52 protein-coding genes (2 of these 52 running past the window's edge) are annotated in these 57,671 nt (G+C 37.5%); 18 read left to right on the forward strand and 34 right to left on the reverse strand.

Annotated features, from left to right (window positions below; genetic code table 11):
- The 4 genes from gatB to AB3I72_RS07675 all read right to left on the reverse strand — a co-directional run.
- Positions 1 to 921, reverse strand: the 5' portion of a protein-coding gene (gene gatB / locus AB3I72_RS07660; protein WP_002358703.1) for an Asp-tRNA(Asn)/Glu-tRNA(Gln) amidotransferase subunit GatB. 510 nt of this gene lie to the left of the window's left edge; 921 of the gene's 1,431 nt are visible here — the first part of the coding sequence; it begins with the start codon at positions 919 to 921; the stop codon falls past the left edge of the window.
- On the reverse strand, positions 921 to 2,390 hold the full coding sequence (gene gatA / locus AB3I72_RS07665; protein ID WP_002419989.1) for an Asp-tRNA(Asn)/Glu-tRNA(Gln) amidotransferase subunit GatA: 1,470 nt from the start codon (positions 2,388 to 2,390) through the stop codon (positions 921 to 923). The genes gatB and gatA overlap by 1 nt, the downstream gene beginning before the upstream one ends.
- On the reverse strand, positions 2,390 to 2,695 hold the full coding sequence (gatC, locus tag AB3I72_RS07670) for an Asp-tRNA(Asn)/Glu-tRNA(Gln) amidotransferase subunit GatC (protein ID WP_002355569.1): 306 nt from the start codon (positions 2,693 to 2,695) through the stop codon (positions 2,390 to 2,392). Before gatC ends, gatA begins: the two co-directional genes overlap by 1 nt.
- Before the next feature lie 317 nt (positions 2,696 to 3,012).
- Entirely contained in the window at positions 3,013 to 3,099 is an 87-nt protein-coding gene (locus AB3I72_RS07675) for a hypothetical protein (protein ID WP_307771762.1), read from the reverse strand.
- On the opposite strand from AB3I72_RS07675, the gene AB3I72_RS07680 reads away from it, so the two are divergent.
- On the forward strand, positions 3,065 to 3,280 hold the full coding sequence (locus tag AB3I72_RS07680) for a hypothetical protein (protein WP_306297608.1): 216 nt from the start codon (positions 3,065 to 3,067) through the stop codon (positions 3,278 to 3,280). The two genes, AB3I72_RS07675 and AB3I72_RS07680, sit on opposite strands and share 35 nt — an antisense overlap.
- Here AB3I72_RS07680 and ligA read toward each other — a convergent pair.
- Both ligA and pcrA read right to left on the reverse strand, forming a co-directional pair.
- Positions 3,277 to 5,307, reverse strand: coding sequence for an NAD-dependent DNA ligase LigA (gene ligA / locus AB3I72_RS07685; RefSeq protein WP_368023785.1), 2,031 nt, complete (start codon positions 5,305 to 5,307; stop codon positions 3,277 to 3,279). The two genes, AB3I72_RS07680 and ligA, sit on opposite strands and share 4 nt — an antisense overlap.
- A 125-nt stretch (positions 5,308 to 5,432) precedes the next feature.
- Positions 5,433 to 7,691 carry a DNA helicase PcrA gene (gene pcrA, locus AB3I72_RS07690; RefSeq protein WP_002363179.1) on the reverse strand — a complete coding sequence of 753 codons (2,259 nt, stop codon included), beginning with the start codon at positions 7,689 to 7,691 and terminating at the stop codon, positions 5,433 to 5,435.
- A 164-nt stretch (positions 7,692 to 7,855) separates the two neighbouring features.
- Between pcrA and AB3I72_RS07695 the strand changes: the two genes are divergently transcribed.
- From AB3I72_RS07695 to AB3I72_RS07710, 4 genes are all read left to right on the forward strand, one after another.
- Positions 7,856 to 9,415, forward strand: a complete 1,560-nt coding sequence (locus tag AB3I72_RS07695; protein WP_002358694.1) for a ClC family H(+)/Cl(-) exchange transporter — start codon at positions 7,856 to 7,858, stop codon at positions 9,413 to 9,415.
- A 138-nt stretch (positions 9,416 to 9,553) separates the two neighbouring features.
- Positions 9,554 to 10,306: a DeoR/GlpR family DNA-binding transcription regulator gene (locus AB3I72_RS07700; protein WP_002381250.1), complete on the forward strand. Its 753-nt coding sequence runs from the start codon at positions 9,554 to 9,556 to the stop codon at positions 10,304 to 10,306.
- Entirely contained in the window at positions 10,303 to 11,220 is a 918-nt protein-coding gene (gene pfkB, locus AB3I72_RS07705) for a 1-phosphofructokinase (RefSeq protein ID WP_002382994.1), read from the forward strand. Before AB3I72_RS07700 ends, pfkB (AB3I72_RS07705) begins: the two co-directional genes overlap by 4 nt.
- A gap of 23 nt (positions 11,221 to 11,243) precedes the next feature.
- Positions 11,244 to 13,166: a fructose-specific PTS transporter subunit EIIC gene (locus AB3I72_RS07710; RefSeq protein WP_002382993.1), complete on the forward strand. Its 1,923-nt coding sequence runs from the start codon at positions 11,244 to 11,246 to the stop codon at positions 13,164 to 13,166.
- Positions 13,167 to 13,213: 47 nt separating this feature from the next.
- Here AB3I72_RS07710 and AB3I72_RS07715 read toward each other — a convergent pair whose 3' ends face one another.
- Both AB3I72_RS07715 and tig read right to left on the reverse strand, forming a co-directional pair.
- On the reverse strand, positions 13,214 to 13,876 hold the full coding sequence (locus AB3I72_RS07715) for a hypothetical protein (protein WP_002366175.1): 663 nt from the start codon (positions 13,874 to 13,876) through the stop codon (positions 13,214 to 13,216).
- Between the two features lie 111 nt (positions 13,877 to 13,987).
- Positions 13,988 to 15,271, reverse strand: coding sequence for a trigger factor (tig, locus tag AB3I72_RS07720; RefSeq protein WP_002355556.1), 1,284 nt, complete (start codon positions 15,269 to 15,271; stop codon positions 13,988 to 13,990).
- Between the two features lie 348 nt (positions 15,272 to 15,619).
- Here tig and AB3I72_RS07725 point away from each other — a divergent pair, with 348 nt between their 5' ends.
- The 3 genes from AB3I72_RS07725 to AB3I72_RS07735 are packed head-to-tail and all read left to right on the forward strand — an operon-like array spanning position 15,620 to position 19,819.
- Positions 15,620 to 17,911 (forward strand): hypothetical protein, encoded by a 2,292-nt coding sequence (locus tag AB3I72_RS07725; RefSeq protein ID WP_368023786.1) that lies wholly within the window; start codon positions 15,620 to 15,622, stop codon positions 17,909 to 17,911.
- Between the two features lie 55 nt (positions 17,912 to 17,966).
- Positions 17,967 to 18,704: a WxL domain-containing protein gene (locus tag AB3I72_RS07730; protein WP_176944612.1), complete on the forward strand. Its 738-nt coding sequence runs from the start codon at positions 17,967 to 17,969 to the stop codon at positions 18,702 to 18,704.
- Between the two features lie 35 nt (positions 18,705 to 18,739).
- Positions 18,740 to 19,819, forward strand: a complete 1,080-nt coding sequence (locus AB3I72_RS07735) for a DUF916 and DUF3324 domain-containing protein (protein ID WP_176944613.1) — start codon at positions 18,740 to 18,742, stop codon at positions 19,817 to 19,819.
- Between the two features lie 44 nt (positions 19,820 to 19,863).
- On the opposite strand, the gene ptsP is transcribed toward AB3I72_RS07735, so the two are convergent.
- The 3 genes from ptsP to AB3I72_RS07750 all read right to left on the reverse strand — a co-directional run bounded on the left by ptsP (position 19,864) and on the right by AB3I72_RS07750 (position 22,219).
- A complete protein-coding gene (gene ptsP / locus AB3I72_RS07740; RefSeq protein WP_002361251.1) occupies positions 19,864 to 21,591 on the reverse strand; it encodes a phosphoenolpyruvate--protein phosphotransferase in 1,728 nt (575 codons plus the stop codon).
- Positions 21,591 to 21,857 (reverse strand): phosphocarrier protein HPr, encoded by a 267-nt coding sequence (locus AB3I72_RS07745; protein WP_002355551.1) that lies wholly within the window; start codon positions 21,855 to 21,857, stop codon positions 21,591 to 21,593. Before AB3I72_RS07745 ends, ptsP begins: the two co-directional genes overlap by 1 nt.
- A 170-nt stretch (positions 21,858 to 22,027) precedes the next feature.
- Entirely contained in the window at positions 22,028 to 22,219 is a 192-nt protein-coding gene (locus tag AB3I72_RS07750) for a hypothetical protein (RefSeq protein WP_002366170.1), read from the reverse strand.
- 301 nt (positions 22,220 to 22,520) lie between these two features.
- On the opposite strand from AB3I72_RS07750, the gene AB3I72_RS07755 reads away from it, so the two are divergent.
- Positions 22,521 to 24,761 carry an ATP-dependent Clp protease ATP-binding subunit gene (locus tag AB3I72_RS07755; RefSeq protein ID WP_002386935.1) on the forward strand — a complete coding sequence of 747 codons (2,241 nt, stop codon included), beginning with the start codon at positions 22,521 to 22,523 and terminating at the stop codon, positions 24,759 to 24,761.
- A gap of 194 nt (positions 24,762 to 24,955) precedes the next feature.
- Complete coding sequence (locus tag AB3I72_RS07760) at positions 24,956 to 25,270, forward strand: DUF1827 family protein (protein ID WP_002355547.1); 315 nt, start codon at positions 24,956 to 24,958, stop codon at positions 25,268 to 25,270.
- A 40-nt stretch (positions 25,271 to 25,310) separates the two neighbouring features.
- On the opposite strand, the gene AB3I72_RS07765 is transcribed toward AB3I72_RS07760, so the two are convergent.
- The 6 genes from AB3I72_RS07765 to AB3I72_RS07790 form a co-directional block, all read right to left on the reverse strand.
- A complete protein-coding gene (locus AB3I72_RS07765) occupies positions 25,311 to 26,381 on the reverse strand; it encodes a hypothetical protein (RefSeq protein WP_086281269.1) in 1,071 nt (356 codons plus the stop codon).
- A gap of 66 nt (positions 26,382 to 26,447) precedes the next feature.
- Complete coding sequence (locus AB3I72_RS07770; protein ID WP_002368017.1) at positions 26,448 to 27,095, reverse strand: DUF421 domain-containing protein; 648 nt, start codon at positions 27,093 to 27,095, stop codon at positions 26,448 to 26,450.
- A gap of 15 nt (positions 27,096 to 27,110) precedes the next feature.
- Positions 27,111 to 27,554 carry a DUF3290 domain-containing protein gene (locus AB3I72_RS07775; protein WP_002355544.1) on the reverse strand — a complete coding sequence of 148 codons (444 nt, stop codon included), beginning with the start codon at positions 27,552 to 27,554 and terminating at the stop codon, positions 27,111 to 27,113.
- Between the two features lie 175 nt (positions 27,555 to 27,729).
- Positions 27,730 to 29,304, reverse strand: coding sequence for a peptide chain release factor 3 (locus tag AB3I72_RS07780; protein ID WP_002355543.1), 1,575 nt, complete (start codon positions 29,302 to 29,304; stop codon positions 27,730 to 27,732).
- Between the two features lie 173 nt (positions 29,305 to 29,477).
- Positions 29,478 to 30,857, reverse strand: coding sequence for a hemolysin family protein (locus tag AB3I72_RS07785; RefSeq protein WP_002363168.1), 1,380 nt, complete (start codon positions 30,855 to 30,857; stop codon positions 29,478 to 29,480).
- 174 nt (positions 30,858 to 31,031) lie between these two features.
- The gene (locus tag AB3I72_RS07790; protein WP_002384914.1) at positions 31,032 to 32,246 is read right to left on the reverse strand and encodes an AI-2E family transporter; all 1,215 of its coding nucleotides are present in this window, start codon (positions 32,244 to 32,246) and stop codon (positions 31,032 to 31,034) included.
- Between the two features lie 75 nt (positions 32,247 to 32,321).
- On the opposite strand from AB3I72_RS07790, the gene AB3I72_RS07795 reads away from it, so the two are divergent.
- Positions 32,322 to 32,753, forward strand: a complete 432-nt coding sequence (locus AB3I72_RS07795; RefSeq protein WP_061100641.1) for a GNAT family N-acetyltransferase — start codon at positions 32,322 to 32,324, stop codon at positions 32,751 to 32,753.
- 87 nt (positions 32,754 to 32,840) lie between these two features.
- Here AB3I72_RS07795 and bph read toward each other — a convergent pair whose 3' ends face one another.
- The 5 genes from bph to pfkB (AB3I72_RS07820) all read right to left on the reverse strand — a co-directional run bounded on the left by bph (position 32,841) and on the right by pfkB (AB3I72_RS07820) (position 37,374).
- Positions 32,841 to 33,374, reverse strand: coding sequence for a biofilm phosphatase Bph (gene bph / locus AB3I72_RS07800; RefSeq protein WP_002355538.1), 534 nt, complete (start codon positions 33,372 to 33,374; stop codon positions 32,841 to 32,843).
- A gap of 188 nt (positions 33,375 to 33,562) precedes the next feature.
- Positions 33,563 to 34,540: a tagatose-bisphosphate aldolase gene (gene lacD, locus AB3I72_RS07805; protein ID WP_061100642.1), complete on the reverse strand. Its 978-nt coding sequence runs from the start codon at positions 34,538 to 34,540 to the stop codon at positions 33,563 to 33,565.
- Positions 34,537 to 34,998 carry a fructose PTS transporter subunit IIA gene (locus AB3I72_RS07810; protein ID WP_071646571.1) on the reverse strand — a complete coding sequence of 154 codons (462 nt, stop codon included), beginning with the start codon at positions 34,996 to 34,998 and terminating at the stop codon, positions 34,537 to 34,539. The genes lacD and AB3I72_RS07810 overlap by 4 nt, the downstream gene beginning before the upstream one ends.
- A gap of 26 nt (positions 34,999 to 35,024) precedes the next feature.
- The gene (locus AB3I72_RS07815; RefSeq protein WP_061100644.1) at positions 35,025 to 36,443 is read right to left on the reverse strand and encodes a PTS fructose transporter subunit IIC; all 1,419 of its coding nucleotides are present in this window, start codon (positions 36,441 to 36,443) and stop codon (positions 35,025 to 35,027) included.
- A 4-nt stretch (positions 36,444 to 36,447) separates the two neighbouring features.
- A complete protein-coding gene (pfkB, locus tag AB3I72_RS07820) occupies positions 36,448 to 37,374 on the reverse strand; it encodes a 1-phosphofructokinase (RefSeq protein ID WP_010775586.1) in 927 nt (308 codons plus the stop codon).
- A 178-nt stretch (positions 37,375 to 37,552) separates the two neighbouring features.
- Between pfkB (AB3I72_RS07820) and AB3I72_RS07825 the strand changes: the two genes are divergently transcribed.
- Positions 37,553 to 38,299 carry a MurR/RpiR family transcriptional regulator gene (locus AB3I72_RS07825; protein ID WP_002363162.1) on the forward strand — a complete coding sequence of 249 codons (747 nt, stop codon included), beginning with the start codon at positions 37,553 to 37,555 and terminating at the stop codon, positions 38,297 to 38,299.
- Positions 38,300 to 38,394: 95 nt separating this feature from the next.
- Here AB3I72_RS07825 and trmB read toward each other — a convergent pair whose 3' ends face one another.
- The 4 genes from trmB to AB3I72_RS07845 form a co-directional block, all read right to left on the reverse strand.
- The gene (trmB, locus tag AB3I72_RS07830) at positions 38,395 to 39,039 is read right to left on the reverse strand and encodes a tRNA (guanosine(46)-N7)-methyltransferase TrmB (protein ID WP_002355532.1); all 645 of its coding nucleotides are present in this window, start codon (positions 39,037 to 39,039) and stop codon (positions 38,395 to 38,397) included.
- 72 nt (positions 39,040 to 39,111) lie between these two features.
- Positions 39,112 to 39,891 carry a phosphotransferase family protein gene (locus AB3I72_RS07835; RefSeq protein ID WP_002355531.1) on the reverse strand — a complete coding sequence of 260 codons (780 nt, stop codon included), beginning with the start codon at positions 39,889 to 39,891 and terminating at the stop codon, positions 39,112 to 39,114.
- A 128-nt stretch (positions 39,892 to 40,019) separates the two neighbouring features.
- On the reverse strand, positions 40,020 to 41,231 hold the full coding sequence (locus AB3I72_RS07840) for an ABC transporter permease (RefSeq protein WP_010828555.1): 1,212 nt from the start codon (positions 41,229 to 41,231) through the stop codon (positions 40,020 to 40,022).
- A gap of 1 nt (position 41,232) precedes the next feature.
- Positions 41,233 to 41,970 (reverse strand): ABC transporter ATP-binding protein, encoded by a 738-nt coding sequence (locus AB3I72_RS07845; protein WP_002363160.1) that lies wholly within the window; start codon positions 41,968 to 41,970, stop codon positions 41,233 to 41,235.
- A 215-nt stretch (positions 41,971 to 42,185) separates the two neighbouring features.
- Here AB3I72_RS07845 and AB3I72_RS07850 point away from each other — a divergent pair, with 215 nt between their 5' ends.
- The 3 genes from AB3I72_RS07850 (at position 42,186) to AB3I72_RS07860 (ending at position 44,148) form a co-directional block, all read left to right on the forward strand.
- Entirely contained in the window at positions 42,186 to 42,611 is a 426-nt protein-coding gene (locus AB3I72_RS07850) for an HIT family protein (RefSeq protein ID WP_002355527.1), read from the forward strand.
- Positions 42,612 to 42,956, forward strand: a complete 345-nt coding sequence (locus AB3I72_RS07855) for a YtxH domain-containing protein (RefSeq protein ID WP_002355526.1) — start codon at positions 42,612 to 42,614, stop codon at positions 42,954 to 42,956. It begins immediately after the preceding gene.
- A 163-nt stretch (positions 42,957 to 43,119) separates the two neighbouring features.
- On the forward strand, positions 43,120 to 44,148 hold the full coding sequence (locus AB3I72_RS07860) for a peptidylprolyl isomerase (protein ID WP_368023787.1): 1,029 nt from the start codon (positions 43,120 to 43,122) through the stop codon (positions 44,146 to 44,148).
- Positions 44,149 to 44,187: 39 nt separating this feature from the next.
- Here the strand turns inward: AB3I72_RS07860 and AB3I72_RS07865 are convergent, their stop codons facing one another.
- The 6 genes from AB3I72_RS07865 to AB3I72_RS07890 form a co-directional block, all read right to left on the reverse strand.
- A complete protein-coding gene (locus AB3I72_RS07865) occupies positions 44,188 to 45,132 on the reverse strand; it encodes a 3'-5' exoribonuclease YhaM family protein (protein ID WP_368023788.1) in 945 nt (314 codons plus the stop codon).
- Positions 45,129 to 47,840, reverse strand: a complete 2,712-nt coding sequence (locus AB3I72_RS07870) for an ATP-binding protein (RefSeq protein WP_368023789.1) — start codon at positions 47,838 to 47,840, stop codon at positions 45,129 to 45,131. Before AB3I72_RS07870 ends, AB3I72_RS07865 begins: the two co-directional genes overlap by 4 nt.
- Positions 47,837 to 49,072, reverse strand: coding sequence for a metallophosphoesterase (locus AB3I72_RS07875; protein WP_368023790.1), 1,236 nt, complete (start codon positions 49,070 to 49,072; stop codon positions 47,837 to 47,839). Before AB3I72_RS07875 ends, AB3I72_RS07870 begins: the two co-directional genes overlap by 4 nt.
- A 274-nt stretch (positions 49,073 to 49,346) precedes the next feature.
- Complete coding sequence (locus tag AB3I72_RS07880) at positions 49,347 to 49,820, reverse strand: S24/S26 family peptidase (RefSeq protein ID WP_368023791.1); 474 nt, start codon at positions 49,818 to 49,820, stop codon at positions 49,347 to 49,349.
- A 23-nt stretch (positions 49,821 to 49,843) separates the two neighbouring features.
- Positions 49,844 to 50,116 carry a hypothetical protein gene (locus AB3I72_RS07885; protein ID WP_002368006.1) on the reverse strand — a complete coding sequence of 91 codons (273 nt, stop codon included), beginning with the start codon at positions 50,114 to 50,116 and terminating at the stop codon, positions 49,844 to 49,846.
- A complete protein-coding gene (locus tag AB3I72_RS07890) occupies positions 50,109 to 51,341 on the reverse strand; it encodes a radical SAM protein (protein WP_016629956.1) in 1,233 nt (410 codons plus the stop codon). Before AB3I72_RS07890 ends, AB3I72_RS07885 begins: the two co-directional genes overlap by 8 nt.
- Before the next feature lie 429 nt (positions 51,342 to 51,770).
- Here AB3I72_RS07890 and AB3I72_RS07895 point away from each other — a divergent pair, with 429 nt between their 5' ends.
- Positions 51,771 to 53,333 carry an ATP-binding cassette domain-containing protein gene (locus AB3I72_RS07895; protein ID WP_368023792.1) on the forward strand — a complete coding sequence of 521 codons (1,563 nt, stop codon included), beginning with the start codon at positions 51,771 to 51,773 and terminating at the stop codon, positions 53,331 to 53,333.
- 15 nt (positions 53,334 to 53,348) lie between these two features.
- Entirely contained in the window at positions 53,349 to 53,807 is a 459-nt protein-coding gene (locus tag AB3I72_RS07900) for a helix-turn-helix domain-containing protein (RefSeq protein WP_002368000.1), read from the forward strand.
- Positions 53,808 to 53,875: 68 nt separating this feature from the next.
- On the opposite strand, the gene AB3I72_RS07905 is transcribed toward AB3I72_RS07900, so the two are convergent.
- Together AB3I72_RS07905 and AB3I72_RS07910 are read right to left on the reverse strand one after the other, a co-directional pair.
- On the reverse strand, positions 53,876 to 54,217 hold the full coding sequence (locus AB3I72_RS07905) for a YlbF family regulator (RefSeq protein WP_002355518.1): 342 nt from the start codon (positions 54,215 to 54,217) through the stop codon (positions 53,876 to 53,878).
- Positions 54,218 to 54,279: 62 nt separating this feature from the next.
- Entirely contained in the window at positions 54,280 to 56,466 is a 2,187-nt protein-coding gene (locus tag AB3I72_RS07910) for a PBP1A family penicillin-binding protein (protein ID WP_368023793.1), read from the reverse strand.
- A gap of 342 nt (positions 56,467 to 56,808) precedes the next feature.
- Here AB3I72_RS07910 and AB3I72_RS07915 point away from each other — a divergent pair, with 342 nt between their 5' ends.
- Positions 56,809 to 57,671: the 5' portion of an RluA family pseudouridine synthase gene (locus AB3I72_RS07915; RefSeq protein ID WP_033624821.1), read on the forward strand. 1 nt of this gene lie beyond the right edge of the window; only the first 863 of its 864 coding nucleotides appear in the window; it begins with the start codon at positions 56,809 to 56,811; the stop codon is cut by the window's right edge — 2 of its three bases fall inside, at positions 57,670 to 57,671.

A 57,671-nucleotide genomic window follows, 5' to 3' on the forward strand; every position in this document is an offset into this window, starting at 1 on the left:
TTCACTGATATAACGGGCACGACGTGAGGCTGGCATTTCTGGCAAACTAGCGCGAACTTTTTCAATCCATTCATCATCAATTGAAAAACGAGGAACATCTGGCTCTGGGAAGTAACGGTAGTCACTTGAGCCTTCTTTAACACGCATAAGCAACGTTGTACTAGTTGCTTCATCAAAGCGGCGTGTTTCTTGTTGAATTTCGCCACCAGATAATAGGACTTTGGCTTGGCGTTTTTCTTCATAAGCTAAACCTTTTTTTACAAAGTTCATGGAGTTCAAGTTCTTTAATTCCGCTTTAGTACCAAATTCTTCTTGACCATACGGACGTAAAGAAATATTGGCATCACAACGCATAGAACCTTCTTCCATTTTCACATCAGAAACTTCTGTAAATTGGATAATTGAACGCAACGCTTCTAAATAAGCATACGCTTCTTCTGGTGAACGCATGTCTGCTTCAGAAACGATTTCAATTAAAGGCGTGCCTTGACGGTTCAAGTCCACATAAGAGTACCCATCTGTGCCATGAATGTTTTTGCCGGCATCTTCTTCTAAATGCACTCGTTCAATACGAATTTTTTTCTTTTTGCCTTCCACTTCAATTTCAATCCAACCATCATGTCCGATTGGTTGATCAAATTGAGAAATTTGATACGCTTTAGGATTATCTGGGTAGAAATAGTTTTTACGATCAAAATGAGTTTCTTTTGAAATTTCACAGTTCAAAGCAAGAGCTGCTTTCATGCCAAATTCTAAAGCACCTTTATTCATGACAGGCAAAACACCTGGGTAACTCCAGTCAACCACATTTGTGTTGCTGTTTGGTTCTGCTCCGAAATGCGCTGGCGCAGAGGAGAAAATTTTAGAGTTGGTTTTCAATTCTACGTGGACTTCTAATCCAATGACAGTTTCAAAGTTCATTAATCGTTCCCCCCTAAAATGACTGGTTTTTTCGTATGGAAATCTGTCGCTTGTTCAAAGGCGTACGCTGCTTTGTACATTGTATGTTCGTCAAAATGTTTTCCAATAATTTGTAAACCAACTGGCAAGCCTTCTGAGAAGCCTGCTGGAATGGACATGCCTGGTAGTCCTGCTAAGTTGACAGGAATGGTTAAAATATCATTCATATACATTGTGATTGGATCATTGATGTTTTCCCCTAGACCAAAGGCAACTGTTGGTGTGGATGGGCCAATGATTAAGTCATAATCCGCAAAGACATTCTCAAAATCTTGTTTGATTAGTGTACGGACTTGACCAGCCTTTTTAAAGTGCGCATCATAATAACCAGCACTTAAAGAGAAGGTTCCTAACATAATCCGACGTTTAACTTCTGTTCCGAAACCTTCAGAGCGTGAATTAACATAGACATCTTCTAGATTTTGGACATTTTCGGAACGGTACCCGTAACGAATGCCATCAAAGCGTTGTAAGTTTGAACTTGCTTCTGAAGAGGCAATAATATAATAGACCGCTACGCCGTATTTAGAATGTGGCAAACTAACTTCTTCCACCGTTGCTCCTAAAGATTTAAATGTTTCTGCTGCTTTTAATACCGCTTCACGAACATCCGATTGTACCCCTTCACCTAAGTATTCTTTTGGTAAAGCAATTTTCATGCCTTTGATGTCGCCAGTTAAATCTGCCGTAAAATCAGGAACAGAAACACCTGCAGAAGTGCCGTCTTTTTCGTCATAACCACTAATTGCATTTAAAGCTAAGGCATTGTCTTTAACATTTCGTGTCAATGGACCAATTTGGTCTAAACTTGAAGCAAAAGCAATCAAACCAAAACGAGACACACGTCCATAAGTTGGTTTTAGGCCCACAATACCGTTGAATGCGGCTGGTTGGCGGATACTACCACCTGTATCGCTCCCTAAAGAAACTGGGACTTGTCCGGCTGCGACAGCAGAAGCTGAACCACCAGAAGAACCGCCAGGAACTTTGGTTTGATCCCAAGCATTTTTTGTTTTCTTGAAGTAAGACGTTTCCGTACTTCCGCCCATGGCAAATTCATCCATGTTCAATTTTCCGACTGGAATCATATCTGCTTGATAGACTTTATCCATCACGGTCGCATCATAAATTGGGTCAAAATTGTGTAACATTTTTGATCCAGCTGTTGTCAAAATATCTTTTGTGACAATGTTGTCTTTAATCCCAATTGGAATTCCTGCTAAAGGATTACTTTCAGTGATGCCTTTTAAGTCGATCGCTTTGGCTAATGCCATTGCTTTTTCTTCACTAACTGTAATAAAAGAACCTAGTTGTTCTTCTGTATCTTGAATACGATTTAATGTTTCTTCGGTTAAATCAACTGCTGTGATTTCTTTTGAGACCAATAAATCATGTAACTCTGTTAACGATTTGTCGTATAATTTTTCCATTAGGCTCCTGCCTCCCCGTTATCCATAATTGCAGGCACTTTAATGTAACCATTCTCTGATTCCGGAACATTCCGCATTAATTCTTTACGGTCCATTCCTGGTGTCGCTACGTCTTCACGCATGACATTGATTGATTCATTCACATTTGAAGTAAAAGGAACCCCGGTTGTATCTACTTCTTCTAGTAATTCCACCATATCAATAATTTTATCTAGTTGATTGGTAAAGTCCGCTAATTCTTCTTCGGAGAAAGATAATTTTGATAATTTAGCGACATGTTTGACTTGTTCTTCTGTAATTGCCATAGATACCCTTCTTTCTATCATTTACTGAAATTTTCATTTTCAGATTAATCAATTGGATTGTATTTCTTTAAACAGCTTAGCACAGCTGTTCACTCTGTTCCTATTCTACCATAAAATGGTCGGATATTTTAGATGAAACCTTGAATTTCATTGATAATTTGTCGCTCGCAAAAATGACGGAAATATGTTATTATGAAAATGAAAAGAGAGATATGCAGGAACATACCTCTCTAATAGCCACTACTAGTTATAAGAACTAGCGGCTTACTGAGTTATTGGTTTTATTTCAAACGCTTAACCGTTCAGCTCCTCAAAGCTTATGAACGGTTATTTTTGTTGTCTAAGACAAGCGCTAAGATACCGAAGATAATGGTCACAACAAGTATTGCAAAACCAATCATCAGTCCTAGCGCTGCTTCAACGGACAAAAATATTGCTCCTTTCATTAAGGTAAGAAGAATTGCGCATAAGCATCAACCTCCTTTCTCAACTCAGAAAGTCCTCGTTCATATAACTTTTATGACTAAAATAAGCATACCATCAAATTACTACATAAAATCTGACAACGTTAATTTTTCTTCTTAAAAATGACTTGCATCTAACGCATCGACCATTTCTTGTTCATTCCAAACGGTCACGCCTAAGCTTTCAGCTTTGGTTAATTTACTGCCCGCATCTTCGCCAGCAACCACAATGTCAGTTTTTTTCGAAACACTCCCTGTAACTTTTCCACCAAGATTTTCAATTTTTTCTTTGGCTTCTTCGCGAGTGTACTGCGTTAATTTCCCTGTTAAAACAACTGTTTTGTCTTTGAAAGGTGACTCCACTTCTGCTAATTGTTCTGTCCGGAGACCTTTATATGTCAAGTTCACTTGGGCTTTTTCCAGTTCAGCCATTAATTCATGAACTTCCTCATTTTCAAAATACGTCACAACGCTGTCGGCGATTGTTTCACCAATTGAATCCAAAGCCACAATTTCTTCCGCAGTTGCTCGACTTAAGGTTGATAAATCACCAAAATGCTCCGCTAAAATTTTCGCCGCTTTCGCCCCCACATGTCGAATCCCTAAGCCAAAAATCAAACGTTCGACAGAGTTTTCTTTACTCCCTTGAATGGCAGTATAAATGTTGTTGGCTGATTTTTCTTTGATTTTATCCAAAGTCATTAATTGTTCTTCTGTTAAGAAATACAGATCCGCTACATCTTTCACTAATCCTTTGTCATACATTTGTGCTAACACTCGTGGCCCCAAGCCATCAATGTTCATTGCGTTTCGTGAGACAAAGTGGTTCAGCCCTTCTTTAATTTGCGCAGGGCATTTGGGATTAATACAACGTAACGCCACTTCCTCATCTAAATGCACCAACTCACTATGACAAATCGGACAATGTGTCGGCATTTCATAAGGCTGACTATCGGCTGCACGTTTTTCAACTAGGACTTGCGCTACTTCTGGGATAATATCGCCGGCTTTGTAAATAATAACATGATCATTTAAACGGATATCTTTCACTTGAATAAAATCTGCATTATGCAAACTTGCCCGACTAACCGTGGTTCCCGCGACTCGTACAGAAGCCATGACCGCAGTAGGAGTGACCACCCCCGTGCGCCCAATTGTCCATTCAATATCTTCCACTACTGTTTCTGCTTCTTCTGGTGGAAATTTGTAGGCAATCGCCCAGCGAGGTGCTTTGACAGTGAAACCTAATTCATCTTGTAACGCAAATTCGTTCACTTTAATCACAATTCCGTCGATTTCGTATGGCAAAGTGCTCCGCTTTTCATGGTATTCTTCAATGTAGGCCCAAACTTCATCGATTGACTGACATAATTGACGTTCAGGATTGGTTCTAAAACCAATTGCAGAAAGCTCTTCTAATGCCTCAAACTGCGTCTTCGCTTTCATTGGTCCAAAGTCAGCAACTGTGTATAAAAACGTATTTAAGTTCCGTTTCGCCACAATTTTTGTATCTAGTTGGCGCAAGCTTCCCGCCGCTGCATTCCGAGGATTGGCAAAAATATCTTGGCCATTTTCTTCACGTTCTTCATTCAATGCGACAAAGGATTGTTTAGGCATGTAGCACTCGCCACGAACTTCCACTGAAATGGGCTCCGTTAAGCGCATCGGTACAGAGCGAACCGTTCGTAAGTTCTCTGTAATGTTTTCACCAACCGTTCCATCGCCTCGTGTTGCTCCGCGTACAAACACCCCGTTTTCATAACGTAATGAAATTGCTAACCCATCAATTTTCAACTCGCAACAGTAAGCAACAGGTTTACCAATCGCCTTACGAACACGTTCATCAAAAGCAAAAATGTCTTCCTTGCTAAACCCATCATTTAAACTATACATTGGAATATCATGCGGAGCTTTTTCAAAACCAGATAAAACTTTGCCACCTACACGTTGTGTCGGCGAATCTGGCGTGATTAAATCAGGAAACTCCGTTTCAATATCGACTAACTCTTTATACAAACGATCGTAAACATAATCTTCTACGGATGGTTGATCCTTGACATAATATTCATGGGAATATTGATTGAGTTGTTTTCTTAATTCTTGCGCACGAGTTGTCGCCGCCGTTAATGTTAATGGTTGTTGTTCCATCGTAGAACTCCTCCTCATAAGTGTAATGCTCCTATCGTCTTTTTAACACATTTACACTAAGATAGAAAATAAAAAGAATTTATCTAATGATGATTTCTCATTAAATCGCTGACCTATTTTGCATGTTAAATTTTTTCAATTGGTGCAAATGCCGCTAACAACCGTTTTATGCCTTTTTCTGGGAAAGCAATGTCCAACTCTAAGTCTTTGGCCGAACCGCCTACACGAACGACTGTACCAACGCCCCATGCTTTATGTTGGACCTTATCACCTGCTTGCCAAGAAACTTTTTCGCCACCACTTGCCACTTTGTTGCTAACTGATTTTGTAGCTGGCTGTGTATAAGCTGGTTTACTTGCGCTGGGCTTAAATACTTTAGGATCAAAGGTGCGCGCTGGAGCTTTCTGTAAATTGGCCGCCGCCCCTTGTTTCATTAAACGCTCCGCCTCAATTTCTTCTAAAAAGCGACTTGGTCGATTATATTGCGTGCGACCATATAATGTTCTCGAATAAGCATTTGTTAAGAATAGGGCTTCTTCTGCTCGTGTGATACCAACATAAGCCAAGCGCCGTTCTTCTTCCAGTTCACTTTCTTCTAGCATGGCACGTGATAATGGGAAAACCCCTTCTTCTAAGCCCATTAAAAAGACCACTGGAAATTCCAGCCCTTTGGCCGCATGCAACGTCATTAAGGTTACTTGTGAAGAGCTCTCTTCTAAATTATCTAAATCAGAAACCAAGGCTAAATCTGTTAAGAAATCTGCCAATTTTGTTTCTTCGCCATTTGGATCGTCGTTATTTTGCGCTTCAAAACGTTTATCAAATTCTTGTGTCACAGATAAAAATTCGTCCAAGTTTTCTAAGCGAGCTTGAGACTCTAAATTATTTTGCGCCATCAAAGCTTCCCGATAACCACTACGTTGTAAAGTTTCTTTCACCAATTCTGTAATCGTTAAATAGGGCACTGTTTTCGTTAAGTCTTGAATCATCATTCCAAAATTACCAAGCTCTTTACCCGCTTTTCCTGAAATATTTGCCAAATCAACATTTTGGGCAGCTTCCAGCAAAGCCCAACCATGCGTATCCGCAAATAGCCGTAATTTTTCAATTGAACTTTTACCGATTCCTCGTTTTGGTTCATTGACAATTCGTTCAAAACTAATCGAATCATCTGGATTGGCAATCAAACTTAAATAAGCCAAAATATCTTTAATTTCTTTACGGTCGTAGAATTTATGTCCGCCCACCATGGTATACGGAATATTAGATTTCAAGAGCATTTCTTCCACTACACGGGATTGAGCATTGGTCCGATATAATACCGCAAAATCACCATAAATTCGGTCATTTTCCCGCATTTCTTTTTGGATTTGGCTCACAATAAATTGTGTTTCATCCCGTTCTGTGTCCCCACGATAATAGACAATTTTTTCACCGTCTATATTTTCTGTCCACAGTTCTTTCTCGCGGCGGTTACGGTTATTTTTGATGACATCATTCGCAGCCGCCAAAATGTTTTTGGTGGATCGATAATTTTGTTCTAGCAAAATTACACTGGCATCTGGATAATCTTTTTCAAAATCCAAGATATTTTGCATATCCGCCCCGCGCCAACCATAGATACTTTGGTCGGCATCACCTACGACACACAGATTTTTGAAACGTGCAGCCAATAAATTGACTAAGGTATATTGTGCATGATTGGTATCTTGGTATTCATCCACATGAATATAGTGAAATTTATTTTGGTAGAAAGCCAACGTATCTGGTTGTTCATTGAACAAACGTATCGTATTCATAATCAAATCATCAAAATCCATACATTGGTTTTTGCGTAATTCTTTTTGATAGGCTTCGTAGCATTTTGCGACAATTTCTTCATATAAGGAACCTTGCATTTCAGCAACTTTTTCAGGCGTTTGTAATTCATTTTTGGCATTGCTAATCGTACCTAAAATTGAGCGAGGATCATATTTTTTTGAATCAATATTTAAGTCGTTTAAGATGCGTTTCATTAATGTTTTTTGTTCCGATGGGTCAATAATTGTAAAATTACGGTTGTAACCAATCTGATCCACATCACGACGTAAAATTCTTACACACATGGAGTGAAAAGTGGAGACCCATACATCTTCGCCACCCGTTTCCAGTAATTTATTTACACGCTCTTTCATTTCTTTAGCAGCTTTATTGGTAAACGTAATCGCCAAAATATTCCATGGATTTACTTCTTTTTCCTCAATTAGATAGGCAATTCGGTGTGTTAAAACCCGCGTTTTTCCACTACCAGCACCAGCCATGACTAACAGTGGTCCTTCTGTATGCAAAACGGCTTCTTCTTGTCGAGGATTCATTCCCTGAACCAAGGCATGTTTTTGTGTCATATTAAACGTCCTCTCTCTTTTTTCAATCTTATACAGTATACCAAAAATCCCTTTGAAGTTCTTTAGAAAAGAACAAAAAATCTTTTTCTTTTTATATGAAATTTTCTTGTAAATCAAGTCAAACCGCAGTACATTAGTAAGTAGTGATGGAGGCTAAAAATGAAATGAATAATGATGTACATGAAATTAAACAATTAGATGGTACCCGAATCGGCTTTATCCTTAAAGGCATCGTCGTCGGAATTCTGGTCGGCTTTGTTGTCAGCTTATTTCGCTTAGGTATTGAAAAAATTGGCGAACAAGTCGTTCATCTGTATCAAACGTTTCACGAAAAACCCTTTTGGATGATTCCTTGGTTCTTATTTTCTCTCGTGCTTGCTTATTTATTAGGACGACTGATTAAGAGCGAACCAGCAATTAAAGGCAGTGGCATCCCCCAAGTGGAAGGACAACTCCAAGGTCAATTAGAAATTCACTGGTTTCCAGTGCTTTGGAAAAAATTTATCGGTGGGATCTTAGCGATTAGTCCTGGGCTATTTTTGGGACGTGAAGGTCCTTCAATTCAACTAGGTGCAGTGGTTGGACAAGGCTATAGTCAATGGCGGCAAAGCACCAAGTCTGAAGAAAAAATTTTAATCAGTAGTGGTGCCAGTGCTGGTTTAGCCGCCGCTTTTAATGCACCAATCGCAGGCCTTTTATTTGTTCTAGAAGAGGTTCACCATTCCTTTTCACCTTTAGTTTGGTTAACCTCTTTTTCTGCGGCCATTTCCGCTAACTTTGTTTCTTTGCATTTCTTCGGATTGCAGCCAGTTCTTTATATTGGTCCCGTTAAATCTTTGCCTCTAGAGTACTATTGGACATTAGTCCTGCTGGGCGTTTTGCTAGGATTATTAGGTTGGATATATCAAAAAACATTGTTGTCCTTACCAAAAGTATATGGAAAAATCAAAGGCCTTTCTTCTAATTATTATGGCTTTGTTCCTTTTATTTTGATTTTACCGATTGGTTATTTCTTTCCACATTTACTTGGCGGTGGGAATCAAATTGTTTTAGCTTTAGGCAATCAACCGGCCACGATTTGGGCTTTAGTCGGCTTACTGGTTTTACGTTTTGTTTTTTCAATGGTTTCTTACGGTTCGAATCTCCCTGGTGGTATTTTCTTGCCTATTCTAACTTTAGGTGCCATTATCGGAACATTGTATGGCAGTCTACTTGTCCAATACGTAGGGATGGATCCAATTTTTGTGAAAAACTTTTTAATTTTTGCCATGGCTGGTTATTTTACTGCGATTGGTAAAGCACCGTTAACAGCAATTATTTTAGTAACAGAAATGGTCGGCAATTTTTCTCATTTAATGTCTTTAGGGGTTGTCGCTTTAGTTAGTTATATTACCATCGATAGTCTTGGCGGCAAGCCAATTTATGAAAGCTTATTAGAACGTTTGGTTCCTTCTAAAGTAAGTAATATTCGTGGCCACAAAACGATTATTGAATTACCTATCACTGCAGAAAGTTCCTTAGATGATACGATGGTACGTGATTTTGTCTGGCCTAAACAAATGTTGCTCACTTCCATTCGCCGTGGCGAATCAGAAATTTTAACACATGGTGATACTGTTATGCATGTTGGCGATGTGCTCATTATTTTGACCGATGAAAAACTCGCTTACCAAGTCAAAAAAGAGATTTATCAAAAAACTTTACCGAATGATTTAGTGAATTAAAGAAAACTGCTGAACCTGAGTTCAGCAGCTTTCTTTTTTTCTCATGACTGTTTTTTAATTTTTTTGAATGTTTTTGACCGTTTTAGATTGATTAGCGTTTTCATTTGTGCTATTATATCCATGAAATGAGGGATGAAAATGCTTACGGAAGAACGACATCAAAAAATTTTACAATTGTTAGATCAAAAATCAGTCGTCAAATCACAAGAACTTGCTAGCTTATTCAATGCTTCAGAATCCACAATCCGCCGCGATTTACAAGAATTAGAAGATGCCAATTTGTTAGAACGCATTCACGGCGGCGCTAAGCGTATTCTTAATTTAGGCTTTGAACAAAACATGACGGAAAAATCAATCAAAAACACGCACGAAAAGCAAAAGATTGCTTCTTTAGCCGCTAGTTGTGTACAAGATGGCGATATGATTTATTTAGATGCTGGTTCAACCACGTTAGAAATGATCCCTTTTTTAGTTGGGAAACAAATCCATGTAGTGACGAATTCCGTACATCATGCTGCAAAACTTAGCGATATGGAAATTCCCACTATTATGCTTGGTGGTACTTTGAAGCTCTCCACTAAAGCAATCATTGGTGCCACTAGTATGGAACAGCTACAACATTTTCGTTTTAACAAAGCTTTTTTAGGAACTAACGGTGCACATTTAGAGTTTGGTTTAACAACGCCTGATCCCGAAGAAGCAGCGCTAAAAGCCTTGGCTATTCATCAAGCAGAAACAGCCTATGTTTTACTGGATCATACAAAATTTAATGAAGTAACGTTTACCAAAGTGGAAGAATTAGAGTCAGTTACTTTACTAACTGACTACTGCCCTGCTGAATCACTTCAAGGATTCCAGCAAAAAACTATTTTAATGGAGGCAAACAAATGATTTACACAGTGACTTTAAACCCTTCTATCGACTTTATCGTTCACGTCGATCATCTACAAATTGGTGATTTGAATCGGATGACGAATGATTTTAAATTACCTGGCGGCAAAGGAATCAACGTTTCACGTATTTTAAAACGTATGGAGACAGAATCCACTGCCTTAGGTTTTTTAGGTGGTTTTACAGGCTCATTCATTGCCGATTGGTTGAAAAAAGAAGAAATCCAAACGAATTTCACTCCCGTGTCTGCTGATACACGAATCAACATTAAATTGAAATCAGATACTGAAACAGAAATTAACGGCTTAGGACCTGCTCTAACAAACGAAGAAATTCAAGAACTAAAACAAGCAGTTAGTCGTGTTCAGGCTGGTGATATTGTTGTTCTTTCAGGAAGTACACCTGCTTCTCTACGCAAAGGATTTTACGAAGAGTTAATCCAAATTGCGAAGGAAAAAGGCGCAGAATTTGTTATTGATACGACAGGTGAAGATTTAATGAACGCTTTGTCACAAAAGCCTTTATTGGTCAAGCCAAATAATCATGAGTTGGCAGAATTATATCATACAACCTTTACAAGTGTTGAAGATATTTTACCTTATGGACATCGGTTACTAGAAGAAGGAGCACAACACGTAATTATCTCAATGGCTGGTGATGGTGCATTACTTTTCACAACAGAAGGTGTTTATCGTTCCAACGTTTTAAAACGTCCACTGAAAAATTCTGTCGGCGCTGGCGACTCAATGATTGCTGGTTTTATTGGCAACTTTTCAAAAACACAAGATCCTTTAGAGGCTTTCAAATGGGGTGTCGCTTGCGGTAGCGCGACCGCATTTTCTGATGATTTAGCCTCAGAAGATTTTATCCAAGAACTTATTCACGAAGTAACAATTGAAAAAATTTCAGAATAAATCCACTAAGGGAGGAAAATAGAGTGAACATTAATGATTTATTAATAAAAGATGTCATGATTATGGATTTACAAGCTACTGATAAAAAAGGCGCGATTGATGAAATGGTCCAAAAATTATACGATGGTGGCCGCATCTCTGACATTGACACTTACAAAGAAGGAATTTTAAAACGCGAAGCACAAACATCGACTGGTTTAGGCGACGGCATCGCTATGCCTCACGCAAAAAATAGTGCCGTAAAAGAACCGACAGTTCTTTTCGCTAAAAGTAAAAAAGGTGTTGATTATGAAGCACTAGATGGACAACCTACTTATCTATTCTTCATGATTGCTGCTCCAGAAGGCGCTAATGATACACATCTCCAAGCGCTTGCGGCCCTTTCTCGATTACTTATCGATCCAGACTTTGTTGGCAAATTGAAAGAAGCGGAAACTCCAGAAGCAGTACAAGCTCTTTTCCAAGCAGCAGAAGATCAAAAAGAAGCGGAAGAAAAAGCAGAACAAGAACAAACAACGCCAGCACCAGAAAGCAATCGTAAATATATTATTGCTGTGACTGCTTGTCCTACAGGAATTGCTCACACTTACATGGCTGAAGATGCACTGAAGAAAAAAGCAAAAGAAATGGGCGTAGACATTAAAGTAGAAACAAACGGTTCAGAAGGAATTAAAAATCGTTTGACTGCTGAAGATATTGCTCGTGCTGATGGCGTAATTGTCGCAGCCGATAAAAAAGTAGAAATGAATCGTTTTGATGGTAAAAAATTAGTCAATCGTCCCGTCAGTGATGGAATTCGTAAAACCGAAGAACTAATTAACTTAGCCATTAGTGGTGAAGCTCCTACTTTCCATGGCAGTGACTCGGCTGCAAGCGACCAAGAGGATTCAGCGGAAGGTTCAATCGGTTCTCGTATCTATAAAGATTTAATGAATGGTGTTTCTCATATGTTACCTTTCGTTATTGGTGGCGGAATTGCCATTGCTCTTTCCTTTATGATTGATCAATTTATCGGGGTTCCTCAAGATCAATTAGCCAATTTAGGGAATTACAATGACGTAGCTAGCTGGTTTAACCAAATTGGTGGCGCAGCATTTGGCTTTATGTTACCTGTCTTAGCTGGTTTTATTGCTTCTAGTATTGGGGATCGTCCAGGCTTAGTTGCTGGTTTCGCGGCTGGTGCATTAGCAAATGCTGGCGGAGCTGGGTTCCTTGGGGCCCTAATCGGTGGTTTCTTAGCTGGTTATGTAGTGGTTCTTTTACGTAAAGTCTTCAAAGGCTTGCCAAAATCATTAGATGGAATTAAAACCATTTTATTCTATCCAGTTTTTGGTTTGATTATTACGGGCTTATTAATGTTAGTCATTAACATCCCAATGAAAGCAATTAATGATGCGTTAAATCATTTCCTACTTGGCTTAGATGGCACAAATGCAGCTTTACTTGGTGCTTTATTAGCTGGTATGATGGCCATCGACTTAGGTGGACCAGTTAACAAAGCTGCTTATGTTTTCGGTACAGCTACGCTAGCAAGTACTGTTGCAGAAGGTGGCAGCGTGGTCATGGCCTCTGTAATGGCTGGCGGAATGGTTCCTCCATTAGCAATTTTCGTAGCAACTCGTTTATTTAAAAATAAATTTACAAAAGATCAACAAGATGCCGGCTTAACCAATATTGTTATGGGCCTTTCTTTTGTCACTGAAGGGGCAATTCCTTTTGCAGCAGCTGACCCATTACGTGTGATTCCAAGTTTCGTGGTAGGTTCTGCCTTTACTGGTGCGTTGGTTGGTGCGTTTGGTATCAAATTATTGGCACCACATGGAGGAATCTTCGTCGTCTTCCTATTAAGTAATCCATTACTATATCTATTGTTCATCTTAATTGGGGCGATTATTTCAGGAATTGTCTACGGACTTTTGAAAAAACCTGTCGAAGTACCTGCTTAAAAAAAACAGCAAAAAAGCGATTCAACCATGGTTGAATCGCTTTTTTATTATTTTCTCTTTATCGCATAATTTTCTAAATACTCAGGATTTCCTTTGCTTCTGATATACGTATACACGCCCATCACAAAGGCCCCAAGGGTATTGGTAAATAAATCCCCCATCGTATCCATTAAAGCAGCACGCCCAATAAATGGTTGGCCGTTGGACATATTATAGCGTTGTAAGTTCATGTTCCCTAGTGAATCGCAGATAAATTCCCAGAATTCCCAGAAAACGCCACAAAGCCCTGCAAATGCAAACCCAAATAATAAAAACAACCACGGGGAAACATCGGCGTACTTCGTTTTCTTCAATAGGAAACCAGCAATACCATAACCAACAGCAGTTAACAGCATCGGACTAACAAAGTGTAAAATTTTATCCCAGAACGAAATGATTGAAATCATATGCAACGAGGTTCCTAGGAATACTGAAATAAATAAGAAAAACCAGTAAAAATAAACGATGGTCGGTGGCATAATAATTTTTAAAAATTTATTGACAAGATCCGGTAAAAAGATCAGCCCAATTCCAAGTAAACATTCGATAACAAACGTCACACCTTGTTTTGTTGAATACTTGGCCGTAAAAAATTCCCAGAGATTGTACGTCAAGCATAAGATGCCAAACACCACTAATCCATATTTAATTTTCGAATAATTTTTATCCATTTTGACACACCCTTTCAAAAGTTATTTTATATGAAAAAAACTGTAGATGAAAGACACCTTCCATCTACAGTTTTAGAAAACTCTATCGAATGAAGAGCTTATTAAAAATGTTTATTTTTCAACAGCTGTTTCAGTAATTGTTTCAACAGCACGTTTCATACGAATATCGTGTTCTAACATGTCGTTGTTTAATACTTTACGTACTTGCGCTTCAGGCATGTTGTATTGTTCTGCTAAATCTTTCACTTCAGCATCGATGTCTTCTTGTGTTACTTCGATGTTTTCAGCTTTGGCAACTGCTTCAATCACTAAGTTTGTTTTTGTGCGTGTTTCTGCTTCGCCTTCAAATTGTTTGTGTAAATCTTCTTCTGTAGAACCAGTTAATTGGTAGTACATTTCAGGAGAAATTCCTTGGCGTTGCATGTTGTTTAAGAATTCATCCATTGAACGGTGAACTTCGTCGTGAACCATTACGTGTGGTAATTCAACGATTTCAGCATTTTCAACAGCTAAACGAATTGCTTCTTCGTCTTTTGCTTCTTCAGCTGCTGCTTCTTTTGCTTCTGTCAATTCTTTACGGAATTTTTCTTTTAATTCGTCTAATGATTCTACTGAATCGTCAACGTCTTTTGCAAATTCATCATCCAATTCTGGTAATTCTTTTGCTTTTACTTCATGAACAGTTACTTTGAAGACTGCTTCTTTACCAGCTAAATCTTCTGCTTGGTAATCTTCAGGGAAAGTAACGTTTACTTCTACTTCTTCGCCAGCTTTTTTGCCAACTAATTGGTCTTCAAAGCCTGGAATAAATGAATTAGAACCTAATTCTAATGAGTAATTTTCGCCTTTGCCGCCTTCAAATGCTTCGTCGCCTAAGAAGCCTTCAAAGTCGATAACTACAGTGTCGCCATTTTCAGCAGCGGCATCTTCTTTGATTACTAATTCAGCTTGAGATTCTTGTTCGCGTTTCAAACGTGCTTCCACGTCTTCATCTGTTACTTCACGGTCTTGCTTAGACACTGTTAAGTTTTTGTATTCGCCTAATTTTACTTCAGGTTTGACAGTTACTTCAGCAGTGATAACCCAGTCTTCCCCTTTATTCATGCTTTCAACATCAATTTTTGGTTGTGCTACTGGTTCAATTCCTGCTTCTAATACAGCCGCTTCATATGCTTCTGGTAAAACAGCGTTTAACGCATCTTCGTATAACGCTTCTTCTCCATACATACGGTTAAAAACAGTACGTGATACTTTTCCTTTACGGAAACCAGGTACGTTTAAGTTTTTTTTCACTTTATTGAACGCTTGCGTTAATCCTTTTTCGATTACTGCTTGTTCGATTGAAAAAGTTAATACACCATCATTAGTGCCTTTTTTTTCCCATTTCGCAGACATTTGTTTCCCTCCGAATAACATTTAATTTTATACATCAAACTTTATTTATGCATACCTTTAAATAGTACACTATCCCTAGGAAAATGTAAATATTTTAAGTGCTAAGAAGTGAAAGAAAGACTCGATTTTTAGCAAACTATCAGTTTTTTAATTTTTTCGGATTAAAAAAGCATAGAATTTCGAGAAATTTCCTTCTTAAAATCCTAAAAGATTGTGAACAAAATATCTTGTTCATCATCGGATGTAATCGCTTTACTTTATGAATGGCCCATTATAGAATGTATGTACTCAATATTTACGCATTATATATTTTCATCATTATACATATAATATCAAAAAAAGGAGAGGATGGTTTTGAATAAGTTCGTCTGGGGAATCTTTTCTTGCATCATATCATGGCTTTTTTTATCGCTGACTCAACCTTTGATGGCTCATTCTGAAACACTGAACCCTACAACTCACGCCTCTACTTTTAGTGAAACATTTACCTCAGTTTCAACAGAACAACAAACAACTCAAGCAACCGATATCGTGGAACAAGAAACCGAGCAAACCCATGCTTCCTCTGAAAACGATGAACCTATGGCACCTACGCCAGCTAGTGTTTCTGTTGGTAATAGCACCTTAAAAAGTATCTTAAGTACAGGAACGTATAACCAAGATATTATCACACTTTCGTATGAATACAGTGTGACACTTATCGGCTTAGCAATTAATGATCGGCCGATTATTGCTATTCAACTTCCTACAGAAATTTCAAGCCAGTTAGATAACGACACTCTAAAGCAACAAGATTTTCTGACTCTTTTAACAGGGACCGTCAGTTATCCAGGAACAGCCACTCAAGATATTCACAGTTCAACTAACGGCGTCAGTCTCTCTTATAGTAGCACTTATCATTCTGTTTATCTGACTTTTCCAAGTAGCACCTTGGTGTTACTTCCCGGAACCAAATGGTCTGCCGCCATTTCGTTTGATGTGGGCGCACTTTATAAACGAGGAATTTCAATCCCTCCTGCTCTTAACGGCAAAGACTATCCGATTCGAGGAACCTTTACAGATGTCGGCACTGGATTAGGTGCAATTAATATTATTATTGGGAATAATACAAAAACAGGCGTAATTAGCAAAGCTCAACTTAGTTTAGGGAATTACCCCGTTCCTCAAGTCACACCAGCCAAACTAACTCAACCAAATCATCTGGACACTACTGTAACAGGGACCATTCAACAAGTACAAGACCCAAACTATAACTACTCTGTTCAATTAACCTTGAACCGCCAGGATGGCACCACTACCCCCATTGTGGTGAAAGGGATTTCTGTCGATGCAGCCGGAAATTTCTCGACCTCTTTAGCTTCACCATTAGAATATGGCGACACGCTCTCTACAATTGTCTTTGCTCGTTCAAAAACGTCAACCGACTATATTCAAAGCAGCCCCTCAGCTGACCAAAGTGTCAATTGGTCAATCCAACCTGTCACAAACGTAGTCGCTAATGCCGGATCAACTCTACTTTCAGGTAAAGCTTCTCAAGCATCTAACGGAACCTATCAAGTTAAAGTACAAATAAATGGTGGTTCTATTTTCACAACGTCCTTAGATTCCAATGGCCATTTTCAATTTGCTAATTTACCCACTTTCCAAGGGGGAGAAACGGTCAGCTTGTGGGTCCAAGGTCTCAGCAATCGCACTGGCCTGCCTTTGCTAACCAGTTCTACTGTTTCTCAAACAGTTGCTTATCCTGTGCCTCAACTAACGGTCACGCAAACCATTGAGCGGAAAAATGCACAAGGGCACTGGGAAGCTGCAAACTCTGTCGTAAGTGGTCAAATCATTCGTTTTACGTTAACCAAACGTTTAACCAATCAACCAGCAACGTGGATGAATCAGCAATTACGAGCAACGGTGCCTAAAGGACTGGCTCAACTTTCAGCTGCTACATTAACAAAACAATCAGCAGCAGGTTTAAGTACGCCAATAGCTGGGCTTCAACTTTTAACTGATAGTTCCACTGGTTTGCCATATTGGAGTTATCATAATTCGCTGCCAGCAGATAATTTTACGGAAGCCAATACACAATTCACCTTACAATATACAGCAACGGTTACAGAAGAATGGATAAACCAATTTCTTTTATTTTCTAGCACGGTTACTGGCAATGATGGTGGCGGAACGCCAATTACGCCAATCACTAAAGAGCAGTCTTTACCTATCAAAAACGGTACCCTCCGTTTTGTGCAGATGCCAACTACAGTTTCCTTTAAAAATTTACCTTTTCCCAGCAAACGAACCCTCTACTCACCATCGACCATCAGTGCTCCTTTCCTCATTGCCGATGGTCGAGTTGCAAAAACACCATGGCATTTGTTGGTAAGAGAGAGTCAGCCCATGCATTCAACTTCTACAAATAAAACGATCCAGCAAGCTTTCATTTATAGAAAAAATGGCAGTGATTTCCCTATCTCCTCTTTAGCAACCGAAGTTTATCAATACACCGCAACGGACGATAACAATGTAGAAATTCCTTGGAACCAACAAAATGGACTTTTTTTAAGCGTTGCTCCTGACCTTAATTTAACGGTCAAAGAATCTTACACTGCCGAATTACAATGGATTCTTTCTGATACACCCCTCTAATTAGGATTTAGCTTTTTTAAAAGTTAAAAATAAACAAGAAAGAAGGAATAAAAAAATGAAAAAGATCATGCGCATTTCAAGCATTTTGTTCGTTGCTACGCCTCTTATGCTTTTAAATAGTCCAAAAGTTGAAGCAGCTCAAGTCGCTTCTATTCAATCCAACGCTGATATTACGTTTGCTCTTGATAATACTGTCACGCCACCTGTCAACCCGACGAACCCTTCTCAGCCTGTGACACCTAATCCTGCTGATCCTCATCAACCTGGTACAGCCGGACCCCTTAGTATTGACTATGTTTCAAATATCCATTTTGGATCAAAACAAATTCAAGCCGGAACAGCAATCTATTCGGCACAACTGGACCAAGTGCAAAATAGTACTGGCGATTTAATTAGCGTGCCAAACTATGTTCAAGTAACTGACAAACGTGGTCTAAATCTTGGCTGGAAATTATCAGTTAAACAGAGTGCGCAATTTGCTACAAGTGATTCAACACCCGCTGTTTTGGATAATGCATCCTTGACCTTTTTAGCAGCAACACCCAATTCAACACAGTTACTTTCTTTGGCGCCATTAACGGTCCCAGTAACCTTGGATCCAACTGGTGCCGCTACTTCTCCTGTGGCGACTGCCGCTCTTTCAACAGGAATGGGCACTTGGACATTAGCTTTTGGTAGCGGAGCGACCGCTGCTCAAGGCATTCAATTAACTGTTCCTGCGACAACGAAAAAAGTTGCAGCTAAACAATATAAAACAACGCTTACTTGGATTTTGGATGATACACCACTTTAAAAGAAAACAAACAAGGTATTGCATGAAACAACTTCATGCAATACCTTCTTATAAAAAATTGTCAAAAAGGAGTGCACACTATGAATCAGCAGCTTTTTAAATGGCTCCATGCTATTAACGTCATCATTTTTTTATTTTTTATTGGCTCTTATTCTGTAGAAGCAAGCGAAATGACTTTTTCTGTAAAAGCCATTTTACCCGACAATCAACGAACCAAAGAGACAAGTTATTTTGATCTACGTGTCGCTCCAAACCAAACACAAAAGCTACAAATCGAACTAACGAATCAAACAGCCAACGACATTACCGTGCTAGCTTCAGCCAATGCAGCGATTACTAATGATAATGGCTTGGCAGATTATTCTCATGCTGAAACAAAAAAAGATCCATCTGCACCTTTTACCTTTAATGAGATTGCGCAATTGCCAAAAGAAATCCACCTACCTAAACACTCAACCAAGACTGTTGAATGTCAGCTTACTTTACCGGAAAAACCATTTAATGGGTATGTTTTAGGAGGACTCTACTTTGAACAAAAGTCAGATGAACAACCTGCTCACTCAGAAAACGGCGTGGCCATCAATAATCGTTTTTCTTATGTAGTCGGTGTCTTACTTAGTGAAACAGATGAACCTGTTCAGCCAAAATTATCTTTAAATGAAGTAAAAACCGATCAAGCTAACGGTCGTAACCGCGTATTAATGAATCTCCAAAACAAACAAGCGGCTATGATTAAAAAATTACAAGTCGATGCCTCTTTATATTATGAAAAAGAAGCTAAACCTCGCTACGAAAATCACCAAGAGTCGTTAACAATGGCCCCTAATACAAATTTTAATTATCGGATTGACTTAAAGGAACAACCTTTTGTTCCTGGAAATTATACTGTAAAAATAAAAGCAAACGATGGCTATCAAGACTATTCGTGGGAAAAACACTTAGTCATCCAAGAAAAAGAAGCTAAAAAATACAATGCTACCGCCGTCAACCTCCCACCTGAAAAACACACCAATTTCCCTTGGAAACTGGTGTGTAGCATCACGCTGGTTTTTCTATTCATTTTGGGAAGCACGATTTATTATTTCAAGAAAAAAATACGTGAAGCGCAACAATAAAAAAGCACATCGACAATTGTCGATGTGCTTTCATAATCGCTTAATTATTTTGTATATTCTTCAACTAATGCAACGACTTCTTCCATCGTGTCGCATTCTTTTAATGCGCGGTCAGCAAGTTCAGCCATTTTAGTTGTGTCTAAACGTTTCATCAAGCTACGTGTTTTAAGGATAGATGTAGCACTCATTGAGAACTCATCTAAGCCCATACCCAATAGTAATGGAACAGCTGTTTGATCGCCCGCCATTTCACCACACATACCAGCCCATTTACCTTCAGCGTGTGCTGCATCAATTACATTTTTAATTAAACGTAAGATTGATGGGTTGTATGGTTGGTATAAGTAAGAAACGCGTTCGTTCATACGGTCTGCAGCCATTGTGTATTGAATTAAATCGTTGGTTCCAACACTAAAGAAGTCAACTTCTTTGGCAAATTTATCAGCTAATACGGCAGCTGCTGGAATTTCAATCATAATACCTACTTGGATATCGTTTGAAACTTCAACACCTTCGTTGACTAATTTTTGTTTTTCGTCTTCAAAGATTGCTTTCGCTGCTCTAAATTCTTTCAAAGTAGCAACCATTGGGAACATGATACGTAAGTTACCATGAACAGACGCACGTAATAATGCACGCATTTGTGTACGGAACATGCCGTCACCTAGTTCTGATAAGCTAATACGTAATGCACGGTAACCTAAGAATGGGTTCATTTCGTGTGGTAATGTTAGGTAAGGAAGCTCTTTGTCCCCACCAATATCCATTGTACGAACCACAACTGGTTTTCCTTCCATTCCTTCAAGAACTGCTTTATACGCTTGGTATTGGTCCTCTTCAGTTGGAAAGTCAGATGAATCCATGTATAAGAATTCTGTACGATATAAACCAACAGCTTCGCCGCCGTTTTTGTGTACGCCTTCTAAATCTTTTGGTGTACCAATGTTTGCAGCTAACTCAACATGTTTGCCGTCAGCTGTCACAGTTTCTGCATTTTTTAGTTTATCCCATTCTGCTTTTTGATCTGCATAGGCTTTTGCTTCTGCTTCAAATTCAGATTTTTCAGCATCTGTTGGGTCAATAATAACATCCCCAATGATTCCGTTCACTGCTAAAATATCGCCTGCTTTTACTTTGTCAGTAATTTCTTTTGTACCAACGATTGCAGGGATTTCTAACGAACGAGCCATGATGGCTGAGTGAGAAGTACGTCCGCCGATGTCTGTAACAAAGGCTTTAACATACGTACGGTCTAATTGTGCAGTATCACTAGGTGTTAAGTCGTGGGCAACCACGATTACTTCTTCGTTAATCATTGAAGGATTTGGAAGAGTCACACCTAATAAATGTGCTAAGATACGTTTGGCAACGTCACGAATATCTGCTGCACGCTCTTGCATGTAAGCATTATCGTCCATTGCTTCAAACATACCAATATACATATCCGTAACTTCTTTCAAGGCAGCTTCTGCATTGACTTTGTTGTCTTGGATATTTTGTTTGATTTGACCAACCATTTCTGGGTCAGATAAAACCATTAAATGAGCATCGAAAACTTGCGCTTCTGCTTCACCAAGGCTTTGAGCTGCTTTGTCGCGAATTGCTTGCAACTCTTCAGTAGATTTTGCTAAAGCATCGTCTAAGCGAGTTGCTTCTGCATCAGTATCTTCTACGGAAGTTTTGTTGAAAGACAAGTCAGGTTGAACTAGCAGGTAAGCTTTAGCAACAGCAACGCCATCACTTGCGGCAATCCCTTTTAGCATCTCAGACATTATTCAGCCAATCCTTCTTTTTGTAATGTTTCAACGATTGCTGCCATTCCTTCAGCTTCGTCAGCACCATCAACAGTGATTGTTACGTCAGAACCTTGACCAACGCCTAAAGACATAACGCCCATGATTGATTTTAAGTTAACAGATTTACCTTTGTATTCTAAGTTAATATCTGAGTTAAATTTGCTTGCAGTTTGTACTAATAAAGTAGCTGGACGTGCGTGAATTCCTGTTTCTGCTACAATGTGAAATTCTTTCTTTTCCATATAAATCGGTCTCCTTCGTAAATAAAAAATTTTTATGTTAGGGTTTTCCTTTCTTGATACGCTAAAATCAAACGTCTACTCGAAAAAAGACCCTTTCAGTTTCTAAGATTACCATTTTTTTCTATCTTACACAACACTTTTTGCTTAAATTTCGTGATGTTTTGCACTGACTATTCTTCCTCTTTTTGGTAACGATAAATGATTCGTCCATTTAACCCCGCTTCTCCAACAATTTCCGCGCGGTCAGGCAAAGAAATCCAAGCATCACGAAATTGGAAAAATTCATTTTGCTCCACGATTAATTCAGAGATTTCTCCAGCTTTTAATGAAGCAATTTTTTCTACAAAAGGATTTTCAGCCATTGATTTCACCACTCTTTCTCTTAAATATCAACTCTTATAGTTTACTTGAAAATGGCGCAATTGTCTGTAAAAAAATCGAATCTTTGCCTTTTTTTAAACAAGGTCTTTTACTTGATTCTCTTACAAAAAATGCTATAATAACCTCAAAGGTCAAAAATGGTCAAGTGGTTTTATAGACAGAATTTATTCCTGCTATCTAGTACTTGGCTGGTTTGAGGAAAAATGGTCTGTTTACTAGAAATAATAGAGCAAACAACTATTTTTCTGGCCTCAGTTATTTTGAAAGGATGTGTTTCATTCAATGATTTGTCAAAATTGTCAACAAAATGAAGCAACAATTCATTTATATGCAAATGTGAATGGTCAAAGAAAACAACTGGACTATTGCCAAAGCTGCTATCAAAAATTAAAAAATCAAGCAAATAATTCCCCTCAAAATATGGGACAAGACCCTTTTGGCTTTGGGAGTTTAGACGATTTATATCGCTCTCTTTCTCGCCAAATGCAACAAGGTAATCCTTATGAACAACAAACACCACCCACTCAATTTGGTGATGGTGGTAATGGCGGTCAACCCCCTCGCGGAGGCGCTGGCGCTGGTCAAGGTTTACTAGGCGAGTATGGGATTAATATCACCGAAGCGGCACGCCAAGGAGATATCGATCCTGTGGTAGGACGTGACCAAGAAATTAAGCGTGTCATTGAAATCTTAAATCGCCGTACAAAAAACAACCCCGTTTTAATCGGTGAACCAGGTGTTGGTAAAACAGCCGTTGTCGAAGGTTTAGCCCAAAAAATTGTCGATGGCGATGTGCCCCAAAAATTATTGGACAAAGAAGTCATTCGTTTAGATGTGGTTTCACTTGTTCAAGGAACTGGTATTCGCGGACAATTTGAAGAACGGATGCAAAAATTGATTGAAGAAATCACTGAAGCTGAAAATGTCATTTTATTTATTGATGAAGTCCATGAAATTGTGGGTGCTGGTGCTGCTGGTGATGGCAATATGGATGCTGGCAATATTTTAAAACCGGCCTTAGCACGTGGTGAATTACAATTAGTCGGTGCCACAACTTTAAATGAGTACCGTATTATTGAAAAAGACGCTGCCTTAGAACGTCGGATGCAACCAGTCCAAGTAGATGAGCCAACCGTTGCCGAAACCATAACGATTTTACATGGTCTGCAAAAACGTTATGAAGATTATCATCATGTCAAATATACAGATGAAGCGATTAACGCAGCAGCAAACTTATCCAACCGTTACATTCAAGATCGCTTTTTACCAGATAAAGCGATTGACTTGTTAGATGAATCTGGTTCAAAAATGAATCTAACTATTCAACTCGTCGATCCAAAAACAATTGATAAAAAATTAGCAGAAGCGGAACAACAAAAACAACAAGCTTCCGCAGAAGAAGATTTTGAAAAAGCGGCTTACTATCGTGATCAAATCAATAAATTACAAGCAATGAAAGAAAAACAAATCAGCGATGAAGAAACACCCGTCATCACTGAAAAAGATATTGAAGCCATTGTGGAACAAAAAACTGGCATTCCTGTCGGTGACTTAAAAGAAAAAGAACAAACCCAATTGAAAAATTTAGCTGTTGACTTAAAAGCTCATGTTGTCGGACAAGATGATGCCGTCGATAAAGTAGCTAAAGCGATTCGTCGCAATCGTGTAGGCCTAGGCAAACAAAACCGCCCAATTGGTTCCTTCTTATTTGTAGGGCCAACAGGCGTTGGTAAAACAGAATTAGCAAAACAATTAGCCTTTGAGCTATTCGGTTCAGAAGATTCGATGGTTCGTTTTGATATGAGTGAGTATATGGAAAAACACAGTGTTTCTAAACTGATTGGTTCTCCTCCAGGCTATGTTGGGTATGACGAAGCTGGACAACTCACAGAAAAAGTCCGTCGTAATCCTTATAGTTTAATTTTGTTGGATGAAATTGAAAAAGCGCATCCTGATGTTTTACACATGTTTTTACAAATTCTCGACGATGGTCGTTTAACAGATGCACAAGGTCGTACGGTCAGCTTTAAAGACACCATCATTATCATGACAAGTAATGCTGGAACAGGAGCTGTGGAAGCCAACGTTGGCTTCGGTGCTGCCCGTGAAGGTGTGACTAAATCCGTTTTAGGTCAATTGAACAACTTCTTCACCCCCGAATTCCTTAACCGTTTCGATGGTATTATCGAATTCAAAGCATTAAGCAAAGAAAACCTGATGAACATTGTCAGCTTGATGTTAGAAGAAGTAAATGGCTTATTAGCTAAACAAAAATTACACATTGAGGTTCCAACAGAAGTCAAAGAGAAACTCGTTGATTTAGGTTATGATCCTGCAATGGGCGCTCGTCCTTTACGTCGAACAATTCAAGAACAAATTGAAGACGGCATTGCTGAATACTATCTAGATCATCCTGAAAATCATCAATTAGTCGCAGCGTTAGATAACGAAGGTAAAATTATCGTAACTGGCGCACAAGAAGTGACTAAAACAGAAACTTCAACATCTGACCAAGCAGAATAATCAAAAATCCACACGCATTAATAACAATGCGTGCGGATTTTTTTATGCTTTTCACTTTTTATTTTCATCAAAAAAAACTATAATAGAAGAAAGATATTCGTATACTTGTTCCTCATAGAAAAAATTCAATCTGGAACTCCTGTACATAATTGGAAACGCTCTTTTGCAGCACACAACTATAATGAGGTGATAAAATGAAATTAGTGAATGTGACCAATAGCTACAAACAATTAGTAAATAAACAATTGGAAAACACGGATGCTTACTTTGTAAAAGTCTACTCAGCAGGAAACACGACCGCTGTCTATTCAGAAGCAGCTCACCATGTGGAAGTTCTGATTATGAATAAAAATCGTCGCATTCGTCCGACAGAAGTAAAAGAAATTTTAGCAAAACTGTTAAAACGATTACCTAAAGAGGCTTATGACCCAGATGAAATTTCTATCATTGAGTTAAACCATGTGACCGAAGTGTCTGTTCCATTAAAAGTTTCCCTCATGGAAAACTAAAAAAACTGCCGAAGTTTCCCCACTTCGGCAGTTTTTTAATTTATTGTGACGTTATTTTTTTTACAAGACTTTGATAATTTTCCGACCAGGCTTCCTCATTTGTCGGACTGACTAATTTATTTTCCTCGATTGCTTTTTTTCTTAAGTCATCCACTTCTTTTTTGAAATTTTCCCCCGATTTTTGAGCATAATCTTTAGAAAAATATTTTGATTGGCGAGAATAAGCCTTCAGTTTCGCATCTTTAATCTCTTCTTCTGTATCTGCAAAATATTCATCATAACGAAGATCGGTTATTTTCCCTGAATCTTTTAACGTAATAACAGTTAAACGTCCAGAAAGCCCCTCTCCAAAATCTTCTGTTAGACTTGTATAATGTTCTTTTGAGGGTTCTTTAATTTCCTTGGCTAAAGCCCTAGCAGCAGGAAGATAGCCATTATTAGCGCTATTGGATTGACCTTTGGCTGTCTGGAAGGCGCCATCTAGACGATTTTCAGCAACCATTTGATTTTCTAAAAAAGTCATCGTATTAACAACGGTCACTAACGATTGATCGGTTCGGGCGTTGTTCGCTTGAAAATTTGCATAGCCGGATAAACGTTTTGTCACTCCTGCCCATTCTTCAGAATAATAGTTTTTAGGTCCACGTTCATCAAATTCCACTAACTGAATTTGTTGATCCTTAACAACGACATCAATTAAAGCCGTATAGCCGCCATCAAACACGACTTCATGATGATAATAATCCCCTTGAACTTCCCCGATTTCTGGACGACCTGACCAATACATCTTCTGGGCTTTTTCTTCTGGGCTAATTCCTGATTGTCCATTATTAGCTTCTACTGTAGCGCCAGAAACAGCATCAACTTCAAAGGTATGTCCATTACGCTCATAACTCACTTTGGCAGCACTCTCTTTCGATTGATTATTCGTGTTTGCCTGCTCCTCCTGCTTTACAGAAGTGGCATTAGTGGCTTCCGAGGCACCACTCGTTACTTGGCCTGCTTCTGCTTCAGTACTTTCTTTCATCTTTTCAGTTCGTTGATCTGGTTGGCACCCCATTAAAACAATCATTGAACAAAATAACCCGACAACTATCTTTTTAGTTTTCATTTTTCCTCCTTTTAAAGCTCATTGAATTACCATTCAATTCTAATATAAGTAGGATAAAAAGTATAGCTAAGCAATCGTTTTTTCTTCATATGGCGATAAACTTAACTGCCCAGATAAATACTCACCTAGATAAATTTCCTGTAATCTTTGGAAGCCTTGTTCTTGGATTTGCGTTAATAGCCAGTGCTCATCCTTTTTGATTAACTCTAGGACATCCATGTTGGCTTGACCGTCCACAATAATCGGGTAACGAATACTTTCATCGCCATATTCGACGATTGTTAATTGACCATTTTGTTCTAAAACCGCCCGTTTAACAAGCTGGACTTCATAAATACCATTTGCTCGTAATTTAAACATCAGATCATTTGCAGAAATACCATTTTTCAAACATTCCTTCACCACAACCTGTCCATCCTTGATTAAAGTAATGGGTTTACCATCCACAATTTGCTTCACATAGCGATTGTGTTCTTTTGCAAATTTTAAAATTAAGACTAATAATGTCCACAAAATTAACACTAATACAAATTGAAGCACCGTAATTGAATCATTATAAATAACACCACCAATAATGCCCCCCAATACATAGTTTTGCACTTGGTCCATGGCCGATGTGGGCGCCAAATTGCCTTTTCCCATCAAATTAATTTGGACAATTAAACAAATAATACCTAAAGCAAATTTAATAATAATTGGACTATAAAACTGCATTAATTTTCCCTCACTTTACTTTATTATTTCAATCGTTGGTGTTAATAAATACGTTTCTTGTAACGTATAAGACTGCTGATCCGTACTTAAACTCATTTTATAAAAGACTTCGTCAATTTTAACTATGGTTCCGTCAGCCAATTGTGTACCATTGACATAAACTTTTTCTGGAGAAACCTTTTTTTCCTGTGCCACTTGTTCGACAAAATGTACCATTTGTGAAGATTGTGAATGCTGATTTTGGTTCAGTTGATAATTGGAATATTGAACCCCTAAAACAAATAATAATGATAAAAAAATAATAATACTTAATTCACGATATTTCGTTTGAATTTGATGTCGCACATAAAAACTAAACACAATGACTAGCCCGATTAACAAAGCAAAAATAAAAAAATACTTTAAGTAATCATTTAAATTAGATTGGCTTTTTAAATACTCGATACCATAAAAATTCATGTTCTTGTCCACTCCTTGATAGGTTCGTTATAGTAAGTATTCTATCTCAAAAAAAACAATCACGCCTACTTTAATACCTTATAACAAGAAAAAGCTCAGCGCAATCATCTTGAGAATGACTGCGCCGAGCTTCAATCTTCTAAAGATTCAGCTACTGATTGATTACAAATTAATTTTACATCAAACTTTTCAGTTCAACATCTGGATATTTATCCGCAAACCAGCGTTCCGCAAATTGGTTTTCAAATAAGAACAATGGTTGGTCGAAACGGTCCCGTGCCAAAATGTTTCGGCTAGAGCTCATGCGTTCATCTAAATCTTCTGGATTAATCCAGCGGGCAATTTTAGAACCCATTGGCGTCATTACTACTTCAGCATTGTATTCATTGGACATTCGGTATTGGAAAACTTCAAACTGCAATTGACCTACGGCGCCAATGATATATTCTTCCGTTAAATATGTTTTATATAATTGAATGGCTCCTTCTTGAACCAGTTGGTAAATTCCTTTATGGAAAGATTTTTGTTTCATCACGTTTTTGGCAGTTACTTTCATGAATAATTCAGGGGTAAATGACGGCAACTCTTCATATTGAACATTCATTTTCCCTTCATACAAAGTATCGCCAATTTGGTAATTTCCTGTGTCATACACGCCGATAATATCGCCTGCAACAGCTTCTGTGACGTTTTCGCGGGCATCCGCCATAAATTGCGTCACGTTACTTAATTTGACTTTTTTGCCTGTTCTACCTAAAGTCACGTCCATGCCTCTTTCAAAAACACCTGAACAAATTCGAACAAAGGCAATTCGATCACGATGGGCTGGGTTCATATTCGCTTGAATTTTAAAGACAAAGCCTGAAAATTCTTTTTCGTAAGGACTTACTTCGCCACCCTCTTCTGTTTTATGCGCATGTGGCGCAGGCGCAAATTGTAAGAAGGTTTCTAAAAATGTTTGAACCCCAAAGTTTGTCAAAGCAGAACCGAAGAAGACTGGCGTTTGATCACCACGAGCGATTTTTTCCTCGCTAAATTCATCGCCTGCTTCTACCAATAACTCAACATCTTCCAACACTTGTTGATAAACGCTGTTATTGTGCAATGGTAAATCGCTTGGGATATCGCCATCTTTTAAAGGAATAAAACGCTCCCCGCCATTATTTTCTGGACGATATAATTCCACACGTTCATTATAAATATCGTATAGACCTTCTAAGCCTTTTCCCATACCAATTGGCCAGTTCATTGGATAAGATTCAATATCCAATAGTTCTTCCAATTCTTCTAAAAGTTCCAATGGTTCCCGTCCATCACGGTCCAATTTGTTAATAAAGGTAAAAATTGGAATACCACGTTTTTTAACAACTTGGAAAAGTTTTTTCGTTTGTGCTTCAATCCCTTTGGCACTGTCAATAACCATCACAGCACTATCCACGGCCATTAAGGTCCGATACGTATCCTCTGAGAAATCCTCATGCCCTGGGGTGTCCAAGATATTAATCCGTTTATCTTGATAATCAAATTGCATCACAGAACTCGTTACCGAAATTCCCCGTTGTTTTTCAATTTCCATCCAGTCAGATTTGGCAAAGTTCCCTGTTTTTTTCCCTTTGACTGTTCCAGCTTGGCGGATGGCGCCCCCAAATAATAATAATTGTTCAGTAATCGTTGTTTTCCCAGCATCCGGATGGGAAATAATCGCAAACGTACGGCGACTATCGACTGCTTCTTTTTGATTGATCGTCATAAAAATCTCCTTATCACTTGTGATGTTTATTTATTTATTTTCTTCAGCATAATTTTTGATTAACCTTTGCTAGTATATCATGTCAAGCCTTGAGAATAAAGAGCTGCTGTTGGCTGTTTTTTAAAAGGAAAACCTGCGACATTAGTCAAAACGACTGATGTCACAGGTTATTTTTAACGTCTTGGTTCGTCATCTTCCATTTCTTTACGGAAAAAACGACGATTTTCTTCTGGTTCTTCATCGACAGTTTCTTCATCGTAGAAATGAACGCGTAAGACTAGCAAACGTGTGCCTTCCATTTCTTCAGCAGTTAACTTAATATTGCCCACTTCAAAAGAAGGTTTTTCCCCTTCATCAGGAATGGTTCCTAATGCTGTAATTAAGTAACCTGCCATTGTATCAACATCGCTCATGTGTAAATCTGTTTCAAATACTTCATTAAATTCGTCAATTAACATGCGTCCTTGAACCAAATATTCATTGTCGGCCACTTGTGTATATAAATTTTCTACTTCATCTGTTTCATCGTCAATTTCACCAACGATTTCTTCTAGTAAATCTTCCAGTGTTGCTAAACCGACAACACCGCCATATTCATCTAGTAAAATCGCCATTTGGTTTTGTGTTCGTTTTAACTCATAAAGTAAATCATCAATAAAAATGGTTTCTGGGACAAATAATGGTTCTTGGATGATCGCGCCTAATTCAATGTTTTCAAAGCCTAAATTACGTGCAGCTTTTAGTAACGTTTTGGTATGTAAAATACCAACAATTTTATCTTTGTCTTCACTATAAACAGGAATCCGAGAATAATTTTCTCCTAAAATTAAATTGATGTTTTCTTGGACATCATCTTGGATGTCAACCATGAATGCGTCTGTCCGAGGAACCATTACTTCTCGTGCCACTTTTGTATCTAATGAAAAGACACCTTGTAACATTTCTAGTTCTTCGTTTTCCAAAACACCTTCTGTTTCAAGCATGTAGCGCATTTCATCTCGTGTCATCTTCGAATCGGCATCATCGAAAGTCATTGGTGTGATTTTGGATAATAAATCGGTCGAAGCCGATAGCAACCAAACGAAGGGACGCGCGATAACTCCTAAAAAGCGGACTGCACCAGAAGTCAATTGAGCGACTTCTTCTGATTTATTCATGGCAATTCGTTTAGGATATAATTCACCAAATACAATGGAAACGTACGTTAACAACGCTAAGATAATGATACTGGCAAGACTCTTAGCTGCGGCGCCGCCACCTAATACAGGGGCCAAACGACTAGATAAAGTCTCTGCTAATGAAGCACCAGATAGGATATTAACCAAAGTAATCCCTACTTGGATTGTGGATAAAAAGTTATTGGGGTCTTGCAATACCTTAAGCAATTTTTGAGCTTTTGCGTCGCCGTCTTCCGCTTTTTGTTCCACACGATTCTTGTTAACAGATACGACTGCAATTTCCGCCGCTGCCAAAAAGGCATTGATAAACGTCAACACGACTAATAATAGAAGTTGCGCAATTAGCGACTGACTCTCAGGGTCAGCATTATTCATAATGTTCTCTCTCTCCTTAATTGTTGATAATTCCGAGGCTGTACTTTCGTACTCTTTTAACGTTCTTCCTCTTTTTATGGTTAGGCTTAGAAACAGACACAATCAGTATTATGACAGGTTATTTTCTATCCTAATCCATAAAATCATAGCACGAAAGATTAGCGGATTCAATCATTAACCGTTATTTTCTTTCGTATTTGTTTCATTCCCTAAAAGAACGGCATTGGTAACTTTTTCACTACGACCCGCTTTGACCATATCAATAACATAGTAGATAATGGTCCGGCAGATTGCGTAAAATGGGACACCGAGGAAAATACCTAGCAAACCTGCTAAATTTCCTGCTACCAATAAAATTAAAATAATCGTTAACGGATGGATTTTTAGAGATTTTCCGATAACGTTTGGATAAATAATATTTCCGTCCAATTGTTGAACCACTAGCACCACTAAACAACATAAGGCTGCTTTGACGGGTTCATTAAAGATGGTCACTAAGACAGCGGGCGCTAATCCTAGATAAGGTCCTAGATAGGGAATCAAATTCGTAAAGCCGGCAATGACACCAAATAAAAAGGCATAACGAACACCAAGCAATGAATACCCAATAATCGTAAATGTACCGACAAATAAACATTCAATCGCTTGTCCACTAATATAACTGGATAAGGTTTGGTTCAATTGTCCTAAAAGATCCACAATATCATCTTTTCTTTTCTCAGGTAAAAAGCGTTGGATCGCTGGTACTAGCTTATCTCCATCTTTTAACATATAAAATAAAATAAATGGCGCAGTGACCAAAACAATAGTGGTTGACGCCACCGTTGATACGATTGAACCTAAGCTACTTGATAAACTACTTAAAAATTGTTGGATAATATTGGCATAAGAAATATCCATTTTTTCAATATAGCTTGTTAAATCAATTTGTTTAAAAATAGGTAACTCCGCAATCTCATAAATCCAGGTCTCCACTTGTTTAAAGAAATCCGGCATACTTGATGCTAAACTAGCTAGCTGATCTGCCAACTTAGGGATAATTGTTAATAGGATCAGAACTAATGCGATGATTAGTAATAAAAATACCAGTAAGACGGCATAAATTCGTTTCATTTTCGTCTTCATTAGTAGATTGACCACAGGATTTAGTAAATAATACAAAAAGCCTGCTACTAAGACTGGGGCAAACAACGTTGAGAAGAATGTCCCAATCGGTGCAAATAAGAAATTAATTTTCGAAGCAATAAATAATAGCATGGCCACGACAAGTAATTCAACTGACCAGAAAAATAATTTCGATTCTTTAAATCGATTAATCACAGCGGCTCCTCCTTTATTTTTATTCAATTGTTGCTGTTTTATTTTATCACACCTTCCCCCCTCAGTCATTGAGAATACTTCATTTCTAGAACTTTTTCGTGGTATAATAAAATAGAAACAGATTCTGAACTTGGGGGTTTTTCTATGCATGTAGCTCAAACAAAAGATACCATGAGTGATCTTTATTTAGATGCTGTCCGGCTTCGTCAACGCGTATTCGTAGCGGAACAAGGGGTACCAGAAGAGATGGAAATCGATGAATATGAAGCACGTTGTATTCACTTTGTTTTGTACACGGATCATGTAGCTGTCGCAACTTGTCGCTTGCTTCCACTAGAAAATGCCGTTATGAAATTACAACGAATGGCCGTTGAAAAAGCTTACCGTGGCGCCGACTATGGACGAGTGATTATGGAAGCGGCGGAAAATTTTGCCAAAGAACAAGGCTACCACAAGATTACTCTAGGAGCACAAGTCACCGCTGTAGGCTTCTATGAACGTTTAGGTTACCAAAAAACAGGCGCACCTTTTATGGATGCTGGCATTGAACACTACGAAATGAATAAAGAACTATAACACCAATTAAATCGGAAAATTTAGAGCTTGGAGCATTAGCCATTTTGGCTAATGCTCCAAGCTCCTTTTGTGGGCTGTTTACATCGGCTATTTTTTTGATAGCTGTTGATAACGTTGATACCAGATATCTACATATTCGGGCGAGAAGGGGCCTTTTTCGTTATTAATCCAATCCACTAAAGTCTTGACATTTTCTTTTAAAATGAAGTCAATATCTTCTGGATAATCCATTAGTTTGCTATGAAATTCATATTCATCAACGTCTAGTAAACGTTTTTCACCATCTGGAAAAACCTTGATATCTAAATCATAATCAATATACTTCAACGCTTCGTCATCTAAAACATATGGCGAAGCCAGATTGCAGTAATACGAAACCCCCTTTTCTCTAATCATTGCTATTATATTGAACCAATATTTCTTGTGAAAATAAACAATGGCTGGTTCACGAGTCACCCACCGACGTCCGTCGGATTCCGTTACTAACGTGTGATCGTTCACACCAATTAAAGAATACTCGCTCGTTTTTAGTACCATCGTATCACGCCACGTTCGATGTAAATGTCCGTCATGTTTATAACTCTGAATGGTTACAAACTCGCCTTCTTTAGGAATTCCCATAATACCCCAACTTTCCCCAAATAAAGTAAAGCACTGTTACTTTTTGGGTGTTCATACATCGATATCAAAATAATTATATCATATCTTTTGAGTTTGCGTACATTGAGTTCACTTAAAGAAGACGATTTCTGAAAAAATTTAATTCAGATGACCAAATAGTTTAAATTCAGTAAATATTTTCAGCTTAATTACTGTATTTTTTCAAAGACTGATACTGCGCTCTCTCTTAAAACCTGATTTAATTCTTCAACATTTGTTTTACCAGTTGTTTCAAGCCACGCAACGGCTGCTTCAGAACCTTGTTGAACAAATGGAAGCACGCCGTCTGCCCAAGTTGCGCGACCACATAAGACTCCATTAAACGAGGAACCTGCTTTTTTTGCAAATTTCAATGTTTCCTGAAACATCGCAGCACTAACCCCTGCACTCAAGAAAATAAATGGAAGTTGTGTTGCTTCACTTTGCATGTTGAAAAAGGCCTGCGCTTCATCTTGGCTATAAAGGCTTTCAGTGCCAAAACCTTCTACAAAATTCATGTTCACAGGGACTTCTACTTTTAAAACATCAACATTATAGCGATCCTTTGAAAATTCTTTCATCGCTTCAATTACTTTGTACGGTTTTACTTTAGCGTATTCTTTTGAAGCACTATCCGAATTGTTTGCATCATAAGAGACAATTTCTAAAAAGAATGGAATTTCTTCGGCTAAACACTCTGAACCAATCCGTTCTATATAAGCTTTCTTTCGTTCATTGATTGCTTCACTTTCGTCAACATCGTAATAAAGTAAAAATTTACACGCGTCTGCGCCCGCTTCTTTTAAACGCTTAACCGACCAAACATCAAGACTATCGGGTAACCGTCCTGGTGTCGAAGCATCGTAGCCCGTTTTTTCATACGCAAGTAACAAACCTGAAGTTTGTGCTCGATTTTCAGCAGCAGCTAGGCCATATTCTGGATCCAACAAAATTGCTGAAGTCTCTGGTGTTAAGCAACGAGATACTAATACTTTAAAGTCACTGATTTCTTGCGCAGTCACCTCTTTGTATTTTCCCATCATGCGTTTTAAGGCCCCACGTTGATCAATGGCTAGTGCGCCAATAATCCCTTGATCATCTACCAGATTTTCTAAATGTTTACGTTTTTGTTCACTAATTTTTTTCATTCTGTTCCCTCTCCTAATTGATTATTTAGTAACGTAGCAATTTTAGCTGGCGAACTTGCTTGTTTCAGTCCAGAAGTAACTTCTTCTCTTAATAGGAGGCGCGCAACGGAAGAGAGTAATTTCAAATGTGTCGTGCCAGCTTCGGCATCTGGAATAAACAGCGCAATCACAAACTCCGTTAATTGGTTGTCAAGGCTCTGCCACTCAACACCTTGGTCCAAGGTAACGATGATAATGGCCGCTTGTTGAATCGTTGCTGCTTTTGCATGAGGTATCGCAAATCCATTCATCATCCCCGTTGTTCCTTCTTGTTCTCGCTCGTTCAGTTTATCGAAAACTTCCTGTGCGTCCTGAGCAACTTCCAATTCTGTTGATTTTTTTGCTAAAAAGTGAAAAACATCCTCTTGCGTTTGTAACTGTTGATTTAAAAAAATATGATTTTCTTTAATAAAAGCCATTCCATCCACTCCTAATTCCTGTTATTTCATTTTTTTGATAACGATTGCTCTTGTTTGGCGATTCTACTTTTTTGTACAAAACCTAGCAATAAACCGCCTACCAATGAACCAGCTAAAATTGCCAGAACCCATTGAACAGCGTGAGTAACAACTGGTAAAACAAGAAATCCTCCATGAGGTGCTGGCACTTGTACCCCAAACATATACGTTAGGACTGCCGCAATTGAAGATCCGAGCATCATAATTGGTAAAACTTTCAATGGGTCTTTTGCCGCAAACGGAATAGCGCCTTCTGTAATATGTGTGGAGCCTAAAATAAAGTTCACTAGGCCCGCATTGCGTTCATTTGTGTCAAAGTATTTTCCAAAGAATAATGTAGCAAAGCCTGTAATTAAAGGTGGAGCTATGCAGGCAGCAGAAACTCCTGCCATAAAAGAAGTATTGCCTTGAGCTAAGAGTGCCGTCCCAGTAACATAGGCCGCTTTATTAACTGGACCTCCCATATCAAAGGCACACATACAACCCACAATAATTCCTAAAACCAACGGACTGGAGTTTTGGAAACTAGCTAAAAAGCTCATCATTCCTTCGTTAACAGCTTTCATCGGATCTGCTAATAAAGACATAGTGATACCAATAACTGCAACGCCAATGACTGGATAAAGGAAAATTGCTTTTAAACCATCTAATGATTTAGGCAAACCTTTAAATACTCTTTGTAATAAAAGAATGAAATACCCAGCAAGGAAACCAGATAATATCCCTCCTAAAAAGCCAGTACCACCCGTGTTAGCAATCAAACCACCGACAAAGCCCACAACCAAACCAGGTCGTTTGGCAATCCCCTCTGCGATATACGCAGATAAGATTGGCACCATCATGCCCATTGAGGCATCACCAATACTTTTTAACATAGCGGCGGTAGCATTATACTGACTACTTTCTGGATCAAATGAATAAATGCCCCAAATAGCAAAAGAAAGAGCAATTAAAACGCCGCCTGCTACTACAAACGGCAACATGTGAGAGACGCCATTCATTAAGTTTTTATAAATACTATGTCCAACATTTACTGAAGAAATTTGTGTCTCCTGTTCAAGTTCGTCCACTGCTTGGTTTTCGGCTGCAATCGATCCTTTGCCTGCGAGTGCTTCTTCAATTAAGCGATCTGCTTCTTTAATCCCCACACTGACAGGGACATCAATGATTCGTTTCCCAGCAAAACGTTCTGCTTGAACGTCTTTGTCGGCGGCAATAATGACTGCCTCCGCTCCTTGGATTTCTGCAGGTGTTAACTCGTTTTCTATGCCAATCTGACCATGTGTTTCAACCTTAATCGTAATACCTTTACGTTTCGCAGCTTGTTCCAATGCCTCCTGTGCCATATACGTGTGCGCTATTCCCGTCGGACAACCTGTAGCAGCTATTAATTGATACGTAGCCATCTGTTTATTCCTCCTCTTGAATCTTTATTTGTTGCTCTAACTCCTGAACATCTGAAAAATCTGTCAATCCTTTGCGAAATGCTGTTGAACTACCTGCTGCAATACTTCTTTTTAAATTTTTTTCCAATGAAAGTCCTTGATGCCAGCCAGCTAAAAAGGTACCTAACATTGCATCCCCTGAACAAGCTGTATTCACAACCATTCCAGTTGGTGAATTACCTGAAAGAACCTTTTCATTATTCATAAATAAAGCCCCTTCACTACCTAAAGAAAGTAAAATATTTTTGGCTCCCCGCTTCAGTAATTCTTGTCCATAAAAAATGTAATCGTCCTTAGTCTGCACTTCTGTATGAAACCACTCTTGAAGTTCTTCTTCATTTGGTTTCAATAAAAATGGTTGATAAGGCAAACAATCTAAAATTTCTTCATAACTACTGTCTAAAATTAAGAACACCTGCTTTTCAAAACAAATTCGGCTAATTTCAATCAAAATACTTGGCGAAACCCCTTGTGGTAAACTTCCTGATACACACAAATAATCCCCTTTACGTAACTCTGAAATTTTTTTCAAAAAACGTCGTACATGTTCTTCAGATAATTTTGGTCCTTTATTGACTAATTTGTATTCCTTTTGATCTTGGGTAACTTTTGTAAACACATTGATTCTCGTTGTGCCAGCGACTTCGATAAAATCAGTGGTTATCTCTTTTTCTTTTAAATAATCCTCGACATAGTTCCCAGTGAAACCAGCTTTGACTCCCAAAGCGGTATTATCAATCCCTAACATCTTTAAAATTAGGGAAACATTGACTCCTTTCCCGTTTGCTTGAATATCATCTTCCTTCGTGCGATTCACGACAAAAGGAACTAGCTCTTCTGTTTCGATAAATAAATCAATGGCTAAATTTAATGTACATGTATAAATGGTCACTGTAGTTCCTCCTTTCTCCTCTTTATTATGTCTCAAAATACTATGTAAAGGTTTTCATTCTTTCGCAAAAATATAGAAAACATTTACAATTTCATAATTTCTCTAGCTTTTTTATTTTTTTTCATTAAAAATAGGCTTATAAATGTTTTTTTAGTGAAAGAAAGAAGGGCTGGTCATTATGGAACAAAAATTGAGTGAGTCAGAGCAATATCTCTGGCATTTTATCGAAACACATATTTTAGAAATCCCTGATTATTCCATTGTAAAATTAAGCGAACGAGCCAACGTATCAACTGCGACGATTGTAAGAACCATGAAAAAGAAAGGCTATGAAGGTTTCACATCCTTCAAGCATCACTTGAAAGATAAAGAAAACCAAAATATAAATTTTTCAGCATTAGAAAAAGTAGACCGAGGAATTCGGACGGCCATTTTAAAGAATGAAGAAGAAGTAACTCGTACGATTAACATGATTGAAATTGGTAATATCGAAGATGCGATCCAAAAAATCAAGGCTTCTCGACGGATTATTATCTTTGCTAGAGGTTTTTCAGAATTAATTGCTCAGGAAATGATGGTTAAGTTTCAATTGGCTGGCAAATACTGTGAACTGCATACGGACCCAGAAATTATTAAAAATATTAGTAAAAAGTTATCAAAAAAAGATGTGGCTCTTTTTGTTTCTTTAAACGGAGAAACCCAAGAATTAGTTGTCGCTGGTAAAAACTGTTACGACTCAGAAATTGGGACTATCCTTTTAACTGCAAGCAAACACTCTAGTTTAATGAAATATATTGAAATTCCGTTCGTGGGTTTCAAATCAGAAGGCTCCTTTTTCCCCGATTATGAAGTGCGTTCACGATTACCACTATCCATTCTGGCAAGAATTTTATTGGACGCTTATGCTTTAAGAACGACAACTTAGGCTTTCTTAAATAATAAAAAGAGCGTGGGACAAAAATCACTTTGGATTTTTGCTCCACGCTCAAAAACTGATAAACGGTTCTGTCCCGACCTCTTTTATTTTGCAACAAAACGTGCTTCTACTCGATAAATTCGTTGACCACGACTAGAAAATTTTTCTTCGTATTCTGTCATAATGTTGCCTTCAAACTCGCTATTATGCAAATCTAGCCACACACGTTCAATAATCATGCCATATTTAGAAAAGCTACTTAATGAGTATTCGAAGAGCCCTTGATTATCCGTTTTAAAATGAATTTCTCCATTTGGTTTTAAAATAATTTCATCTGTCGCTAAAAAGTTTTTATACGTTAAACGACGTTTTTCATGTTTTTTCTTTGGCCAAGGATCTGAAAAATTTAAATAGATTAAATCTACTTCATTTTCAGCAAAATATTCTGTTAATGCTTCGCCGTCTACTCGCAATAACTGTAGATTAGGTAACGGCTCGGCCACTAGCTTATCTAATGCAATCGATAAAATACTTAATTGCATATCGATACCAATATAATTAATTTCAGGATGTGCTTTAGCCATTTCATAAATAAAACGACCTTTACCTGAACCAATTTCAATGTGGATGGGATGATTATTGCCAAAACGTTCTTGCCATTTCCCTTGCCATTTTTCAGGACCTTCTACCACATATTGTGGATATTTTGCCATATATTCTGCTGCTCCGGGTCTATTTCTTACACGCATATTTAAAATTCCTTTCTTTTAAAAACAGACTGGTGAAATTCGCCAGCCTGTGTGGATGTTAAATGAATTAGTTTAACTACTAAACATTCGTTTTAATTGTAAAATTTCTGCAGTCATTGCTCTTCTTTCGCCCTCTTGGTGATGACGAACAATCTCTTGTAAAAAGCTAAATAAACCATACCAATAAATTCGTTGAACTGTACTTTCATTAGGAATTAAACCATAAGATAGTAACCATTGATTCCAACCGGAACGAGGCACATAATGACTCAAAATCATTCCTAAATCTACCGCTGGGTCCGCGACCATCACAGAATCCCAATCTACTAAATAGAGATAATTATTCGAGACTAACCAATTCCGATGATTCACATCGCCGTGGACAGCCACATAGCTAGTTTCTGGATATTCTGGTAAATGATTATATAAATAAGTGATTACTTCTTTTAAATAACTGTTTCGTTTTAATTCTTTAGGTAGTTGACGCTTATACTCTTTCAACATTGTTAGCGGGGTACAAACTTCGCCACCAATTTTTTTCAACATGTCTTTCAGCAAATTAGAATGATGCAATTGGTATAACACGTCAATCACGTCATTGCGTTTGCCAATTTCGTCCGCATGTAATAAACGTCCTTCCAGCCATTCTTGGGCTGTTAGTACGTCGCCATTCGCTGTCCGCTTTGTCCAAATCATCTTCGGGGCTAACCCTTCTTTAGACAATGCTGCAAGAAGTGGAGAAGTGTTTCGTTTAATGAACACTTTCTCTGTTTCTTTTATTCCCATGTATGTTTGACCAGTTGCGCCCTTTATCGGCTGCAGACGCCAGTCTTTATCCAACTGAAATTCCATGGAAATTATCTCCTATCTCAACACAATTTTATTGCAATTTTTACAGCAATTACCATTTTAGTCGCCAAACCTTGCTTCGTCAAGCTTCTATGTGGTTCTTTTGTAAATTTTGCTGGGTTTTCTCATCTTTATAACTTATTCAAGCGCATTGGAACATACATTTTAGTGAAAATCACAACTTCTACAATTAAGGCACCCAGAATGAGCAAGCTATTTTGCAAACTGCCTAAACGAAGGCAGACAATCCCACCAAAAATAATGGCTGCAACAGACAATGCGCCGCCAATTAACCGGCGAATTGCTGCTTGTTTTTTTTCTATTGAAATTGGATATAGCTGTGTCATCACCATATAATCAAATTGCGTGTACATGGGAATCAACTGGAACCCGATTAAATAAACAAACAATAAAGCAACTACCAACGCAATCCAGAATTCTTGTAAAAAGAAGAGTAGCACGCCACCAACCAAAATCAAACGAAACAATAAGCCGCTATATTCGCTACCTCGTAAAAAGCTCCGAATGAATAAGTAAGCATACGTGTTCTCAGATGTTTTTTTGACTACTCCGAGGAGAGGATCTAAGTATTTACGACGTTTCACTGTACTACTCACTTCAGGAATATCTGTAAACAACTGAATGAATTTATAAATTCTATGCATTCTGTTTTGTTCTTTTTGGATCATTTTTTCCCAATCCAAGAAACTCTGTTTCATCTTATTTTGCCAAATACTCGATAAACAAACGGCCAGAATGATGCCACCAATCACACCAACCCAAGGCGTCCAGTAAATGGCTCCCGTCATAATCAAGAGACTACTGATCAACCAAACGAACCACCAACTACGGTAAGTGGTTGACGAAAGATGATAGAGCCCGTAGCTTTGTAAACTAAGATGTGTATAAATCATACAAACTAGCATGACCAAAAATAAAAAGAAGGTTTGAAACGACCAACCTGTTGTGACTACAATCAACGGCATCAATAGGCCACTTCCTAGAAAGCTGACCACAATCGGTAAAATTAAAGAGTAGCGCAGCGCCCGTTTCAGATAAGCAGCGAATTGTTTTTCTTTTGGTAATAAAAACACCTTGTCTGGCTCTTCTGTCAAAGTAGCCAACTTACCAACTTGAATGAGTAGCAGCCAGCCCAACAGAATTAACGGTCTGCCCCAAACAAAATCACGAGGTAATTCTTTTAACAACTGGGAATAGTACAGACCTAATCCGCCTAATAAAAACATACAGACTAAAACAAAATGATCATTTAAAATATAGCGCAAGTACTTGGACATTTTTTTGAAATGCCGTGACAAACGTTGACTAAAAAATTCGCCCATGTTACCCCACCTTTTCTTCCTTCGTCAAGGCAAGATAAATATCATCTAAAGAAGACTCTGGTAAATTAAATTCTGCACGTAATTCAGCCATTGTACCGTTTGCCCGTAATTTCCCTTCGTGTAGTACCACAAAACGATCACAATATTTTTCAGCTGTTGCTAAAATATGCGTGGACATTAAAATCGCTGCCCCTTGCTTACGCATCGTATCCATTAATTCTAATAAAGCATGAATTGCTAAAGGATCTAAGCCTAGAAAAGGTTCATCAATAATATATAAACTCGGTTCAATTAAGAATGCACAAAGTACCATGACTTTTTGTTTCATGCCTTTTGAAAAATTAGCAGGAAACCATTCCAATTTATTGTCTAAGCGGAACGTTTTTAGTAATGGTTCCGCTCGTTTGAATGCTTCTTCTAATGGAATATCATAAGCCAAGGCCGTTACTTCGATATGCTCTTTCAATGTTAATTCTTCATATAAAGAAGGTGTTTCCGGAATATACCCGATTTTTTTACGATATTCTTCAGGGGCTTGCTGCAATGTTTCCCCGTCAATCATAATTTTGCCTTTTTGCGGCGTAAGTAACCCAATAATATTTTTGATGGTGGTGCTTTTCCCCGCACCATTCAAGCCGATTAAACCAACCATTTCACCAGACTTGACGTCAAAATTAATATCTTTTAAGACAGGAATATGGCCGTAACCTCCTGTTAAATGTTCAATTGTTAAGCTCATTTCTTTTGCCTCCAACCTTTTCTCTCTACCATTATTAAACCCTAAGCGAACCAAGAATTCAAAAATTACTCCCTTAATTAAATGGACTTTTTTCTTTCTCTTATTATACACGAAATGAAACGAACTTTTTAGCGAACTCACGTACTTTTTCATCCACAGAGAAATCAACTTGTGGTAAAGTAAAGGAAAGAACCTAGAGAAAAGAGGAATTTTTCATGAATGATTGTATTTTTTGTAAAATTATCAACGGCGAAATCCCAAGTTATAAAGTCTATGAAGACGAGAAAGTCTACGCGTTTTTAGACATCACACAAGTGACCAAAGGACATACCTTAATGATTCCAAAACAACACGTTGCTGATATTTTTGAATATAATGACGTTTTAGCAAGTGACGTCTTTGCTCGTATTCCTAAAGTAGCACGAGCATTAGAAAAAGCTTTTCCAGAAATGGAAGGATTAAACATTTTAAATAACAATAAGGAAGTGGCTTATCAATCCGTTTTCCATTCCCACGTTCATTTGATTCCCCGTTATTCAAAAGAAGATGATTTCTCAATTCATTTTGGCAATCATCAAGAGGACTATTCCGCCGAAGCGATGCAAGAAATTGCTGAAACCATTGCAAAGCAGGTGAACTAAATGAAAAAATTTATTAAAGGTCTCTTTTTTGGCGCAGCTGCCGGTACCATTGGCGGTTTGTTGGCTGCTCCAAGAAGCGGGAAAGAAACACGCCAACATTTAATCAATGAGCTAGAGGACTATCGTTCACTGAAAAATCAAGTCACGAATGACTGGGATCAGGTGCAACGAAATTTGGCAGTTGTCGAAGAAAACGTTCCACTGGCCACTGAATTTTCAAAAGACCTGCAACAAGAAATCACTGATTTCAAATTCCAAGCGGAACCTCGGATTGCTCAAATTAAAGAACAAATTGCCAAAATCACGGCTGAATTACCTGACACACAAACTAACAAGCAAAAGTAAAGTCTTTGATGTTAATTATTTCTTTTGTTATTAAAAAAATAAAAAGTGTGACGTAAATACGAATTTTGTTTGAAACTATGCCTGAGACTCTTTCTTTTTCAAAATGAGGTATGGTATAGTTATAACAGAAATAAAACTAAAAAAAACAGGAGTGCATAAGAGAATGAAGAAAAAACTAATCTTAGCTGCAGCGGGCGCAATGGCCGTTTTTAGTTTAGCAGCGTGTTCAAGCGGTTCAAAAGATATCGCAACAATGAAAGGTTCAACAATTACTGTTGATGATTTTTATAACCAAATTAAAGAACAAAGCACGAGCCAACAAGCGTTTAGCCAAATGGTTATTTATAAAGTCTTTGAAGAAAAATATGGCGACAAAGTAACTGACAAAGCCATTCAAAAGAAATTTGATGACGCTAAAAAACAAGTGGAAGCGCAAGGCGGAAAATTCTCTGATGCACTAACACAAGCTGGTTTAACTGAAAAATCATTCAAGAAACAATTAAAACAAGCCGAAGCAATGCAAGTAGGTTTGAAAGATCATTTGAAAATTACAGATGAAGACTTAAAAACAGCTTGGGCAAGCTTCCATCCAGAAGTAGAAGCACAAATTATCCAAGTTGCTTCAGAAGATGATGCAAAAGCTGTCAAGAAAGAAATCACTGACGGCGGCGATTTCGCAAAAATTGCCAAAGACAAATCAACCGATGCTGCAACGAAAAAAGACGGCGGTAAAATTAAATTTGATTCACAATCAACAACTGTTCCTGCCGAAGTTAAAGAAGCTGCCTTCAAACTAAAAGATGGCGAAGTATCAGAACCAATTGCTGCAACAAACGCACAAACGTACCAAACAACTTACTATGTAGTGAAAATGACGAAAAACAAAGCAAAAGGCAATGACATGAAACCTTATGAAAAAGAGATCAAGAAAATTGCTGAAGAGACAAAATTAGCCGATCAAACATTCCAAGCAAAAGTTATTAGTGACGAATTAAAAGCGGCCAATGTGAAAATTAAAGATGATGCCTTCAAGAACGCTTTAGCAGGCTACATGCAAACTGAATCTTCAAGCGCTTCTTCAGAGAAAAAAGAATCAAAATCAAGTGATTCTAAAACAAGTGATACCAAAACAAGCGACTCTGAAAAAGCAACAGATTCTTCAAGCAAAGCAACAGAATCTTCTTCTAAATAAGCATAAAAAAGAGAGTGGTCGATTGACCACTCCCTTTTTTTATTTATCTTTTGGAACATAGAAACTGCGGTTATCTAAACCAAAGATTCGTTCCGTATACTCCCCAGGCTGTGTTTGACGAATGGCCCCTAGCATCATTTGAATGGACGCATCCATGGTATCAATTTGATGTAAGATTTCCGCTTCCATAATTCTTGGCCGCACAGGTGAGCCATACTCCAATAATCCATGGTGGGCTAAGACCATGTGCCGAAGAACGACAACGTCTTCTTCTCGATCATCAATTTTTAAAGCCAAACACGCCTTGGTAATTTCCTCATCCACCAAAACTAAATGACCAATTAAGTTCCCTGCCACCGTATATTCTGTCGTAATAGCGCCAGATAACTCTAAAACTTTTCCTAAGTCATGTAAAATAATCCCCGCGTATAATAGTGACGTGTTAATTTCAGTATATTCCTTAGCAATTGCTTTGCCTAGGCGTAACATTGAGAAAGTGTGGTAAGCTAAGCCATTTGCAAAGGCATGATGGTTCCGTTTGGCTGCAGGAAATTCATAAAATTCTTGTTGGTATTTCGTCATAAGATAGCGCACAATACGATTCCAATGAGCATTGGTAATCTCAAAAATTACTTGATTGATTTCCTCGACCATCTCTTCTTTTTTCAAAGGCGCTCGTTCCATATATAAACTTGGCTGGCTTGGTTCCTCTGCTGTCGCTAAACGCATGTGTAAAATTTTTACTTGGGGTTTGTTTTGATAAACTTCTCGTTTCCCATTCAGTAAAACAACGTTTCCCGCAGTAAATCGTGTAATTTCATCCTCAGAGGCGTCCCAATATTTTCCGTCAATCGTGCCAGATGTGTCTTGAAAGGTAAAGGCAATAAACTTTTTCCCATTTTTAGCTACACGCACATCGGCATTTTTAATTAGAACAAATGATTCAAAAAGTTCTTCTACTGTTAATTCACGTAATTTTTTCACTTGACGCTTCCTCCTTCTAACGCAATTACTCTTTGTTGTAAGTCCTGATAATAGCTTACCATTTCTTGGTCAGAAGAAAAACAAATGACTTGCTGTTTTTGACCAAACTTAGTAAATAATTCAGCTAATTGGGCTTTTCTTTGATGATCATAGTGTAACCAGCCATCATCAATGATAATTGGACAAATCAGTTGCTCGCCTTGGACTGCTAAAAAGGCAAAACGAACAGCCATCATCAATTGATCTTTAGTGCCAGTTGATAATTCATGTAAATAAAACATTTCTTGTTCTTTCGTCACCGCAACTAGTTGACCTTCGGCTACTTGGATTGATTGATAACGCTGATTTGTTAAAAGTGCAAAGTAGCTTGATGCATACTGTAATAAGCTGGGCAATTGTTGTTCCGAAAGCTCTGTTAATAGGTCCATTAACAGTTGTCCCGCTAGTTGATACCCAGACCAACGTTGAGCTAGTTCTTTGATTTCCGCTTTTAAAATTGCTTGTCGTTGATACAACTCATCTAAGGTACCATCCGTCATTAATTGTTGTTTTTCATAAATCAACGCTTGATACTGTTCTTGTATTTTATTTAACTGACTTTCTTCCAGTGCTTGTTGCTGCGCCAGTTGTAAAGAACGGTCTTTTAACGTTGCCTCTGTTACCGCTTCTGGAAACAGATTGCCTAATTGTGTCGCTAATTCTTGCCCACGACCAACTTGAGCTTGCTGAGTCGTCAGCTGTTGAATCCTCATTGGAACATCAGCGATTGATAGAATCCGATAACGAATTAGTAAAGGCTGAATTCGTGTTAACGCTTCTTGCTGTTTAGTTTTCAACTCTCGTAACTGCTGTTTGAGATAGCCATCTGCTTGATACTCCTGAGCAAAGCGAACTTTCTCCATTTCTTCAGCAAATCCTTCTAAAAAGTGTAACTTTTCGGAAAGGCTCTTTCCTTGTAAGGGTAAATGCGTCATCAATGGAAAGACTTGTTCTTCAAATCCTTGGCGTTTTTGTTGATTTTCCTTCAATTGACTCATGAGTTCTTCATTTGTTTGAACAAGCAATAGATAGCGCGTAATCAATTCCCGCTGATTCATTAAAGTATCAATTTGATTCATTTTTCCTAATTGATGGACTTGGGCTTGCTCCGCTACTGCTTGTTCAAGCTGTTCCACTTGCAGTTGTGCCTCACGTTCTTGATTCAGCGCTTGTTGGAACTGTTCATTTAAATAATCTAGTTGCGAAAGTTTCGTCTGCCATTCTTCTTTCACTTCATCTGAGGACGCTTCTTTTCTAGTGGCGTAGCCAATCACTTCTTTTGCGATAAGACTAACTCCCACGAGAACTAGGCCCCATTTTAAAGGGCTCGGCAAAAAGAAACCCAGTAATGCAAGGATACTTCCTAGCAATAACCAAAGTGGTTGACTTGTTTTCTGCGCTTTTTGGGCACGCGTCGCTTCACCAAAAAATGCAGCGTGCTCTTTTTCAAAGTCCGTTAACTGGTCTTCCAAATTTTCAATTTGAGAAGCCAAGAATGCTTTTTGTTCTTGGCCTTTTTGAAGAGCTTGCGTATACGCAACTTGTTGTTGGCGCCACTTTTGAACGGTTTCGTTGTCATAAAAAAGCTGTGGTGGTCGTTCAGGCGACCATGACCATTCGTTCTCTAAAAGGACCATTTCTTGACGATTTTGATCAAAGGTTTGGGTCATCCATTCCGATTCCGTCATCAATTGTTGCATATCATAACGTTGATTCAACAATTGTTGAATTAATGCTTCTTGTTCTAGGTAAAAAGCATAGCCTTCTGGAACATCGAGCGCTTCTGACTGAAGAGATAACTCTTTGGTCAAACGTTGTCGTTCTTTGTCTAGGTACATATATTCTTGAAAGGTTTCTTCTAATTGAACTTGGTCTTCTTTTAATAAAACAACGTTCTCTGTTTCTTCAGGCAGCGACTGCCATTCTTCGTACAAGGGAAAGTGACGTTGCTGTTCCGCAACCTGTAACAAGCCCTGTTGCGTTTCTTTTAATTGCTGTTGCAGTGTCACTCGCCGTTGTTCTGTTTCGCGAATCGTTTCTTCTAATTGTTGAAAAGTTTGTTGCTGCGCTTCTTTCTCTTGAATTTGCTCTTTTAGTTCTTGATAAGCCGCCAACTTCTGATTGAGTAATGGCTGCTGTCCTTTACCTTTAAAGATTTTTTGTGCTTCTTTAAAGTACGCATTTCGGTAATTCAAAAGTTGTTGACTACCAGAAACACCAATGGCTAACAAGGATGTTTGCAGTTCCTCTTCTGTCAACTTGTCACTCGTAATTAATTGTTCTTGTTGGAAAGTAAAAACCTCTTGAAATAACTTTTTCGTTAGCGGATGTAACATTTGCTGTAAGGTTTTTTCATCCCCCATTTGTTGTTGATAATAAATGATTGCTTGCCCTTTATTTTTTTCTTTAAAACGCTCGACTTGAACTTCCCCAAACACAGGATGTGCCAACCACAAACGACCACCATACGAACCACCATTTTTAGGTGCGTAATCGCGTTTTCTTTTGCCTTTTGTGGGAAAACCAAACAGCATTGCTTGAATGAATTGATACAATGTGGACTTGCCAACTTCATTTGCGCCGTACAGCAATTGATTACCAGATTCAAATGTAATTTTCTGTTGTTGCCATTTTCCAAAGCCCACAATCTCTACTGCAAGTAATTTCATAGTGGGTCCTCCTGAATAGTAAAGTCTTCATTAATTTGCTCATGTGCTAGACCCAAGCTCTCTAATCGCCACTGCTCATCCATTGAAAAAATTCCAGCAAATTCTGGATAACGTAACAATTCCTTGGTGGTATCTTCAAAAATAACTGGATCTAAGTATGTTTTTTCTAATGCCGTTAATAAGTTGGGACTAGCGGCTAAATAGATCGGTTCTTTCGTTGGTTCCTCTGCTTGCAATACAAGACGATAAACAAAAAAATCACCTTGCGTTTTTTGTAAAAGCTGCTGCTGTAAGTAGCTTAATAGTTCGCCGTTGACAATGGCTTGCACCACGGTCACATCCAAATGTTGCGTTTCTTTCAGTGTCAACGCCATCAATTGCTGTTGCTGATGCGCATGCCACTTCGTCAGCAAACTGGTTTCAAGATAAGACAAAACGCTTTGGGTGTCACGGCATTGCGCCAGAGATATTTCTTCATTCGTCCAATCTATTTCTGCGACTTTTTCAAATTGAACAGTCGCTTGATTTTGGGAAAGTGTGACCACTGCAACTCCTTGTAAAGACTGTTCTTTTTTCGTGTGCCCTTGAGGTGTTCCAGGATAAACAATTAGCGGTTGTTCACTAACAATTTGCGGTTGATGAATGTGTCCCAATGCCCAATAATTATAGCCAGTGGCTTTTAAATCCTTCCATGTAAACGGAGCATAATTTTGTTGCGCTTTCCGGCTGGTGTCTCCATGATAAATCCCAATATGAATGTCAGATTCTGCTTGTTTGATAGGAAATTCTAGTGCTTTATTTTCATCAATCCAGGGATGCTCATAACTAAACCCTGAAACAGCCACTTGTTCGCCCGCTTTCGTTTCAAAATACAGTGTCTCAACCATTTCTTTTTCAAATAAAAAGACATTGTCCGGAAAAGAAAACCAATAACGGTCTTTTTTATAGTAATCATGATTCCCAAATGTTAGAATCACAGGGATTTCTGCTTGTTTCAACTGTTCTAATGCGGCCATCAATTGGGCTTGCATTGAAATAGAGGTCTGACTTTGATGAAACGTATCTCCTGCAAAAATAACCAAGTCCACCGCTTCTCGAATGGCAACTGTTACGATATTCATTAACAATTGTTGATTAGCTTCTCTTAAGCGCTTCGCTAAGGCTGTCGGGATCCCAGTTAAACCTTCAAAAGACCGATCCATGTGTAAATCAGCTGTATGCAATAGTTTCATCGTTTCCCCTCCTTTTCTCCTTCCTTTATCATATCATTTTCTTTCAGCTTGGTCAGTAAAAACATACGAAAATTTGTTCGTTTTTTCAATAAAAAAAAGAATCAGGTTAACTGATTCTTTCGAAAAAGCAAGTATTTAGATTGTCCGTTTCTTCTTATATTCATAAAAGTAAAATAGCTATAATTGGTAAGAATAATAAGTGAAAATTTTTATAAATGATTTCAAATTTAGGATTACTCTAAAAACAGGTACTAAAGTAGTCCTTTCTATAAGTTCAAATACTGAATATTGAATCAAATTTATTAAAAAAATCATTTTGGTTTTTAGGTAAATTATTGCTTAAATATCTATAATAAATACAGAATTCTTCTGAATCAACAGGTACCTCAAAGTTCACCAAATTTTCTAAATGTATCTCTCTCAATAGATTTTTAGAAAGAACCAAGATATTAAAATTGTCACTAATTTTTTCATTACTATATATTGCTCTTATTTTTATCTTCTCTTTCACATAGCTGTCATCTGCCTGATCCTCTATCACGCCTACAATTGAATTAGTTCTTACAGGGGGATCAAAATATTTAAAATTATCTCCTTTACATATGGCTAGACCTCCTCCTATACTGACTACTCTATGTGCAAAAAAGTTGTTGTATAGACTTTTTATTACAACAATTTTACCTGTACTTATTTCAAAGTTACTACATTGTGCTACTAAAATATCTCCCTCTTTATATGTTGGCAACATAGATACTCCTTCTGCAACAAACCTCATTGCCTCATCACCACCACATCATATTTCAATAGCTCTTCTATAAATGCCTTAATTTGTTCTCTTACTATATACATATTTTGATTATCTGTATCAAATTCTTTAGATAACCTAGACACAGCTTCATCAATATTCTTAAATTTTTTAGCTTCGATTCTATGAAAAATAAATATTGAAGTTTTATCTTCAAGCATAAAGCCATCCTCATTTAATGATATAACTAAAAACTCTCCTTTGTCTTCATAATTAATTTTTTCATTAATACTAAGCATGCTCTTTACCTCCATATACAAATTGATACATTTGTTCCAAAATCATTCCTTTGATTATTTTGCATTCCTCATTATTGATTACATTCGAAGAATCATCCTTTGACTTTGAATAATAATGATTTGCTCTACACGAGCCTCCACAAAGCAGTTTGAATGAACAATTTTTACACGGCTCCATACCAAGGGACGAATAAGAGAAGTGATCAATTTTTTTATTCTTAAAAATATAGTCTAGCGGTTCGGCTCTAACATTCCCTAAGTAAAAATCTTTTTGATCCAATAACTTACAAGTATAGACATTTCCCATGGGATCAATTGAAAATTCTCCGATACCTTGACCACAATGAACTTTAATTGTAAATGGATTTAAAGCTTTCTTGTATTTCATCGCAATCCGATCAATCTCTTTTCTTTCATCTTTTGTAAGAGAAATATCGTCAAATCCTCTACCCAATTTACAAAAAGTTCCAATATTTAAGTTTATTTTATGAGATTTTGCAAAGGTAACCATTGTATCAATGTCAGCAATATTATTTTTAGTAATTGTTTGATTAATGGCTAAATTTTTAAAGTTAAGTTTTATTAGATTCTCTAAAGCCTTTGTAGCAACTTTAAAGCATCCTCTTCCTCTATTGTCATCATTGTTATTTTCATTTAAAGAGTCTAAACTGATTGTAATTTTGTAACAACGTTCAGATAAAAACTTAGCTTGTTTGATGTTATAGGCTACTCTACCATTGGATATTAAGTTGCAGATAAATCCTTTTTTATATGCATTATCTAATATCTTATAGAAGTTCTTTTTTAAACCAACTTCTCCACCTGTAAAAACAATTTTTTTTACTCCAGCTACCTTTAACTGTTTAAAAATCTTATCATACTCTTCGTAATCTAATTCTCTACGTAGCTTTTTACCTGGACCTGCTTCAGCATAACAATAGGTACATTTTAAATTACATTCTTCGGTTACAACAATATATACCGTGCGTGGAATAGAGAAATTTTCTATTAATTTATGAAAATTCTCCTCTACTTCCAAGTCAGTGAAATCAAAGATTCTATACAATTCTATTTTTCTTAATAAGTCTTTTGAGATATCATGTCTATCTCTAGTTTTTAGATATTTTTCGAGAATAGGAAGTTCATTTTCTTCTATACCAATCCAACTACTAATAATTGGATTATGTACTATAACCTTGTTTCTATAAAAATAAAATTTTAACAAAAATTATCCTTCCCTTCTTTGTATACCTGAGAGCATTTAAACTTAAGCGTACATTATTAATTAAAGATAGAAAATTTAAGGAGCTAAGATTTATCGTTTCGTAATATTAAATGAAAAATTTGATTAAGTTACATTTCTTTATTCAAAATTGTTTTTTAAGTTCCAGTACCTACAAGGATTCCACACATACAGCCTAATTGAATTGTTTTGCCAATTTTTTTCAATTCTGGTTTATTAAATTTCATAGAAAATTCCTCCTCTCCTAAATAATCAGCTCCTTAAATATATTTCAAATAATACATGCTTTTCCTCATAAGGTCAAATATTTTCCTCTTGATTCAATATAATTTAGGAAAAACAGCGAAAATATTGATATCTATTATGAAATTATATACAATGTGTTTAAGTACGAAAGGGGAGTTGCAAATCATGGAAAAGATTATGAAAAAAAATAAAAAATTTGTTTTTCTAGTTAGTTTGACTGCTATAGTCACCACATTAACCTCTTTAATTGCACCAATTATCATTCAATATCTAACAAATAAAAAAAACCTTAATTCACAGGCAATGATCTATATTTTCTTAGCCATGTTATTGTCTTTAGTAATACAATTAGTTATCATGGTTTATAAAGAAAATTTTGCTGCAAGATTCAATTCCAATTACTTATTTACTCTAATTAATAAAATGATACACCTTAAGTATGACTCTTACATTACTCTTGAGCCAACCTATTTGATTAATCGTATTTTTAGTGCTGTGGATGCACTTTATTTATTTTTGATATCTAGCTTCAGTGTGACAATTAAATCAATTTTCACTATCCTTTTATCTTTACTTATGGTCAGTTATCTTTCTATTGAAATTGTTTTATTCATGGTTTTATTGATTCCTTTAAACTATTTTGGATTTAAGTATATAAATAAAAAATTAAAAGTTCGAATGGAAAACATGCAAAAAAATGCAGCTGTTGCAAACAAAAATTTAATTTCTACGTTATCAAATCAAGATGCTGTTAAAGCCGGTATTTCAGCTGAAATATTAGAAAATTTACTCTACGAAAAAATCAATTTAATGTATCAATCCGTAGCTAGTACTAATAAATTCGCTCAAAGCACTAGTAGTATTGTTTCTTTTATTAATCAAAGTTTCCAAACTTTTGTTTATATTCGAACAAGTATGTTAATTGCGGCAGATAACTTGCCCATTTCCAGTCTAATTATATTAAGTATCCTTTTGCCTTTGTTTTTTTCCTCTTTGAGTGAATTATCTAAAGTTACTATCGATTTAAATACTTTAACAACAGCAAATACATTTATAAAAGATAGTTTAGACAAAAATATAGAAAGAGATGGTGACATAGATATAGATGCTATTGCAAGCATCCAGTTATTTTTTCCAACATTCGAGATAGACGGCAACCAATTTCAATACAGGATCCAAGAAAACCTACAAAATGGGGATCGAGTTTATTTAACGGGAAAATCTGGAAGTGGTAAATCATCTTTATTAAAACTATTACTAAAGTTTCGAGAATCATCAGGAATTATGATTAACGATTTACCAATCAATGCAATAAATAATAAAAGCTTGAGAAACAAAATTGCCTATTTGGCACAAGAACCAACAATACTCACAGAAACTTTAGAAAAAAATATTGGTATGGGAACGCCTCTATCCTATGAACAAAAACAACTTATTTTAAATACAGGCATTCTTAATCCTATTTTGAAAACTAAGGACTGGGAAACTGTTTTAACTGAAAACGGCAGTAATTTATCTGGTGGAGAAAAACAAAGAATTGCAGTTGCAAGACTTATTTTAGCGGATGCCGATGTTTATATTTTAGACGAGAGTACCAGTAATATTGACGAAGAATCCAGTCAAGCAATCTTTGAAACATTATTAGAATGTGTCAAAGATAAAATATTCATCTTTACCTCTCATGATAAAAAAAATAGTCAATACGCTAATAAAATTATAAATATTTAAAGGAGACTTCTAAATATGTTGTCTGTAGAACAATTAGCCCAAGAATTAAATGTGACCACAAGAACCATTCGAAATTATTTGAAAGAAGGAAAAATAAAAGGAACAAAAATTGGTGGACAATGGCGTTTCTCAGAACGAGATATTTATGATTTTTTAGGAAAATCAGATGATATCATTGTAAAGAACACCGCTATCGAATCTTATGTGAAAGATGTTCCACAAAACAATGAAGGCCTTGTAACATTGACTTTCTCACTTAACACAGAAAGTGATATTGAATTCGTTAAAAATAAAATACTAAAACATTTCAACTCTGTTTACGGTAGTAATCAGCAAAACAAAAGTTTTGAATATCAGCTTTTGCCTAGAAACCTTGTTAGAATTACCTTAATTGGCCCTCATGCTTACATTTTAAATTTCGGAAACTGGCTAACAAACTTTATAGAATTATCGATTCAAAATTACCAAGAGTAGCTAGCTATTCACAAAATTAAATAATAAGAAAACCCCAGAGAAGCACTTGCTTCTCTGGGGTTTTCTTATTAATCGTTATACATATCACGCACAGGAGTCATGATAATTCGGTTTAAATCATTGACAACTAAGCTAAACGCTTGTTCTTTTTGCATTAATTCGTTGATAACTGCTGTTTCCTGCACTTTCGTTGCAATGCTTTGTGCTTTTTCAGCATCTTCATCCGTGAATTCTTCGCCGCGCATTTGTTTTTCTTGTAGTCCTTGTTGGAATCCTTGGAATTCTTTAAACAATGTGTAAGCTGCTTCGTCTGCTTTTACTTCTTCATACGCTGCTTGTAATGCTTTAAATTCGTCTAACTCACGTAGTTCACGTTCAATCTGATTAGCTGTATCATAAATGTTACTCAATGGAATCCCTCTTTTCTCAATAGTTTCATCTTTATTGTACCATTTCTCTTAGGTTTTCCCAACTAATTTCCTAATAAGCCTCCGAAAATTCCTTCAATCTTGTCTTTGACTTTTTTCGCGCCGTCTTTAATTTGTCCCCCAACTTCATTCAATGTATCTCCGAAATTGCTAGCGCCGTCTTGAACAGAATTTCCAAAGTCTTTCAAGTTATCCCGCCAATTAGAATTGGCACCACCAGTTAAACTATCGTTGCTATCAACAACTTTCCCACCTGTGGCATAAGCATCCGCGACAGGAAATTGTGCTTGTTTGACTTGTGGCAAGATGCCACTGGCTTGACTGTTGAACACCTGTGAGGCATACGTAGCGCTACTGCCTTCCAAATAATGGGTTTTACTGGTTTCTTGGAAGCCTAACCAAGTAGCAATGACAACTTCTGGTGTATAACCAATCACCCACTGATCGTTCGTTTTACTACTATCGAAGTTGGTTTCTGTCGTACCTGTTTTACCAGCCATTACGTAGCCTGCTGGTTGTGCGTTGACCCCGCTCCCAGAACTAAAGACCCCTAGTAGCATACTTGTAATCCCATCTGCAACATCTTTGGTAATGACTTGTTCTTTCTTGACTTTAGTATTATCAACTACAATTGCGCCAGTTGAGTCGACGATTTTTGTAATTAAATGCGTTTCAGTTTTATAGCCTTCATTGGCAAAGGCACTATAAGCTCCCGCCATAGTTAGTGGCGAAACACCCGTTTGTAATCCTCCAAGGGCTAAACCATAGTACCGATCTTTTTCTGATAACGGAATGCCAAATTTCTCTGTTTTTTCATAGCCTTTATCTAAACCAATTTGATGTAATAACCATACCGCTGGTAAATTTAAGCTTTCTCCTAAGGCTTGGTACATAGGAACTTCTCCACTGTACGTGCGGCTATAGTTTTGCGCTGGATAATAATCTTGTGGTTCATCTTCTAAAACAGAGTCTGGTTTATAGCCAGCCTCTAAAGCTGGTGTATAGACAGAAATTGGTTTTAAGGACGAGCCTGGTGAACGTTTTGTTTGCGTTGCAAAGTTAAAGCCTCGATAAACGTGTTCCCCTCGACCGCCCACCAGTGCTTGCACGCCGCCGGTTTTCGGATCAATGGCTACAGAACCACTCTGAACCATGGCACCATCTTCTGCATTGGGTGGAAATAGTGCATCATTTTTATAAGTTGCATCCATCGCATCTTGATATTTTTGATTTAAAGAAGTGTAAATCTTGTAGCCTTTATTTAAAATATCTTCTTCTTTAAATTTATAACGATTGACCGCTTCATCAATTACCGCATCAAAATAATATGGGTATTTGTAACTATTTTCGTCGCCAACATAGGTGTCATTTAATAGACTCGCTAAGTTAACACTCGCTTCTTGATTGGCTTCTTCTTGAGATAGTTTTTTATTGTCGACCATTAGTTGTAAAACGGTATTCCGTCGCGCTGTGGCATTGTCAATGTAATCAATTGGGTTATAGATTCCTGGCCCTTTTAACATACCTGCTAGCGTTGCGGCTTCCCCCACTGTCACTTGGGATGCATCCACGCCAAAGTATTTACGAGCTGCATCTTGCACGCCCCAGACACCATTACCAAAATAAGAATTATTTAAATACATTGCTAAGATATCTTTTTTCGAATATTTCTTTTCGATTTCAATCGCCAAGAATAATTCTCTGGCTTTCCTATCTAACGTTTGCTCTTGCGTTAAGTAAGCATTTTTGGCTAATTGCTGCGTAATTGTACTTCCGCCACCACCGCCACCGATTTTCCCGAAGGTCAATTTTCCAACAACCGCACGGGCAATCCCTTTGATGGAATACCCTTTATGTTGATAAAACCCGCGATCTTCAGTTGAAATAACCGCATCTTGAATATAAGGAGAAATATTATCCAGTTCCACAAAAGTCCCTTTTTGCCCGAATAACTTTCCGACTTCTTTTCCTGATTCATCATAAACGCGTGTTGATTCACTTAGCCCCGATTTTAGGGTCTCAACGTTTGCGGACTTGGCTAAGTAAAATAAATAAATACTGGCACCTAAAGCGACTACCAAACCAATTAACAAGAAAATTTTATTGATTTGATACTTTTTCCAAATCCGCTTTCTGGCTTGATGGAATTGTATTAAATAAGGCTTTATCCACGTCCAAAAATGACGTAATCCGACACCGACTTTACTAAAAAATTGTTTAAGATTGTCCATAGTACTCCCTCTGTTTACGTTTCTTGGCTAAGTCTACCATATTCTTGTGGGTACGACCTAGGTCTAAAGCATGAAAAATTCTTGAAAAATAATTTCAATGATCTTTTCGCTGTAGCAAAGGAAATGGGGCCTTCGCTAGAGGTAAATAATTGCTTACGTTTAGAAACGAGTCTTTATTTAGCCTCTATTCTATCATGCTTTTCTTCGTTTTTTATGTAAATTTGTTTAAGAATCTCTCAAGGAACTGCCTTTCTAACAAATTTCAGCTTTTTTTCCGTTCTGACTTGACCTTTTGAGCAGCTTTGTTACACTAAATAGCGAATCAGTGAAAGGTGGGATTTGGTGGAATATTCAATGCGATTACCTGAAAATTTTTCAACAATGACTGTAAAAGAACTATTAGAAAATGAGTGGCTAGTCCCTCGAAAAGTGCGCCATTTTTTACGCACGCGAAAAAATGTCAAAATCAACGGAGAAACAGCTGCTTTTCATTTTCCAGTCCAAGCTGGCGATTGTGTCACCTTAACGTTTGAAGAAACCGATTATGTGCGTCCCACTATTCATTTGGGTGACGCAACGCGTGTGAAGGTTTTATATGAAGACGAACATTTAATGATTGTAAATAAACCTTATGGCATTAAAACCCATCCAAATCAGCCACAGGAAACAAACACCTTGTTAAATCATGTTGCTGCCTATTTAGCTGAGAAAAATCAGGTCCCTTATGTCGTTCATCGATTAGATAAAGAAACCAGTGGTGCGATTGTCTTTGCTAAAAATCCTTTTGTCTTACCTATTTTAGGGCGTTTATTAGAAACAAAACAAATTTACCGCCAATATCAAGCGATTGTAGCTGGTCACTTTAACCAAAAAGAACAGACAATCAATCAGCCGATTGGTCGTGATCGGCATGATCGCCGGAAACGACGGATTGATCCTCAAAAAGGGGATTCAGCGATTACACATGTCCAAGTGGTCAAAGCTCTTTCTAATAATCAAACCGCAGTTACCTGTGTTTTAGAAACAGGTCGGACGCACCAAATTCGGGTCCATTTAGCTAGCGAAGGGCATCCAATTATTGGTGATCCGTTATACAACCCAAAATCGCAGGCAGCTCGTTTAATGCTCCATGCTTCACAACTTCATTTACTCCATCCGTTTACAAAAAAACAAATCGTTGTGACTGCAGCGCCTGGCCTATGGTA

The sequence above is a fragment of the Enterococcus sp. GC34 genome (assembly GCF_040886645.1).
Taxonomy (GTDB): Bacteria; Bacillota; Bacilli; order Lactobacillales; family Enterococcaceae; genus Enterococcus; species Enterococcus faecalis.

What these genes read in the sequence shown, in the direction of transcription:
- gatA (WP_002419989.1), bottom strand. Translation starts at nt 2,390, where the DNA reads ATGGAAAAATTATACGACAAATCGTTAACAGAGTTACATGATTTATTG.
- gatC (WP_002355569.1), bottom strand. Translation starts at nt 2,695, where the DNA reads ATGGCAATTACAGAAGAACAAGTCAAACATGTCGCTAAATTATCAAAA.
- AB3I72_RS07680 (WP_306297608.1), top strand. Translation starts at nt 3,065, where the DNA reads ATGGTCACAACAAGTATTGCAAAACCAATCATCAGTCCTAGCGCTGCT.
- ligA (WP_368023785.1), bottom strand. Translation starts at nt 5,307, where the DNA reads ATGGAACAACAACCATTAACATTAACGGCGGCGACAACTCGTGCGCAA.
- pcrA (WP_002363179.1), bottom strand. Translation starts at nt 7,691, where the DNA reads ATGACACAAAAACATGCCTTGGTTCAGGGAATGAATCCTCGACAAGAA.
- AB3I72_RS07695 (WP_002358694.1), top strand. Translation starts at nt 7,856, where the DNA reads ATGAATAATGATGTACATGAAATTAAACAATTAGATGGTACCCGAATC.
- AB3I72_RS07700 (WP_002381250.1), top strand. Translation starts at nt 9,554, where the DNA reads ATGCTTACGGAAGAACGACATCAAAAAATTTTACAATTGTTAGATCAA.
- pfkB (WP_002382994.1), top strand. Translation starts at nt 10,303, where the DNA reads ATGATTTACACAGTGACTTTAAACCCTTCTATCGACTTTATCGTTCAC.
- AB3I72_RS07715 (WP_002366175.1), bottom strand. Translation starts at nt 13,876, where the DNA reads ATGGATAAAAATTATTCGAAAATTAAATATGGATTAGTGGTGTTTGGC.
- tig (WP_002355556.1), bottom strand. Translation starts at nt 15,271, where the DNA reads ATGTCTGCGAAATGGGAAAAAAAAGGCACTAATGATGGTGTATTAACT.
- AB3I72_RS07725 (WP_368023786.1), top strand. Translation starts at nt 15,620, where the DNA reads ATGGTTTTGAATAAGTTCGTCTGGGGAATCTTTTCTTGCATCATATCA.
- AB3I72_RS07730 (WP_176944612.1), top strand. Translation starts at nt 17,967, where the DNA reads ATGAAAAAGATCATGCGCATTTCAAGCATTTTGTTCGTTGCTACGCCT.
- AB3I72_RS07735 (WP_176944613.1), top strand. Translation starts at nt 18,740, where the DNA reads ATGCAATACCTTCTTATAAAAAATTGTCAAAAAGGAGTGCACACTATG.
- ptsP (WP_002361251.1), bottom strand. Translation starts at nt 21,591, where the DNA reads ATGTCTGAGATGCTAAAAGGGATTGCCGCAAGTGATGGCGTTGCTGTT.
- AB3I72_RS07745 (WP_002355551.1), bottom strand. Translation starts at nt 21,857, where the DNA reads ATGGAAAAGAAAGAATTTCACATTGTAGCAGAAACAGGAATTCACGCA.
- AB3I72_RS07750 (WP_002366170.1), bottom strand. Translation starts at nt 22,219, where the DNA reads ATGGCTGAAAATCCTTTTGTAGAAAAAATTGCTTCATTAAAAGCTGGA.
- AB3I72_RS07755 (WP_002386935.1), top strand. Translation starts at nt 22,521, where the DNA reads ATGATTTGTCAAAATTGTCAACAAAATGAAGCAACAATTCATTTATAT.
- AB3I72_RS07760 (WP_002355547.1), top strand. Translation starts at nt 24,956, where the DNA reads ATGAAATTAGTGAATGTGACCAATAGCTACAAACAATTAGTAAATAAA.
- AB3I72_RS07765 (WP_086281269.1), bottom strand. Translation starts at nt 26,381, where the DNA reads ATGAAAACTAAAAAGATAGTTGTCGGGTTATTTTGTTCAATGATTGTT.
- AB3I72_RS07770 (WP_002368017.1), bottom strand. Translation starts at nt 27,095, where the DNA reads ATGCAGTTTTATAGTCCAATTATTATTAAATTTGCTTTAGGTATTATT.
- AB3I72_RS07775 (WP_002355544.1), bottom strand. Translation starts at nt 27,554, where the DNA reads ATGAATTTTTATGGTATCGAGTATTTAAAAAGCCAATCTAATTTAAAT.
- AB3I72_RS07780 (WP_002355543.1), bottom strand. Translation starts at nt 29,304, where the DNA reads ATGACGATCAATCAAAAAGAAGCAGTCGATAGTCGCCGTACGTTTGCG.
- AB3I72_RS07785 (WP_002363168.1), bottom strand. Translation starts at nt 30,857, where the DNA reads ATGAATAATGCTGACCCTGAGAGTCAGTCGCTAATTGCGCAACTTCTA.
- AB3I72_RS07790 (WP_002384914.1), bottom strand. Translation starts at nt 32,246, where the DNA reads ATGACTGAGGGGGGAAGGTGTGATAAAATAAAACAGCAACAATTGAAT.
- AB3I72_RS07795 (WP_061100641.1), top strand. Translation starts at nt 32,322, where the DNA reads ATGCATGTAGCTCAAACAAAAGATACCATGAGTGATCTTTATTTAGAT.
- bph (WP_002355538.1), bottom strand. Translation starts at nt 33,374, where the DNA reads ATGGGAATTCCTAAAGAAGGCGAGTTTGTAACCATTCAGAGTTATAAA.
- lacD (WP_061100642.1), bottom strand. Translation starts at nt 34,540, where the DNA reads ATGAAAAAAATTAGTGAACAAAAACGTAAACATTTAGAAAATCTGGTA.
- AB3I72_RS07810 (WP_071646571.1), bottom strand. Translation starts at nt 34,998, where the DNA reads ATGGCTTTTATTAAAGAAAATCATATTTTTTTAAATCAACAGTTACAA.
- AB3I72_RS07815 (WP_061100644.1), bottom strand. Translation starts at nt 36,443, where the DNA reads ATGGCTACGTATCAATTAATAGCTGCTACAGGTTGTCCGACGGGAATA.
- AB3I72_RS07825 (WP_002363162.1), top strand. Translation starts at nt 37,553, where the DNA reads ATGGAACAAAAATTGAGTGAGTCAGAGCAATATCTCTGGCATTTTATC.
- trmB (WP_002355532.1), bottom strand. Translation starts at nt 39,039, where the DNA reads ATGCGTGTAAGAAATAGACCCGGAGCAGCAGAATATATGGCAAAATAT.
- AB3I72_RS07835 (WP_002355531.1), bottom strand. Translation starts at nt 39,891, where the DNA reads ATGGAATTTCAGTTGGATAAAGACTGGCGTCTGCAGCCGATAAAGGGC.
- AB3I72_RS07840 (WP_010828555.1), bottom strand. Translation starts at nt 41,231, where the DNA reads ATGGGCGAATTTTTTAGTCAACGTTTGTCACGGCATTTCAAAAAAATG.
- AB3I72_RS07845 (WP_002363160.1), bottom strand. Translation starts at nt 41,970, where the DNA reads ATGAGCTTAACAATTGAACATTTAACAGGAGGTTACGGCCATATTCCT.
- AB3I72_RS07850 (WP_002355527.1), top strand. Translation starts at nt 42,186, where the DNA reads ATGAATGATTGTATTTTTTGTAAAATTATCAACGGCGAAATCCCAAGT.
- AB3I72_RS07855 (WP_002355526.1), top strand. Translation starts at nt 42,612, where the DNA reads ATGAAAAAATTTATTAAAGGTCTCTTTTTTGGCGCAGCTGCCGGTACC.
- AB3I72_RS07860 (WP_368023787.1), top strand. Translation starts at nt 43,120, where the DNA reads ATGAAGAAAAAACTAATCTTAGCTGCAGCGGGCGCAATGGCCGTTTTT.
- AB3I72_RS07870 (WP_368023789.1), bottom strand. Translation starts at nt 47,840, where the DNA reads ATGAAATTACTTGCAGTAGAGATTGTGGGCTTTGGAAAATGGCAACAA.
- AB3I72_RS07875 (WP_368023790.1), bottom strand. Translation starts at nt 49,072, where the DNA reads ATGAAACTATTGCATACAGCTGATTTACACATGGATCGGTCTTTTGAA.
- AB3I72_RS07880 (WP_368023791.1), bottom strand. Translation starts at nt 49,820, where the DNA reads ATGTTGCCAACATATAAAGAGGGAGATATTTTAGTAGCACAATGTAGT.
- AB3I72_RS07885 (WP_002368006.1), bottom strand. Translation starts at nt 50,116, where the DNA reads ATGCTTAGTATTAATGAAAAAATTAATTATGAAGACAAAGGAGAGTTT.
- AB3I72_RS07895 (WP_368023792.1), top strand. Translation starts at nt 51,771, where the DNA reads ATGGAAAAGATTATGAAAAAAAATAAAAAATTTGTTTTTCTAGTTAGT.
- AB3I72_RS07900 (WP_002368000.1), top strand. Translation starts at nt 53,349, where the DNA reads ATGTTGTCTGTAGAACAATTAGCCCAAGAATTAAATGTGACCACAAGA.
- AB3I72_RS07910 (WP_368023793.1), bottom strand. Translation starts at nt 56,466, where the DNA reads ATGGACAATCTTAAACAATTTTTTAGTAAAGTCGGTGTCGGATTACGT.